The 57,671-nt window shown below is 27.1% G+C and carries 58 protein-coding genes, 2 rRNA genes and 1 riboswitch (1 of these 61 running past the window's edge); of the genes, 6 read left to right on the top strand and 54 right to left on the bottom strand.

From position 1 onward, the window contains the following. The 9 genes from CHF27_RS04680 to queG form a co-directional block, all read right to left on the bottom strand. On the bottom strand, positions 1-414 hold the 5' end (the start) of the coding sequence (locus tag CHF27_RS04680) for an ABC transporter permease (RefSeq protein ID WP_095405214.1). The gene continues 672 nt to the left of window position 1, outside the view; the window shows 414 of its 1,086 coding nt (coding positions 1-414); the start codon lies at positions 412-414; its stop codon lies off the left edge, out of view. Next, a complete protein-coding gene (locus CHF27_RS04675) occupies positions 407-1,975 on the bottom strand; it encodes an ABC transporter ATP-binding protein (RefSeq protein ID WP_095405213.1) in 1,569 nt (522 codons plus the stop codon). The genes CHF27_RS04680 and CHF27_RS04675 overlap by 8 nt, the downstream gene beginning before the upstream one ends. A 215-nt stretch (positions 1,976-2,190) precedes the next feature. Then, entirely contained in the window at positions 2,191-2,739 is a 549-nt protein-coding gene (locus tag CHF27_RS04670; protein ID WP_095405212.1) for an arginase, read from the bottom strand. Positions 2,740-3,113: 374 nt separating this feature from the next. Beyond that, positions 3,114-4,163: a BMP family lipoprotein gene (locus tag CHF27_RS04665; protein WP_095405211.1), complete on the bottom strand. Its 1,050-nt coding sequence runs from the start codon at positions 4,161-4,163 to the stop codon at positions 3,114-3,116. 408 nt (positions 4,164-4,571) lie between these two features. Beyond that, a complete protein-coding gene (locus CHF27_RS04660; protein WP_095405210.1) occupies positions 4,572-5,417 on the bottom strand; it encodes a DegV family protein in 846 nt (281 codons plus the stop codon). Positions 5,418-5,461: 44 nt separating this feature from the next. Continuing rightward, positions 5,462-5,932 (bottom strand): tRNA (uridine(34)/cytosine(34)/5-carboxymethylaminomethyluridine(34)-2'-O)-methyltransferase TrmL, encoded by a 471-nt coding sequence (trmL, locus tag CHF27_RS04655; RefSeq protein ID WP_095405209.1) that lies wholly within the window; start codon positions 5,930-5,932, stop codon positions 5,462-5,464. Positions 5,933-6,112: 180 nt separating this feature from the next. Beyond that, on the bottom strand, positions 6,113-6,742 hold the full coding sequence (nth, locus tag CHF27_RS04650) for an endonuclease III (RefSeq protein WP_095405208.1): 630 nt from the start codon (positions 6,740-6,742) through the stop codon (positions 6,113-6,115). Between the two features lie 163 nt (positions 6,743-6,905). Further along, positions 6,906-9,152, bottom strand: a complete 2,247-nt coding sequence (locus CHF27_RS04645) for a Lon protease family protein (RefSeq protein ID WP_095405207.1) — start codon at positions 9,150-9,152, stop codon at positions 6,906-6,908. 146 nt (positions 9,153-9,298) lie between these two features. Beyond that, a complete protein-coding gene (gene queG / locus CHF27_RS04640) occupies positions 9,299-10,207 on the bottom strand; it encodes a tRNA epoxyqueuosine(34) reductase QueG (RefSeq protein ID WP_095405206.1) in 909 nt (302 codons plus the stop codon). A 64-nt stretch (positions 10,208-10,271) separates the two neighbouring features. Between queG and CHF27_RS04635 the strand changes: the two genes are divergently transcribed. Continuing rightward, positions 10,272-10,691: a RusA family crossover junction endodeoxyribonuclease gene (locus CHF27_RS04635; RefSeq protein WP_095405205.1), complete on the top strand. Its 420-nt coding sequence runs from the start codon at positions 10,272-10,274 to the stop codon at positions 10,689-10,691. A gap of 108 nt (positions 10,692-10,799) precedes the next feature. Here the strand turns inward: CHF27_RS04635 and CHF27_RS04630 are convergent, their stop codons facing one another. From CHF27_RS04630 to CHF27_RS04590, 9 genes are all read right to left on the bottom strand, one after another. After that, positions 10,800-11,636, bottom strand: a complete 837-nt coding sequence (locus CHF27_RS04630; protein ID WP_095405204.1) for a deoxyribonuclease IV — start codon at positions 11,634-11,636, stop codon at positions 10,800-10,802. A gap of 80 nt (positions 11,637-11,716) precedes the next feature. Next, positions 11,717-12,283, bottom strand: coding sequence for a winged helix-turn-helix domain-containing protein (locus tag CHF27_RS04625; protein WP_095405203.1), 567 nt, complete (start codon positions 12,281-12,283; stop codon positions 11,717-11,719). An 82-nt stretch (positions 12,284-12,365) separates the two neighbouring features. Continuing rightward, entirely contained in the window at positions 12,366-13,283 is a 918-nt protein-coding gene (glsA, locus tag CHF27_RS04620) for a glutaminase A (RefSeq protein WP_095405202.1), read from the bottom strand. A 94-nt stretch (positions 13,284-13,377) separates the two neighbouring features. Further along, positions 13,378-15,045 (bottom strand): nucleoside kinase, encoded by a 1,668-nt coding sequence (locus tag CHF27_RS04615; protein ID WP_095405201.1) that lies wholly within the window; start codon positions 15,043-15,045, stop codon positions 13,378-13,380. Positions 15,046-15,098: 53 nt separating this feature from the next. Further along, positions 15,099-15,860 carry a sugar phosphate isomerase/epimerase family protein gene (locus CHF27_RS04610; protein ID WP_095405200.1) on the bottom strand — a complete coding sequence of 254 codons (762 nt, stop codon included), beginning with the start codon at positions 15,858-15,860 and terminating at the stop codon, positions 15,099-15,101. 8 nt (positions 15,861-15,868) lie between these two features. Further along, positions 15,869-16,402 (bottom strand): signal peptidase I, encoded by a 534-nt coding sequence (gene lepB / locus CHF27_RS04605; protein WP_095405199.1) that lies wholly within the window; start codon positions 16,400-16,402, stop codon positions 15,869-15,871. A gap of 46 nt (positions 16,403-16,448) precedes the next feature. Further along, positions 16,449-16,982 (bottom strand): signal peptidase I, encoded by a 534-nt coding sequence (gene lepB, locus CHF27_RS04600; protein ID WP_095405198.1) that lies wholly within the window; start codon positions 16,980-16,982, stop codon positions 16,449-16,451. Between the two features lie 33 nt (positions 16,983-17,015). Beyond that, a complete protein-coding gene (locus tag CHF27_RS04595) occupies positions 17,016-17,816 on the bottom strand; it encodes a hypothetical protein (RefSeq protein ID WP_095405197.1) in 801 nt (266 codons plus the stop codon). 79 nt (positions 17,817-17,895) lie between these two features. After that, on the bottom strand, positions 17,896-18,612 hold the full coding sequence (locus CHF27_RS04590; protein WP_095405196.1) for a PrsW family intramembrane metalloprotease: 717 nt from the start codon (positions 18,610-18,612) through the stop codon (positions 17,896-17,898). Positions 18,613-18,737: 125 nt separating this feature from the next. On the opposite strand from CHF27_RS04590, the gene sleC reads away from it, so the two are divergent. Further along, positions 18,738-20,009: a spore cortex-lytic germination protein SleC gene (sleC, locus tag CHF27_RS04585; RefSeq protein WP_095405195.1), complete on the top strand. Its 1,272-nt coding sequence runs from the start codon at positions 18,738-18,740 to the stop codon at positions 20,007-20,009. A 176-nt stretch (positions 20,010-20,185) separates the two neighbouring features. Here sleC and CHF27_RS04580 read toward each other — a convergent pair whose 3' ends face one another. From CHF27_RS04580 to CHF27_RS04520, 13 genes are all read right to left on the bottom strand, one after another. Next, the gene (locus CHF27_RS04580) at positions 20,186-21,559 is read right to left on the bottom strand and encodes a DUF3298 and DUF4163 domain-containing protein (protein ID WP_095405194.1); all 1,374 of its coding nucleotides are present in this window, start codon (positions 21,557-21,559) and stop codon (positions 20,186-20,188) included. Positions 21,560-21,709: 150 nt separating this feature from the next. Further along, positions 21,710-23,044, bottom strand: a complete 1,335-nt coding sequence (locus CHF27_RS04575) for an APC family permease (protein WP_095405193.1) — start codon at positions 23,042-23,044, stop codon at positions 21,710-21,712. 493 nt (positions 23,045-23,537) lie between these two features. Continuing rightward, positions 23,538-23,984 (bottom strand): DUF134 domain-containing protein, encoded by a 447-nt coding sequence (locus CHF27_RS04570; RefSeq protein WP_095405192.1) that lies wholly within the window; start codon positions 23,982-23,984, stop codon positions 23,538-23,540. Continuing rightward, entirely contained in the window at positions 23,968-24,426 is a 459-nt protein-coding gene (locus CHF27_RS04565; RefSeq protein WP_199533610.1) for a Fur family transcriptional regulator, read from the bottom strand. The genes CHF27_RS04570 and CHF27_RS04565 overlap by 17 nt, the downstream gene beginning before the upstream one ends. A 27-nt stretch (positions 24,427-24,453) precedes the next feature. Further along, on the bottom strand, positions 24,454-24,810 hold the full coding sequence (locus CHF27_RS04560) for a NifB/NifX family molybdenum-iron cluster-binding protein (RefSeq protein ID WP_095405191.1): 357 nt from the start codon (positions 24,808-24,810) through the stop codon (positions 24,454-24,456). A gap of 59 nt (positions 24,811-24,869) precedes the next feature. Further along, positions 24,870-25,718, bottom strand: coding sequence for an ATP-binding protein (locus CHF27_RS04555; RefSeq protein ID WP_095405190.1), 849 nt, complete (start codon positions 25,716-25,718; stop codon positions 24,870-24,872). Further along, complete coding sequence (locus CHF27_RS04550; protein ID WP_095405189.1) at positions 25,709-26,539, bottom strand: ATP-binding protein; 831 nt, start codon at positions 26,537-26,539, stop codon at positions 25,709-25,711. The genes CHF27_RS04555 and CHF27_RS04550 overlap by 10 nt, the downstream gene beginning before the upstream one ends. 19 nt (positions 26,540-26,558) lie before the next feature. Further along, positions 26,559-26,924, bottom strand: coding sequence for a NifB/NifX family molybdenum-iron cluster-binding protein (locus tag CHF27_RS04545; RefSeq protein ID WP_095405188.1), 366 nt, complete (start codon positions 26,922-26,924; stop codon positions 26,559-26,561). Then, entirely contained in the window at positions 26,925-27,761 is an 837-nt protein-coding gene (locus tag CHF27_RS04540) for an Mrp/NBP35 family ATP-binding protein (protein ID WP_095405187.1), read from the bottom strand. A 240-nt stretch (positions 27,762-28,001) separates the two neighbouring features. Further along, positions 28,002-28,229 carry a hypothetical protein gene (locus CHF27_RS04535; protein WP_095405186.1) on the bottom strand — a complete coding sequence of 76 codons (228 nt, stop codon included), beginning with the start codon at positions 28,227-28,229 and terminating at the stop codon, positions 28,002-28,004. A gap of 394 nt (positions 28,230-28,623) precedes the next feature. Beyond that, a complete protein-coding gene (gene rlmD / locus CHF27_RS04530) occupies positions 28,624-29,979 on the bottom strand; it encodes a 23S rRNA (uracil(1939)-C(5))-methyltransferase RlmD (protein ID WP_095405185.1) in 1,356 nt (451 codons plus the stop codon). A gap of 27 nt (positions 29,980-30,006) precedes the next feature. Next, complete coding sequence (locus CHF27_RS04525) at positions 30,007-30,732, bottom strand: pseudouridine synthase (RefSeq protein WP_095405184.1); 726 nt, start codon at positions 30,730-30,732, stop codon at positions 30,007-30,009. A gap of 10 nt (positions 30,733-30,742) precedes the next feature. After that, entirely contained in the window at positions 30,743-31,072 is a 330-nt protein-coding gene (locus CHF27_RS04520; RefSeq protein ID WP_095405183.1) for a DUF1904 domain-containing protein, read from the bottom strand. Between the two features lie 138 nt (positions 31,073-31,210). Here CHF27_RS04520 and fba point away from each other — a divergent pair, with 138 nt between their 5' ends. Beyond that, entirely contained in the window at positions 31,211-32,137 is a 927-nt protein-coding gene (fba, locus tag CHF27_RS04515; protein ID WP_095405182.1) for a class II fructose-1,6-bisphosphate aldolase, read from the top strand. A 106-nt stretch (positions 32,138-32,243) separates the two neighbouring features. Here the strand turns inward: fba and CHF27_RS04510 are convergent, their stop codons facing one another. The 7 genes from CHF27_RS04510 to CHF27_RS04480 form a co-directional block, all read right to left on the bottom strand. Beyond that, positions 32,244-32,729 (bottom strand): hypothetical protein, encoded by a 486-nt coding sequence (locus tag CHF27_RS04510; RefSeq protein ID WP_095405181.1) that lies wholly within the window; start codon positions 32,727-32,729, stop codon positions 32,244-32,246. A 32-nt stretch (positions 32,730-32,761) separates the two neighbouring features. Continuing rightward, positions 32,762-33,322 carry a 5' nucleotidase, NT5C type gene (locus tag CHF27_RS04505; RefSeq protein ID WP_095405180.1) on the bottom strand — a complete coding sequence of 187 codons (561 nt, stop codon included), beginning with the start codon at positions 33,320-33,322 and terminating at the stop codon, positions 32,762-32,764. Between the two features lie 150 nt (positions 33,323-33,472). Continuing rightward, positions 33,473-34,267 (bottom strand): hypothetical protein, encoded by a 795-nt coding sequence (locus CHF27_RS04500; RefSeq protein WP_095405179.1) that lies wholly within the window; start codon positions 34,265-34,267, stop codon positions 33,473-33,475. Between the two features lie 120 nt (positions 34,268-34,387). After that, positions 34,388-35,080 (bottom strand): metallophosphoesterase, encoded by a 693-nt coding sequence (locus CHF27_RS04495; RefSeq protein ID WP_095405178.1) that lies wholly within the window; start codon positions 35,078-35,080, stop codon positions 34,388-34,390. A 103-nt stretch (positions 35,081-35,183) separates the two neighbouring features. After that, entirely contained in the window at positions 35,184-35,981 is a 798-nt protein-coding gene (locus CHF27_RS04490; RefSeq protein ID WP_095405177.1) for a GTP pyrophosphokinase, read from the bottom strand. A gap of 50 nt (positions 35,982-36,031) precedes the next feature. Beyond that, complete coding sequence (locus tag CHF27_RS04485) at positions 36,032-36,943, bottom strand: MBL fold metallo-hydrolase (protein WP_095405176.1); 912 nt, start codon at positions 36,941-36,943, stop codon at positions 36,032-36,034. A gap of 10 nt (positions 36,944-36,953) precedes the next feature. Then, positions 36,954-37,685: a YkgJ family cysteine cluster protein gene (locus CHF27_RS04480; RefSeq protein ID WP_095405175.1), complete on the bottom strand. Its 732-nt coding sequence runs from the start codon at positions 37,683-37,685 to the stop codon at positions 36,954-36,956. A gap of 85 nt (positions 37,686-37,770) precedes the next feature. Here CHF27_RS04480 and CHF27_RS04475 point away from each other — a divergent pair, with 85 nt between their 5' ends. Together CHF27_RS04475 and CHF27_RS04470 are read left to right on the top strand one after the other, a co-directional pair. Further along, positions 37,771-38,022: a hypothetical protein gene (locus tag CHF27_RS04475; RefSeq protein WP_095405174.1), complete on the top strand. Its 252-nt coding sequence runs from the start codon at positions 37,771-37,773 to the stop codon at positions 38,020-38,022. A gap of 229 nt (positions 38,023-38,251) precedes the next feature. Continuing rightward, complete coding sequence (locus CHF27_RS04470; RefSeq protein ID WP_243444945.1) at positions 38,252-38,587, top strand: hypothetical protein; 336 nt, start codon at positions 38,252-38,254, stop codon at positions 38,585-38,587. A gap of 143 nt (positions 38,588-38,730) precedes the next feature. Here CHF27_RS04470 and adhE read toward each other — a convergent pair whose 3' ends face one another. Both adhE and CHF27_RS04460 read right to left on the bottom strand, forming a co-directional pair. Continuing rightward, positions 38,731-41,334: a bifunctional acetaldehyde-CoA/alcohol dehydrogenase gene (gene adhE / locus CHF27_RS04465; RefSeq protein ID WP_115975962.1), complete on the bottom strand. Its 2,604-nt coding sequence runs from the start codon at positions 41,332-41,334 to the stop codon at positions 38,731-38,733. Between the two features lie 230 nt (positions 41,335-41,564). Then, complete coding sequence (locus CHF27_RS04460; RefSeq protein ID WP_158534725.1) at positions 41,565-42,161, bottom strand: DUF4230 domain-containing protein; 597 nt, start codon at positions 42,159-42,161, stop codon at positions 41,565-41,567. A 133-nt stretch (positions 42,162-42,294) separates the two neighbouring features. Here CHF27_RS04460 and CHF27_RS04455 point away from each other — a divergent pair, with 133 nt between their 5' ends. Further along, on the top strand, positions 42,295-43,890 hold the full coding sequence (locus CHF27_RS04455) for a putative manganese-dependent inorganic diphosphatase (protein WP_115975957.1): 1,596 nt from the start codon (positions 42,295-42,297) through the stop codon (positions 43,888-43,890). A gap of 215 nt (positions 43,891-44,105) precedes the next feature. On the opposite strand, the gene CHF27_RS04450 is transcribed toward CHF27_RS04455, so the two are convergent. From CHF27_RS04450 to CHF27_RS04385, 14 genes are all read right to left on the bottom strand, one after another. Then, on the bottom strand, positions 44,106-44,630 hold the full coding sequence (locus tag CHF27_RS04450; RefSeq protein ID WP_115975954.1) for a peptidylprolyl isomerase: 525 nt from the start codon (positions 44,628-44,630) through the stop codon (positions 44,106-44,108). A gap of 130 nt (positions 44,631-44,760) precedes the next feature. Then, the gene (locus CHF27_RS04445) at positions 44,761-45,348 is read right to left on the bottom strand and encodes an AAA family ATPase (protein ID WP_115975951.1); all 588 of its coding nucleotides are present in this window, start codon (positions 45,346-45,348) and stop codon (positions 44,761-44,763) included. A gap of 102 nt (positions 45,349-45,450) precedes the next feature. Continuing rightward, positions 45,451-46,215 (bottom strand): patatin-like phospholipase family protein, encoded by a 765-nt coding sequence (locus CHF27_RS04440; RefSeq protein WP_115975948.1) that lies wholly within the window; start codon positions 46,213-46,215, stop codon positions 45,451-45,453. 15 nt (positions 46,216-46,230) lie between these two features. After that, on the bottom strand, positions 46,231-47,526 hold the full coding sequence (locus tag CHF27_RS04435) for a M18 family aminopeptidase (RefSeq protein ID WP_115975945.1): 1,296 nt from the start codon (positions 47,524-47,526) through the stop codon (positions 46,231-46,233). An 85-nt stretch (positions 47,527-47,611) separates the two neighbouring features. Then, a complete protein-coding gene (locus CHF27_RS04430) occupies positions 47,612-49,837 on the bottom strand; it encodes a DUF3553 domain-containing protein (protein WP_115975942.1) in 2,226 nt (741 codons plus the stop codon). 206 nt (positions 49,838-50,043) lie between these two features. Then, positions 50,044-51,048 carry a BMP family lipoprotein gene (locus tag CHF27_RS04425; RefSeq protein ID WP_115975939.1) on the bottom strand — a complete coding sequence of 335 codons (1,005 nt, stop codon included), beginning with the start codon at positions 51,046-51,048 and terminating at the stop codon, positions 50,044-50,046. A gap of 192 nt (positions 51,049-51,240) precedes the next feature. Continuing rightward, on the bottom strand, positions 51,241-52,059 hold the full coding sequence (locus CHF27_RS04420; RefSeq protein ID WP_199533609.1) for an energy-coupling factor ABC transporter ATP-binding protein: 819 nt from the start codon (positions 52,057-52,059) through the stop codon (positions 51,241-51,243). Next, on the bottom strand, positions 52,052-52,750 hold the full coding sequence (gene cbiQ / locus CHF27_RS04415) for a cobalt ECF transporter T component CbiQ (protein ID WP_115975933.1): 699 nt from the start codon (positions 52,748-52,750) through the stop codon (positions 52,052-52,054). The genes CHF27_RS04420 and cbiQ overlap by 8 nt, the downstream gene beginning before the upstream one ends. 2 nt (positions 52,751-52,752) lie before the next feature. After that, positions 52,753-53,049: an energy-coupling factor ABC transporter substrate-binding protein gene (locus CHF27_RS04410; protein WP_115975930.1), complete on the bottom strand. Its 297-nt coding sequence runs from the start codon at positions 53,047-53,049 to the stop codon at positions 52,753-52,755. Then, a complete protein-coding gene (locus tag CHF27_RS04405) occupies positions 53,018-53,779 on the bottom strand; it encodes an energy-coupling factor ABC transporter permease (RefSeq protein WP_115975927.1) in 762 nt (253 codons plus the stop codon). The genes CHF27_RS04410 and CHF27_RS04405 overlap by 32 nt, the downstream gene beginning before the upstream one ends. A gap of 178 nt (positions 53,780-53,957) precedes the next feature. Beyond that, a riboswitch (cobalamin riboswitch) is annotated at positions 53,958-54,138 on the bottom strand. Between the two features lie 222 nt (positions 54,139-54,360). Then, positions 54,361-56,130 carry a cobaltochelatase CobT-related protein gene (locus CHF27_RS04400; RefSeq protein WP_095406341.1) on the bottom strand — a complete coding sequence of 590 codons (1,770 nt, stop codon included), beginning with the start codon at positions 56,128-56,130 and terminating at the stop codon, positions 54,361-54,363. An 8-nt stretch (positions 56,131-56,138) separates the two neighbouring features. Next, entirely contained in the window at positions 56,139-57,080 is a 942-nt protein-coding gene (locus CHF27_RS04395) for an AAA family ATPase (RefSeq protein ID WP_095406342.1), read from the bottom strand. Positions 57,081-57,318: 238 nt separating this feature from the next. Further along, positions 57,319-57,435 (bottom strand): 5S ribosomal RNA (rrf, locus tag CHF27_RS04390). 84 nt (positions 57,436-57,519) lie between these two features. After that, positions 57,520-57,671: ribosomal RNA gene (locus CHF27_RS04385) — 23S ribosomal RNA — on the bottom strand; the annotation flags it as partial.

Raw genomic sequence — 57,671 nt, 5'->3', positions numbered from 1 at the left:
CTTAGATTTTAACGATCCTGCAATTCCACCCCATATACCTCCAGCTAATGCTGCTATTAAAAGAGTAAATGGAACGTGTATAATCATAGGCAAGTCAATTCCTGCTCCTACTAATGTTGCCACTAGTGCTCCTACTATAAACTGACCTTCTGCTCCTATATTAAATAGTCCTGTTCTAAATGCAAATGCAATTGAAAGACCTGTTAATATAAGTGGTGTAGATCTTATTATAGTCCAAGCTATAAATTTAGGTTTTCCAAATATACCTTCTATCATAGCCGAATATGCTGCTATAGGGTCATACCCTGCAATTATTAGAGCTATTGCCCCAACCATAAGTCCTAGTACTATAGATACTAGAGAAAATAATACTGTGCTGTTAGCCAGTGAGAATTTTTTAGCTTTACTACTCATGGTCTGCACCTCCTGCCATCATAAATCCTAGTGTATTTTCATCTGCATCATTAGCATCTACAATTCCTACAATTTTTCCTTCGTAAATTACTGCTATTCTATCAGATACATTCATAACTTCATCTAGTTCTAAAGATACTAATAATACAGCATTACCTTCATCTCTTTGTTTTACTAATGATTTATGAACGAATTCTATAGCTCCAACATCAAGACCTCTTGTTGGTTGAGTTGCTATTAATAATTGCGCTTCATTTGTAGCTGCTCTAGATATTTCTATATTATCAACTTCTCTACCAATTATAACCTTCTGTTGGTTTCCTCCAGATAAAGCTCTTGCTTTAGTCGTATAATCAGTAGGTCTTACGTCAAATCTTTCTATTATTTCTTTTGCATGTTTTTCTATTGCATCATTATTTAGTATTCCATTTTTAGAGAATCTAGGTTCTTTATAGTTTTGTAAAACTGTATTTTCAGCAATAGTAAAGTCTAATACTAATCCTCTCTTTTGTCTATCTTCAGGTATATTTTTTATACCTTTATTAAACATGTCTTTAGGATTATTGTTTAAAACTTCTTTGTTGTTTATTTTTATGCTACCTGATTCAGCTTTTCTAAGACCAGTAAGAGCTTCAACTAATTCTGACTGACCATTTCCATCTATACCTGCTATTCCTAATATTTCCCCAGCTTTAACTTCTATAGAGAATTCATTAACAGCAGCTATTTTTCTATTATCTCTTACAACTAAATCTTTAACTTCTAAAACTGTTTGTTTAGGTTCAGCTTTTTTCTTATCTACTTTGAAGTTTACTTCTCTACCTACCATCATTGCAGCTAATTCATCTTCAGTAGTTTCAGAAACCTTAACTGTATCTATATATTTACCTCTTCTTATTATAGTACAATGGTCAGCTGCTGCCTTAATTTCTTTAAGCTTATGAGTTATTATAATTACTGATTTACCTTCTTTAGTTAGGTTTCTTATAATTTGTATAAGCTCTTGTATCTCTTGTGGAGTAAGAACTGCTGTAGGCTCATCAAGTATTAAAATTTCTGCACCTCTATATAGTGCTTTTAATATTTCCACCCTCTGTTGCATACCAACAGTTATATCTTCAACTTTAGCATTTGGATCAACATATAATCCATATCTCTCAGATAATCCTTTAACATCACTAATAGCTTTTTTTAAATCTATAGCACCAGCACCTTTTGTTGGTTCTGTTCCAAGTATTATATTTTGAGCTACCGTAAATGGTTGTACAAGCATAAAATGTTGATGTACCATCCCTATTCCATTAGCTATAGCTACATTTGGATTATCCATTTTTACTGAATTCCCATTTATATGTATTTCACCGGATGTCGGATGATATAGACCATATAATATGTTCATAAGCGTCGACTTTCCTGCCCCGTTTTCACCTAAAAGAGCATGTACTTCACCTTTGTGCACAGTCAAGTCTATGTTGTCATTAGCAACGAAGCTTCCGAACTTTTTAGTTATCTTTTTCATCTCTACAACTTTTTGACTGTAGTCGATATTACTATTATTCATCGCTCTTGATTACCCTCCTTTATTTAATAGTCAGTATTTTTATTATACTAAAACAAAGCCGTCATAACAAACTATTTTCGACAAAATTTTTATTAAGTCTTTAATTTTTGTTTTAGTGTTGCTAAAACCTTTGCCTTTTTAATTATAATATTTTGCCTTTCTAATTATAATATATAGTTAGGATTTTTATAAGTATTAGAAAATATATTTATATATTATCCATAAAGCATATAATCTATTTGTTGAGCTAAATTTATTTTGTTTGGATTCCATAATCTATCTTCACAATCTAGTAAAGTGTACTTAAAAGACGATTTTTCTACAAAATCCAATAATTTTTTATCTAACCAAGGAGCACTCCAACACCCAGATCTGCATATATGAATTATCGGAGAAACGTTTTTACAAGATATGTCACTTATCCCACAATAACTTATATCAAAGCTATTATTTATTTCTTCAAAGTCATTTGGATTTTCATTGGTATATGGACTATAAATTATTTTTGCATCACTGACTATTTTATCATTTAATAATTTCCCTAGCCAATTAGCACAATTCACCTCAAAATCCAATGACTTTATCCCTCCATATCCTAAATCTGAATGAGCATCAAAAGAATACACACTATCGCATCCATTTTCTTTTGCTATGTAATATGCCATAGCATGAGATTCAGATACTACTATTTTTGTACTTTTAGGAAACTTTATTCTTTTTTTTAACATTTCCCAAAAACCATTTGCTTCGTCTGCAACATTCATAGATCTAGTTAAATCTATTCCCCTAAACTTATTTTCTATATATAACTTATACCAATGCTTATTTATATTATTGGTATTTTCAATATATGATCCATTTCAAGTTTTCATGTAAGGCATAAAATAATCCCAATCAATACTTATAATAGAGTTACTCATCAAACTCCCCCCCTATAAGTATTTTATAGGTTATATTCTTATTTTTACAAGTAAAATTTATTAATTTCATCAAAATAATTATAATTCTTATCTTTTTAAATTTTTTTAAAAATTTTAATTTAGCTTATTTCTCTAATTTTAACCTTTTTGATTTTCAAAATAGGATACAACAAAAAGCCGTTCTCAATAGAACGGCTTTTTTATTAAATAACTAATATTTATTTATATTGAGCATCAAATTCTTCTTTATTTTGAGGAACTTTTATTTCACCTTTTTTTATTTTTTCAGCTTGTTTTTTAACATATTCTAATACATCTGGTGGAACGTTTTTGTCACTAGATGGAGCTATACCAACACCATCTGTTTCTAGTTTATTAACTACAACTTGACCACCTTTATATGATCCATCTATTAATTGGTTAGCTACTTCTAATACAGCTACATCTATATTTTTCATAGCAGAAGTTATTATATTATCTGGAGCTAATTTATTTTGATCTTGGTCAACACCTATTGCTTTTTTATTATTTTCTTTAGCAGCTTCTATAGAACCTGTTCCACAAGCCCCTGCAGCTGTGAATATTATATCAACTCCACTTTTGTGCATTTGGTTAGCTATTGACTTACCTAATGCAGCATCTGTAAAGCTATTTGCATATTGAGTAGATACTTCTGCTTTTGGATTAGAATCTTTTATACCTGCTTTAAATCCATAATCGAATCTACTTATAACTTCACCTTCCATACCACCTATAAATCCAACTTTATTAGTTTCAGTCATCTTACCAGCTATTAATCCAGTTAAATAAGATGATACGTTATCTTCAAATACTAATGAAGTTACGTTTTTAGGTTGTCCTTTTTCATATGTAGCATCTATAAGAACAAATTGTTGATCTGGATAGTTTTTAGCAGCTTTTTCTATAGCTGGAGCTAATTTATATCCTACACCTATTATTAAATTCTTTCCTTGATCCATAAGAGTTTCTATATTAGGCACATAGTCAGCATCTTGTTTTGATTCAAGATATTGAACATCAATTTTATCTTTATATTTTTCTTTAGCTTTTTCTAAACCTTTCCATGCAGATTGATTGAATGATTCGTCATTTACTCCACCAACATCTGTAACCATTCCTATTTTTACAACTTTATCCTTTGGTTCCTCTGCTTTTTTATCTGATTTTGAACCAGAACTACATCCTACTAACATACTAGCAGCCATAACTGTAGTTAGACCTAAAGCTAATAACTTTTTAAGTTTCATAAATATCCTCCTAAAAATTTTTCTTTTTATATGTAATATTAGTTTTATTCTACACTATTTATAGTTAATTATCCATATGTTTTTTATTTTTATGTTTATTTCATTCGGCGAAATACGTTATCCTGTTTATTTTTTAACAGCTTTTTCTATAAATAATGTAAAATATCCTTACATTATCTTATATTCAATATAAGAAGTTTTTATTCCTTTTTCATAAAATTTTTACTTATCTCTAATATTTCCTTAAATAATTAATCATAATCACTTTTTAACTTTATTTGTTTTCTAATTTTATAAATTGCATAGTAATTTAATGCTAATCAATAATAACTATATTGTTTAAAATTTATTTAAGTTAAATACAAAAAAAGACCTTTAATAAAGATCTTTTTTATTTAATATATTTTACTATTTTTTAAAGCACATTATTCCTGTTACTCCTGGTCCTGAATGTGATCCTATACAAGTTCCTACATAAAAGAATCCTATATCCTTCGGATTAAAAGTTTCTTTTGCAACTTGTATTAATTTTTCTTTTTCTTTAAGATCATCACTATACCCTATGTATATTTTTTGATTTGATAAATCTTCTCCACAATTCTCTTTTATAATTTCTATCATCTTTGATATTACATTCTTTTTACCTCTCACTTGACATACTGGAGCTACTAGGCCATCTCTAACATCAAGTATTGGTTTTATATTTAAAATACTTCCTATTGCAGCTTTAGTTGAAGATATTCTTCCACCTTTTTGTAAAAACTCTAAAGTGTCTACTGAGAATATAAGAACTGACTGTGCTCTTAATTTATCTAAAGCTGGAATAATCTCTTCTACAGTTTTTCCCTCTGTAGCTAATTTAGCAGCTTCAACTACAAGAACTCCTATTCCATAAGAGAAACTTTGAGAGTCATACGCATATATATCTCCATCAATATCACTTTTTGCCATGACTGCACTTTGATATGTTCCCGTAGCTATTGAAGATCCCGCTACATAAAGTATACTTTTACCTTCTTTGGTATATTTTTCAAAAACTTCTTTAAACTGAGCATATGTTGCTTGAGATGTTTTTGGATATACGTTACTTTCTCTCAAAATTTTGTAAAATTCATCCTTTGATATATCTACACCATCTTTATATTCTTTTCCGTCTAATATAACTGTCAGCGGAACTACTTCTATGTCATATTTATCAATTAAATCTTGTGGTACATCTGATAAACTGTCACATATTATCTTTAAGCTACTCATAAAAATATGCCCCCTTCTTAAACTATGTTTAGAATAATTTGGGTTTATCTCATATTAGGATAACCTATTTGCCTTAAGGCTTCAAATACCACTATGGCAACTGAATTAGATAAATTTAATGATCTAGCCTTTTCATTATTTATCATAGGTATCCTCATACAAGTATCCAAATTATCTTTTATTAATGTCTCTGGCAATCCTTTTGTTTCTTTTCCGAATACTACAAAAGAATTTTCCTCAAATTTCATGTCTGAATGCGATTGATTTACTTTAGTCGTAGAATAAAAAAACTTTCCATCTGGATATTTTTGCTTTACTTCATCAAAACTATCATAATATTGTATATTCGCTATATCCCAATAGTCAAGTCCACATCTTTTCAAATGCTTATCCTCTAATGAAAATCCTAACGGTCTTACTAAGTGTAATGTTGATCCTGTTGCCGCACATGTTCTTATTATATTACCTGTATTTTGAGGTATTTCTGGCTCTACTAAAACTACATTTAACCCCATATCCATCCTCCTTAGTTTTATTTTTATATTATGTTGCAAGTACATTCTTCTTAAATTATAACTTTACTATATAATGTGTTTCTTAAATATGCACCTTAATAATATATAATAATTTCTCAATATTAATCATTGTCTCATATAATTATAACAGAAAACTAGTTTTCTAAAAACTTTCTTTTACTAAACAGTTTTATTTGTATAATAATTACAATAATTTTTTATAGGGCAATTTGAGCATTCTGGATTTCTAGCTTTACACATTCTTCTTCCATGAAAAATCAAAACATGATGTGAATGTGACCACCTATTTTTAGGTATAACTTCCATAAGTGCAAATTCAGTTTTTTCTGGTGTAGATGTATTTACTATTCCTATTCTATTAGATACTCTAAATACATGAGTATCTACTGCAATAGCAGGAACATTAAATGCATTACTTAATACAACCCCAGCTGTTTTTCTACCTACTCCAGGTAGCTTTATAAGCTGTTCTAAAGTATTAGGAACTTCTCCATCATAAAGTTCACACAACATCTCTGATGTTACTTTAATCTTTTGAGCTTTACTCTTGTATAAACCACAGCTTTTTATGTAACTACTAATTTCATCTATACTTAATTTTGAGAAATCTTCAGCAGTATTATATTTTTTAAATAATTCTGCTGTAACTTTGTTAACTCTAACATCTGTACATTGAGCGGAGAGTATTGTTGCTATTAATAACTCAAATGCAGTTGTATAATTTAATTCACATTTGGCATCTGGATAAGTTTCTTCTAATAAATCTAATATTTTATTAACATTTTTCATAATAGTCTCCCTTACATTTATATATAAATATATTATCTATCAAATCCAACAATATATAACAAACTAACTTTATATTAATTTTAGATTTTTTCTACTAAAAAAAGCAAAAACTTTATTTAGTTCTTGCTTTTTTGTATATTCCCATTTATTAACTTATTCAAACTTATCCTTTTACTATATTTTGAATTTCACTAAACTTATATAATTTTTCTTTTACTAATTTTTTTATTTCTTCAAATTTGAAATCTGTTAATATCTCAACAGCTTCTTCTACTCTCTCTACTGTATATATATGAAATTCTCCATCTTTTATAGCATTCATAACTTCATCTTGTAAAACTAAATTTCTACTGTTATTTTTTGGAATTATAACTCCTTGATTTTTATTTAATCCTTTTTTCTTACATGTAAAATAAAATCCTTCTATTTTTTCAGTTATTCCACCAACTACTTGAACTTCTCCTTTTTGGTTAATGGACCCTGTTACTGCAATATTTTGTTTAATTGGAATTCCACTTAAAGAAGATATTAATGCATATAATTCTGCACCTGATGCGCTATCTCCATCTACTCCACCATAATTTTGCTCAAAACATATATAAGCATTTATTGATAGTGGGAATTCTTGAGCAAAATTCTCTGATAAATATCCACCAAGAATCAAAACCCCTTTATTGTGTATTGGACCACTCATATTAACTTCTCGTTCAATATTAACAATTCCCTTATTTCCTGGACTAGTAGTTACAGTTATTCTAGATGGTTTTCCAAATGAATATTCCCCTGTACTAAGAACTGATAATCCATTTATTACACCAATTTTTTGACCTTCTATTTCAATTAATGTAAATCCATTTTCCACAGATTCATCCATTTTGCTTTCTATTTTATTTAATCTTTTTCTTCTTTCTTTTATTGCTTTTTTGACATCTTCTTCTTCTACATACTCACTTTCTCTAATATCTGCATATGCATTTCCCTCATATACAATCTCCATTATCCTATTAAATTGTGTAGATAATTTATATTTATCGCCTGTAATTCTAGTACTAAATTTAATTACCTCATTTACAGCATCATAAGTAAAATGTTTTAGTTCGTTTTTATTGCATTGAAGAGCTATAAATCTCGCTATTCCATCTTCATTAATGTTATTTTTTTCCATCTCGTCATCAAAATCTACAAATACTTTAAAATATTTATTAAAATCATTGTCATAACTATAAAGTACATTATATATATAATTACTACCTATCAATATTACTTTCATATCTATAGGCATACTCTCTGGTTTAATTGCAGTCTGAGTATCAACGGTAATTTGTTTAGACTGTATAGTTCTTTTTAACATATCCCATGATAAAGGATATCTTAGAAGTTGATCTGCATATAAAACTAAGTATCCTCCATTAGCTCTATGAACTGCCCCTGGTAAAATTTTAGTGAAATCTGTTTTCAAGTTTCCATTATAATAATCATATTCTACCTTTCCAAATAAATTTAACGGACTTGGATTCATTTCTACAATTACAGGTGCAAAAGCTTCTTCTTTTTCACTTCCATTATCTACAAATAAATTTACTTTGTATTTAATAAAATGCTCCTTATCATATTTATCTTTTAACTCCTCTTCATCTAAATAAAATAAATATATATACTCTAATATATCATCTCTCATTTTTTGTAAATAATCATTAACTTTATCATATTCTTTATACTTTTCACATAAAGCTTGTATATGTGGATCTATAACAAATCTGCCTACTTCTTCCTCTAACTCTAAAACTGCTTCTCTAGCTTCATCCTCTAAATCTCTTATTTTATATACTACCTGTATTGCCATATTTTCTAATTCTCTTTTTACCTTATAAAACTCTTCCTCTGAATTTTCATCTTCTTCCTCTTCCTCATCTTCTTTTATTGGTATAAATACCATTCCAACTTTACTATTTTTTAATTTAAATCCTTTTTCCTCTCCATATTTTTTTATTTTTTTAAGCAATGCTTCTTTTTCTATATCAAAATCTTCAAGTAATTGGTTCTTCCCTAATTCATAATCTTCACTTTCAAAAGCATCTTTTAACTCATCTAAAAGAGATTCTATAAGTTTTTCTATATCTTTTTTAAAAGTTTTTCCTATGCCTTTTTCTAACCCAATTACAATTGGCTCTCTAGGATGTTCAAAGTTGTAAACATAACACCAATCCTTATGGTTACTCTTACCTTTCACATATTTATTTAATGCTTTTAATGTATATGTTGTTTTTCCTGTTCCGGGACATCCTGCTACATATATGTTATACGCAGGATTATTTATTTTAAGTCCTATTTCCATAGCTGAGATAGCTCGTTCTTGCCCTAATATACTTTCTAAAGGTTCTACTTCTGATGTATTATTGTACTTTAGCATAGACTCCTCCTCTCTTTGCTTTTATAACATACTATGTCTTTTATTTTTAAATGTTAAATTTAATAACTAATATATTTCTTTTTTCCATATTAAAGTATATGACAAATGGTTGACTTATTTTACTGCATAAAAAAAAGAAGTCCTCCCTATATATGGTCAGACTCCTCTAAAATTATCTCTATATTTCTTTTTATTATATTTTTGCCTCTCCAACTAAAAGCTCTATCATTATATCTTCTTTTAAATTCTTTATTTGAAATACTTTCTATTTCTTTATAATCTAAATTAGTAATTAAATTTTCTTTAAACTCTTTAATATCGGTTATTGGAATTTTACGATTATGAGGACATACCTCTTGGCATATATCACATCCAAATACTTTTTTATTTTCTTTTAATATTCTTGTCTCCTCTTCTGACAAATCTCCTTTTTTTTGTGTTATATAAGATAAACATCTCTTAGGATTTAGTTCGTAATTCCCTAAAATCGCATTTCCCGGACAATATTTTACACACTTATTGCATTTTATACACGTTTTAGGCGATGGTTCATTTACATTAAACTCAAAATTATTTATTATATATCCTATAAAAATATAAGAACCATATTCATCTGTAATTATATTATTATTTATGCCAAAATACCCAATTCCAGCTAAATATGCAAGATGTCTATCTACTAAAGGACCATTATCTGCAAATATTTTGTATTTAAATCCATCTAGTTCATTTGATATATAATCACAAATTTGTTGAAGAATTTCTTTTACAACTATATGATAATCCTTACCATAACAATATTTAGATATATTAGAATCATTTATTTCTCCTGTGTAATATGGAAATGCACATACTATTATGGACTTAGCATCTTCCATTATAAGTTTTGGTTCTATTCTATTTTCAATTACTTCCTCTTCCATTCCAGTAAAGTGCCCATTTACTAACTTATTTTTTATTATTTTTTTTAAGTTATCATATGGACCTATTCCAGCAATGCCTACGCATTTTAATCCAATAGATTTACAAAATTCTATCAATTTTTCATTATTCATAAAATATCCTTTCATTAATTATATATTAGCTTTATAATAACAAGGGTATAAGGACGGTGATACTTTGATTAAACTAACAATACCAGGTAGACCTATAAGTAAATCTAACTTTAAGCTTCATAATATTCATGGTCAAGCATGGATGCCATCAAAAGGTAAGCACTCCAAGTATTTGGCTTACGAAAATATGATTGCAGGTTTCATAAATCAACAATACTTTGGTGAAACAATCGAAGAAGATTTAATAACCGTATTAAGGTTATATTTTCCTAATAAAAAAATGGGGGATTTACACAACTATCCAAAAAGTATTTGCGATGGTATAGAAAAAAGCGGAATTATTAAAAACGACAAACAACTTAAGCCGGTTTTGTTATTCGACTTTATAGATAAAGAAAATCCTCGTGTAGAAATAGAGCTTTATCCTTCTTCTAAATATAACGTATCTTATGATATATCTATTAAACCTGATATAAACGATTGATTTAATACTAAATATAAAATATTACATATCATCCATAAAAGCCAATATATAGCTTACTATGGATGATTTATTATAATGTCTATATTTTTATTTAATTATATATAAAATTTATTTATTAGTCAGTATTTTTCTAATCATTTTTATTTCTCTTTTATGTCCTTCTTCATCAAAAGGAGTTTCTAAGAAAAATGGTAATTTTTCTATTACAGGATGAGTCATAAAATTAATTATTGCATTTAATCCTATTTCACCTTCTCCTAAAGGAGCATGTCTATCTTTTTTATTAGCAAATGGCATCATACTGTCATTCAAATGCACTGTTTTTAATTTATCTAAACCTATTATATTATCAAATTCCTCTAATACACCTTCTAGATTATTTACTATATCATAGCCTGCTGAAAATATATGACAAGTATCTAAACATACCCCTAACCTATCACTATGCTCTACACTATCTATTATTCTTTTTAATTGATTAAAGTCAAAACCTATTTCAGTCCCTTTCCCTGACATAGTTTCTAAAAGTATAGTTATATTTTCATTTCCTTTAATTCCTTCATTAAGTCCTGTTGCTATTCTTTCTATTCCAAAATCAATACCTCCACCCACATGGCTTCCTGGATGAAAACACATATACTCTATTCCCAAGAAATCCATTCTATTAATATCTTCTTTTATTATTCTCTTGGCAAATTCATATACATCATCCTTTGATCCTCCTAAGTTCATAGTATAAGGTGCATGAGCTAAAAGCGGACCTATATTATTTTCTTTTCTTATTTGCTGAAATTTATTTATATCTTTTTCATCAAAAGCTTTCGCATTACCACCTCTTGGATTTCTCGTAAAAAATTGAAATGTATTTGCATCTATATCAATAGCTGTTTGAGCAGCTTTTGCAAATCCTTTTGCTATTGAAATATGTGGTCCTATTATAAACATATTTTTTCCTCCTAATGTCTTTTTTATTATATAAATTAATTATACCCAAAAAAATAAGTATCAACTAAAGTTGACACTTATTATAAATTATATTCTTCTTTTTCAATTATTGGTATTGCTATCATAGATATATCATATTTTATATCTGTATTACTACGATCTATTTTATGTAAAATTTCGTCTATTTTTAAGTCAATCATTTCACTTAATTCTTTTAATTCATCATGTGTAAGAGAAACATCGTGATATTCAATAATATTCTCTTTATTTATAGTTTCTTCCTCTGCAGCTTTGTAAAATAACTCACTCATATTTTCAAATTTAGATATGCACATTTCTTGATTTTCATCCTTACTGTCTAAGCAAAAATTTAGTATTTTTTTACCAATTACTATATTTTTTGCTGTTGGATAATAATATTTTTCTACTATACCTGATTTGATTTTTTCTTCTACTAAGTCTAAAATTCCTACCTTATATAGAGTCTTTATATGATAGTTAATTTTTGCATGAGGTTCATCTAGTATCTGAGATAATTGTTTTGCTGACAATGGTAATTTGTCAAATGTCTTTAAAATGTCTATTCTACGAGGATGCGCAATTGCTTTTATACATTCTAAATCTCGCAATACAAGTACTTCTTTCATCTCCCCAACCCCTAAAAATAAATTATTTTATTATATTTTAATTATATATTAACTATCTTTAGTTGTCAAAAAATTCCATAATTTAAAAAATATTTATTTGAACCTTTTTTCCTAAATCTTCTAACATTTTTGTTCCTGCTATACTATTCCCTTTTTTATCCAACGCCGGACCATAAACTCCTATACCCATTTTATTTGGCACAGAAGCCATTATACCTCCACCCACTCCAGATTTCGCAGGTATTCCAACTTTTATAGCAAATTCGCCTGATGCATCATACATTCCACAAGTAACCATAAATGTTTTTACCATCCTGCAAACATTCTCACTAATTATTCTTTCTCCATTTTCTACATCTATACCATATGTTGCAAGATGTAATCCTATCCTTGCTAAATCTAATGCATCTACTTCAATCGAACACTGTTTAAAGTATAAATCTAGCACTTCTTCAATATTTCCATTAATAAATCCGTCATTCTTTAATAAGTATGCCATAGCTCTATTTCTGTCTCCAGATATTTTTTCTGATTTATACACATCATAATTAATACCGATATTATTATTTTTAGTTATTCTCCTAAAGAATTCTAACATTCTTTCCTCTTTTTCCTGCGGACTATCTCCTTTAATTAACGATGTAGTAACTATCGCTCCAGCATTTATCATAGGATTACATGGCTTTTTCGTATCATTAGTTTCTAACTTCATTATAGAGTTAAACGGATCTCCACTAGGCTCCATCCCCACTTTAGAAAAAACATATTCCCATTCATTATCCATAAGGGCCATCGCAAGCACTATAGATTTTGATATGCTTTGTATAGTAAATTTTTTCTCATAATCACCAACTGCATATATTTTATTTTCTTTATCTATTATGCATATACCTAAATCATCTCTTCTCGCTTTTTTTAACTCTGGTATATACGTAGCTACTTGTCCATAATTTGCATATTTTTTATTTGTTTGTAATATATCATTTAAAATATCTTGCATAATTACCTCCTTTTTTAGTTTAAATTCGAATTTTTAGTTAATACTATAATACAAAAAGTTCCAATATTATGTCAACATTGGAACTTTACTTAAACTAATCTACTATTTTACTACCACCTATAAACTCTCTTAATATAGATGTTGACGGTATATCAGAAACATCTTTTAATTCAACAAAGTATTGTAAAAATTTCAAAAGCCTATTAGCCTCTATATATGCAGTATTATCTTTTGATATTTCTTCTAATAATGGTTTTGCATAAGTCTTTAGTGCAGCTAATTCATATACACATGCTGAATTAAAAATCAAATCTGCTTCTTCTTGATATGGGAATATATTTTTCTTTTCTCCTCTTCTTACTGATTCCCATTGCATTATTGTTTTTTGAGCATTATAACCTCTAAAATTATAATCTCTAACCATTCTTCTTATTAATCTTAAATCTGTTGTTGGTATTCTATTATGGTCATCTAAATTTATTTGAGTTAATGCACTTATATATATTTTAAATTTATCTTCATTTGGTATTGATGATGTAAGAGTTGGATTTAGTCCATGTATTCCTTCCAGTATTATTGGCTGATTAGAATCTATTTTTAATTTTTTTCCAGTTTCTTCTCTTTTCCCTAACTTAAAGTTAAATTTTGGAACACTTATTTCTTCTCCATTCAATAATCTTTTTAAGTCTGAATTAAATCTATCTAAGTCAATTGCATATATTGATTCAAAATCATAATTACCAAATTCATCTAACGGAGTTTTGTCTCTATCAACAAAATAATCATCTAAAGATATTGATACTGGATTTAAGTTATTTACTCTAAGATGTATAGATAGTCTATGAGCAAAACTTGTTTTTCCTGATGAAGATGGTGCCGCTATTAAAATAACTCTCTTATTTTGTTCTTTTACTATGTCTGCTATTTTAGATAGATTCTTCTCATGAAGTGCTTCAACTGTTCTAATAACATCTCCATAATTTCCTTCTTCTATAATTTTATTGAGAGATATGACTTTATCAACACCCATAAGCTTTGACCATTCTTCAGCTTCTTTATATATATTAGATAACTTAGGCTGTGGTATAAATTCCATTGGTTTATATTTGTCTACTTCACTAGGACCTAAAACTACCACTCCTTTATTATATAGTTTTAAATCAAAAGTTTTTATATAACCTGTTGATGGCAACATATATCCATAAAAATGATCTACGTAATTATTGCATTTATAAATTTTAACATCACCATACTCTTTATACTTTAATAACTCTGCTTTTTCATACATATTATATTTATTAAATATAGATATAGCTTCTTGTTTTGTAGTTAATATTTTTTCTATTTTATAATCACTAGCTATTATTTCACTCATCTTATCTTTTATATTATCTATATCAATTGCTTTTAATTCCCTTCCTAAATGAACTTCACAATAAAGTCCATTTGATAAAGAATGCTCTATTGTTACTCTTTTATTTTCAAATAATTCCTTACATGCCATTATAAATACTAAAGATATTACTCTGAAATATACTCTAGAACCATCTTCATTAGTTGTGTCTATAAATTTTATTTCACAATCTTCTTTTACTACATGACTTAGTTCTCTTAGTTTGTTATCAATAACTGCAAGAGTTACAAATCCTTTATATTCATTCAAATTATCATTTACTATATCTTCTAATTTTATTCCTTTTAAGTCTTCCTTTATGTTGTATTCCCTATTTCTTCCCTCTACTTTTAAAGTTAACTTTCCCATATTTCTATCCTTCCCCTACGTATATAATAAAAAAGTCTTTATTTTAAAGACTTTTAATAAGTAGACTTTATAGAATTTAATTTTTTTATTGTATCTTTAATATGCTCATAATTAATTTCTAGAACTAAATAGTCTGGATTCAATTTTAAAACTTCTATTATATGCTTTTCTGATAATATTCCTTTTCCTATTCCTATATGTATATCATTTATTCCATCATTATCACTTAAATGTATTACTTTTATTTTATCTTTCATGTTTTTTATATACTCATCCTTATTAATTAAATAATGACCTGTATCATAACATAAATAAGTTTTATCATTTTTTATCTTATTAAATATATATTCAAAATCATATACTTTGTTTCCAATATTGCAAAAATCTCCATCTTTAGAATATGTATTTTCTATTGTTATTACAGTATTTTTATTTAATTTAATATTATCTAAAAACTCAGAACTAATGTTTAAATATTTATCTCTGTTTTTGCTTAATCTATTTTTCATTACATATCCTAAATGTAAATTAAAATATTCTATATTAAATCCTTCAAGGTTTTTTTCTAACTCTTGTATATATTTTATCCATGAATCTTTTATGTACTCTATATTTTCACATGTATTAAGTTCCATAGGCAAATGAATGCCTATAGATAAGCCTAATTTATTTATGTAGTCTCTATATTCATATAATTCACTACACTCTTTTATATTATCAATTCCTATTTCTATATGTTTTATAACATCTATTTTTTCACACATAACTAAGCATTCTTTTATATTGAACAAAAGAGTTGACACACCTATTCTCATATTTACACCTACTTAACTGTTCCTATGCTATTGAATGGGAATAATCTTATCATTACCTTTCCTACTAAATCATGTTCATCTACTAATCCAACTTGAGACATTCTACTGTCCATGCTATTTTCTCTATTGTCTCCCATTGCAAATATCTTTCCTTTTGGAATATCTGTGTCTATATCTCCAGTAGTATAATTATCATGTATATATGGTTCATCTATTAATTTACCATTTATATATATTTTTGAATCTTTTATTTTAAGATGATCACCTTCTACTGCTATTACCCTTTTCACTAAATCTTTTTTATCTCCATTTTCTTGCTCTAAGTCAGTACCAAACACAACTATATCTCCTTTAGTTGGGTCACCTAATTTATATGCCATCCTATTTATTATTAAGTAATCTTTATCTTCTAATGTTGGATACATTGATTCCCCATTTACTATAGTTGGCCTTATAAATTGAATTATTACTACTGCAACTACTAACGCAACTCCAATAGTTTTAATCCATTCATAAATTTCTTTTTTTAACTTACTGCTCATTTGCCCTGTCTCCCTCTACATTTTAATTAATTTTATATCAACTTAATTATTTTACAGTTCCTATTTTATTAAATGGGAATAATCTTATTGCTACTTTTCCCATAATATCTTTTTTATCTATTAATCCAACTTCTTCGTATCTGCTGTCTAAACTATTTTCTCTATTATCTCCCATTGCAAATATCTTACCTTCTGGAATAGTCATATCTATATTTCCATCAGTATATTTACCATGTATATAAGGTTCTTGTATTTGTTTTCCATTTAAATAAACTTTTGAGTCTTCTATTTTTATATGGTCTTTAGCAACTCCTATTACTCTCTTTACTAAATCTTTTTTTCTTCCATCTTCTTGGGTTAAATCTGTACTAAAAACTATTATGTCCCCTAATTTAGGTTCTCCAACTTTATATGATATTCTATTTATAATCAAATAATTATCTTCTTCTAATGTCGGATACATTGACTCTCCTCGTACTAATGTTGGTCTTATAAATTGAGTTATTATAAAAGCAAATACAAGAGCTGTTGCTATAACTTTTATCCACTCTACTGCTTCTTTTTTTAATTGTTCACCCACCTATATCATCTCCTCTAGTATAAATCGTTTCTTCTAGTAAATAGTATAACTTCCTATTAATTGTATCGCTATATCATTAATACTATCATATTTATTCATAGTAATACCTAAATCTAGCAATTCACAAGCTTTCACTAAATCTTTAGTTACTTCCATAGGATTTCCATACATATCTTCTATCTCTTCTTTACTAACACCTCTAAATCCATGACCAACTGGACTTTCATTTCTAAGTCTAATTAAATTTTCCAGTCTCTCACTGTCTAAAATTTCCATTACCTTTTCCATTCTTTTAGTGTTTTTTACATATTTTTTTACATATTGAGTGACTCCATGTATTAGATTACCATTATATATATTATACTTCTTTTTCAAAGTATATAGAATATTTTTCTTTGATAACATATGCCCATGCATTGATATCTTGTATGTCTTTGATTCCTTTGTACTTACAAATATATATTTAAATAAAGCTTCTTTTAATCTATATAATCTACCCAAGAAATCTATATATTCTTCATTTATAATCTGAATTTTCATATTCTCTATTAGTTCTGATAATATATCTTCTGGTTCTCCTAAATTTAAATTTTTTAAATTTATAATTAGATGTTGTATTTCTCTTCTTGCTAGCATAGAATCACTCATTTTTTCTATAATATTTAAAGCTGTTCTAAAATCAAAATTAACAGCATACTGACAAGATTGAATTATTAAATATAAATCTCCATTTTCTATCCCTGCATCTTCTAAAATATCTAAAACAGCATCATAATTATACTTTTTCAACAATTTAGATATAGCATATTCATGATTTTTATTTAAACATCCCATTTAATAACCTCCTAAAAATAGCTTACTATTTTAGTATTGAAATTCTTTAGATATTTTATTAGTAATTTTTTGTTAGCACCTATTTTTTATTTTTATGCTTAAATTTTTTTAAAAATCTTTTTTTAGAAATTTTCATATAATCATCTAATTTATCCAAATTAACTTTCCATAAAATAATTATATATATTGCAAATATGACAATAGTCCATCTATATTCTCTCATTAATATAAAATCAAATATCCCATGAAATAAAATTGGTACTAATATAGCCAAAATCATATACTCTCTTTTTTTTATCTTATTTTTACCAAATTTATATTTAGATATATAATAACCCATTGTTATAGCAAACATTATGTGCCCAGGTATAGATATAAGACCTCTAACTATTCCAACTTCAAGAACTTGTTCATAGTTTTCAAATAAAATATATATAATATTCTCAACAGTAGCAAATCCCAAAGAGAAAAATATTGAATATATTATCCCATCTAGCTTTTCATTAAAATTTTTTTCTTTTAATATATTCGGTATAAATACTATTGCTTTTAATCCTTCTTCTGTTAGTGCTGCTACTACAAATGATGTATATAATATGTAGTAATCTGAATTTAATGTATTAAATTTCATTAAAATTGACTCTACTTTTATTGATATTATGCTTATAAATATTCCTAATACAAAAAATTTAGCTAAAACCATTAAAGGTTCTTTTTCATATTTATCTTTTAAATATATCCACATTATACATGCTATAATTGGAGACAATGCTAATATTATTAACTGTAATTTCATAAAGTAATTTTCCCTTTCTAGTTAGATAATATATATTATCTCCATTTCTCTTAACAAAATAAGATTTATCTTCATACAATAAAATATAATAAAACGTTAATCTATTTTACTGAAAGGGTGATTATATGCAAGATGGTTTTTTAACTGTTAGCGTAATAGATTCAATAACTAATCGACCTATAAAAGGAGCCACTATAAATATTTATAATAATCCAAATAGAGAAGAAAACCCATCTACTTTATATGAAAATTTAAAAACTAACGAATCTGGCCAAGTGGTTGGTTTGACTTTATCTGCACCAGATATTATTTATTCTCAACAACCTACTAATGTAAGACCTTATAGCCAATACACTATCGAAGCAAAAATAGATGGGTATGAGACTATTGTTATTGATGGAACTCAGGTTTTTCCAACTATTGAGTCCAGACAAAGTGTACCATTAATTGCTAAATCAAGATGTAGAAATTCTTATTCAAGACAAAATGAAATAATATACAATATAAACGATAATACATTATTTGGAACTTATCCTCCCAAAATACCTGAAAGCGATTTAAAACCACTTCCACCTCCTACTGGATTTGTTGTTTTAGATAACCCTGTAGTTCCTGAATTTATAGTAGTTCATGACGGATTGCCAGAAGATACTTCTAATCAAAATTATTGGATTCCTTTTAAAGAATATATAAAAAATGTAGCTTCATCTGAAATTTATTCAACTTGGCCTGATCAAACTATTTATGCCAATATAATTGCTATAATCTCATTTACACTAAATAGGGTATTTACTGAATGGTATAGAAATAAAGGATTTAGTTTTACAATAACTTCATCAACTGCTTATGACCATAAATTTATATATAATAGAAACTTATTTGATAAGATTAATATAATTGTAGATGATATATTTAATACATTTATAAAAAGACCGCCTACTTCTAGGCAGCCTCTTCTTGCACAATATTGTGATGGTAAGAAATCTCAATGTCCTAATCAAATGACTCAATGGGGTAGTAAAGATTTAGGTTCACAAGGATATGATTATGAAAAAATACTAAAATATTTCTATGGAGATGAAATCATATTTGAAAAAGCCCCTATTGTAAGTGGCGTTCCTTTATCTTACCCAGGTGAAACTCTTCAAATTGGTTCTAGTGGAAAATTTGTTAAAACTATTCAAAATCAATTAAACACAATCTCCAAATCTTATCCTGCAATACCTAAGGTTAAAGAAGATAGTAATTATGGTGAAAGTACAGCTGAATCAGTTAAAACATTTCAAGATATTTTCGGCTTACCTAAGACAGGTGTTGTAGATTTTAAAACTTGGTACGAAATTTCAAGAATATATGTTGCAACAACTAAAATCGCTTCATTAAATCCTACTATTTAGTTTTTTTAATAAAAAGGATTGTTTTAAAATAGAATTTTGTGGTTAACCTACCGCTCAAGCTAATGTATAATTTCTCCTCCATGCAGGTAAAAACACTCCTGCAAATGTCGTTGGAACTTATACCTCAGTTATTCGCTTGGTTATTTCACAAAATTCTTATATTTTTTAGACTTCTCCTATTTAAATACTTCTATATATTCATCTTTCAAAATATGATTTATTATATTTATATTTATTGGAAACTCTGGAATTCCTGCTGCATATGGTGCTATATCATATAAATCAAAATAAATCACAAGATTTTCATCTTGTATATAAAATTTTTGATTATCTTTTATTCCACTAAATTGATATATCCCTTCGTATTCTTTATCATTTTTTACCTTTTCTTCTATTTGATGTCTTATCTCGGTATTTATAACATCTTTAAATTTCGAATTTTCTTTAAATAAATTTTCTAATGAAATAAACTTACCGTTCCTCATGTCTATATTATATGATACATTTTCATAATATCCATGTGCTCCCCCACTATATTTATAATAATTTACAATTATGCTCAACATATTATCACTATTTTTCTTTACTTCAAAGTCAGCATTAGCAATAAATTTATTTTCTTCCTCTGGAAAATCACCTAAAAACTGCTTTGCTTCTTCCTGTGATTTATTATAAAAACCCATTATATCACTTCTTATTTTATCATTAATTAACTTTTCGATATTTTTCTCAGATAACATAACTATTGGTATATTTATTATACTATTTATATATTTATCATTTTTAGTTATGGTTTGTGTATCTACATTAGCAACTATACTATCAGTTTCTACTAATTTTATTTTATTTTTAAATATGTCATCTGGTACTTTAAACTCATAATTAGATTTACTTAAGCTTTCTTTATATGGATTAAAATATACCTTTATTCCTCTATCTACAATATAATAATTTGTATATTTACCTATATTTATTCTTTTTTTGTCTATATCAATATTTTTACTATCAATATAACTTTCAATATAATCTTTTATTACTTGTCTATAATCAGTATTATTTTTCAAAAAATTATCTAAATAAATTCTTTGTCCAGTTTTTAAATCAAAAACATAACTATCTTTTTCTAATTCAAAATCATTTTTTCCCCAATTTTTATTTCTATATATTATTATATTTAAAATATTTTTATCTTTATATGCAACATGATAATTTATTGTGACATCATACTTAAAATCATCTTTTTTTATTCTACTTATTTGTCTTTGTTCATTTACAAATTTATTTATATTTTTTCTTAGATATGTATTTATATATCTTTCAACTTCTTTGTTTTCATAATGTAGCTCTGGCATTTTTACACTTATAGATACTTTATCATCCTTTATTTTTAATTTTTCTTCTGTTACCTTTACTCTACTCATCGCGTTATATATATTAGTTTGTATCATGTCCTCTAATCTAAAAATGTATTTTTGTTTAGCTACAGATATAATTAAAATTACTATAGTAAAAAAAATTATTGGTTTTAAATAATTTTTCGTATGCTTCATTTTTTGTCCTCCTAAATATATTCACTTTATTATATTTAGAAGTTTCTTATATTTTTATCCTACTAATTTAATATTTTTATTGAATCAAAAAAGCTGTATCAAAATTAAGTTTAATTTTGATGCAGCTTTTTTGATTATTCATTAAATAGTTTATTTACTAGATTCATCTGATATTTTAACTTTATGATAGTTATAAATATAGAAAGGTATACCTACAAGCATCATTATGAATCCCCACATTACTGTCTCTGCTCCTGAACCATATATAGTCCATATTGAATATACAAATGCTAAAAGAGGAAGTATTGATTTTTTAATAAATATACCGAAACTGAACTGCTTTTCTCCTTTAAACATTAACATCATTTCTGCTGCTGTAGATAATAAATATACAGGTAAAAATGATAACGTAGCTAATATAGTTATAAATGTAAATGCTGAAACCATACTTTTTTGGAAATTCATTATTATTAATATATTTACTAATATAGAACCTGCTACTAATGCATTTACTGGTGTACCATATTTAGGATGTAACTCTCCAAAGAATTTAGGGAATACTCCATCTTCTCCTGCTGCATATGCAACTCTTGCTGTAGATAATATCCAACCTATAGTTGTTCCTAATATACAAATTGCAACTGCTAATGCTAATATTTTTCCAACTGAACTTCCTAAAGCTATAGCTAATATATCTGTTAATGGTGCTGAACTTAATGCAAGTTGTTCATTTGACATAACACCCATACTTCCAACACTTATTAATATATAAATTATAGATGCTATTACCATTCCATAAATTGTACTCTTTTTAACATTCTTTTCTGGATTTTTAATTTCACCTGCTGTAACTGTTGCACTTTCCATTCCTACGAAAGCCCATAAAGTTGATGTTGCAGCTAAAGGTATTGTATCAAATCCTTTTCCATCTGGTATTAATGGCATTAAATTCATTTTATCGAAATTTAAAAATGCCACTACTATAAATATTCCAAAAAATGCAATTTTGAATACAGTTGCAACTGTTTGCATTTTTCCTGCTTGCTTAACTCCTACTATATTTATTATAGTAACTATCCATAAAATAGCACTACTGAAAATTATCGAATATATAGGTGTTTGTAGTGCTGGTATAACAGCAGAACAGTAACTAGCTAATGCAACTATTATTGCAGCATTTCCAATCCATGATCCATTCCAATATAACCATGCACTTAAAAAACCTGTGAATTCTCCAAATGCTTTTTTAGTGTAATAATATGCCCCACCTGTAGCTGGATATTTTGAACCTAAATTTGCAAAAGATATTGCTATTAATATAGACCCCACTGTTGTTAATATCCACGCTATTATTGTTGGCAATGGTCCCGAAACTTGTGCTAGTGTTGCTGGTAGCATAAATACTCCAGAACCTATCATGTTACCACAAACAAGCATTGTCGCCATAAATAAACTAATTTCTTTTTTCAAGCTTTTATTTTCCATTTTTTCCTCCTCGGTTTGAACTTAAATCAAAATGCTTACTTATTATGCAATTAATTAAAGTTATCTTTCCTTGTTTAAATGTAAATAACGTTTTCTATAAGTCGATTTTCTACCCCCAAACTCTTCATACATATTTTAAAAATTGGTATACTAATATGCATCGACTTCCTTGTATTATTGTTTATCTAATGAAAATTATACCACATAACGTCGATAATCCAAATAATAAAGATGATCTTTTAAAATCAAATTATACAATTTTATTTAGATATGAATACTTTATAAAGATATTTATTTACAATTTGTTTTATATTTTAATAATAAATCGATATAGCACGAATAATAATTCCATCAAATCATATATTATTTTATTTCTTAAAAAATAATATTGTTGAAATTATTATAAATTTTATTTGCAACAAGTAAATGTTATTATTAAAAACAAAAAAATCAAGAACTATATATTTAGTATATATAGTTCTTGATTTTTTTATTACTTAATATCCGATCGATTACACCATCGTCCACAAAATTCAGCTTTTTTATTACACATTACCTTATGAGATCCACAATTCGGACAAGAAGTTTTATCTTGTTCATAATTTATAAAATACATTTCTCCACAGTCTAAACATCTAAATTTACAATGGTTAGTAGTATAATGTCCTCCATTTATATTTATAGCTTTTCCTTGTGTCAATGCTATTGAAACTTTTTTTCTTGCACTATCAATTATGTTTTGAAAGGTCTGTCTTGATACTTTCATCCTCTGTGCACATTGTTCTTGATTTAACGCTTCAATATCTTTAAGTCTCATAGCTTCTAATTCTTCAACTTTTAAAACTACTTCTTCAAGTTCACATTTAGGTTTTCCTATTGGTACAAAATAATCATTTTCTGGAAAAAAATCTACTCTCCTAAATTTAGTCGGTCTTGACATTTTTATCCTCCCTACATTTATTGCACAATCCAATCAACATTATATCTGCATCAAATACTATTATATCCTTTTCTTTTTCTGTCTTATAGTTTAATTTTAAATAATCTAAAATTAAAGATTTATCATCTATATCTATTATACTATTACATTCAATACATTTAAAATGTATATGTAGGGGTTTTTTACTAAATATTTTCATTTCATAATAATTCGTACCATTTATATTAATTTCTTTTATTATGTTTAATTCTTTTAAAATTTTTAAAGTTCTATAAACAGTAGCAAGACCAACAGAATTAATTTTAACAATTACGTATATTTCTTCAGCACTTAAATGAATATCTGATTTAATTAAGGTTTCTAATATAGATTTTTTCTGTTTTGTAAATTTATAACCATTGTCTTCTATTATTTTTTTTAAATCCATCAAATCTTTATCCATTTAATTCTCCTATTAATATCTCGTGTACTAATTACCACAATTTCCTTCATGCTGATGTTCTGTACAAACACTCCCTGTTGATTTTAATTCATTTCTTAAGTATTGTTTTATTAAATCATCACAAAGACCACTAGCTCCAACAACAACTTCAATATCTTGCTCTTTAAATAATTGTTGTGCAGTTTCTCCCATTCCTCCTGCAATAATTACATCTATTTCTAAATCCTTTAAAAATCTTGGTAAAAAACCTGGTCTATGACCTGGATTTTCAACTACTTTTTTATTTAAAACTTCACTTTCTTTTACTTCATAAATAGTAAACCCTTCACAATGACCGAAATGATTACTTACTTGATTTTTTTCACTTGCAACTGATATTTTCATTTAAACTTCCTCCTAAAATATTATTTATAAATTTTATTTTTGACTCTGCTCATTTTAATCTAAAAAATTAATTTTTTTATATTAATCCATATATCTTGAATTGCTTTGTTTGATTCACTTTCCTTATAATGAGTTATAGGTTTCAATTCATTTATAGATTTTCTTACAATGTCGTCATAAGGAATTCTGCCAACAAACTTTAATTCTTTCTCATTTACGAAGCTTTCTATTTCTAAGCTCATTTCTTCATTTATATCATATTTATTTATACAAACCATTGTAAATATACCAAAATATTCACATAAAGAAACTACTCTTATTAAATCTTCAAGTCCTGATTTAGTCGGCTCTGTTACAATCAAAACTGCGTCACTACCAGTTATTGAAGATATTACTGGACATCCTATTCCAGGTGAACCATCTATTATAGTTAATTTTTCACCTTCATTAAATTTTTTACCATTTTTACGCAAGTGTGTTATTAATTTTCCTGATCCATCACTTCCGATTTCCATTTCTGCTCTTGAAATAATTCCCTTTTCTAATTCTGTAATAAATGTATCTGCTATTTTTTCATCTTCTAAAGTTATCGCATTTTTAGGACAAACTAAAGTACAAGCTCCACACCCTTCGCATAAAAAAGGATTTATATTTAAATTTTCTATAGCATTAAATCTACAGATATCCTCACATTTGCCACATTCTATACAAAGTTCTTTCTCCATTAAAGCCTTTTTACTACCTATAAAATCTGATTTTTGCATATCTTTTCCATTATAAAAAAGATAAAAGTTAGGTGCATCTACATCACAATCAATTCTAACTACATCTTGAGCAAGTTCTGATAGTGCTGTTGCAATGGTAGTTTTTCCTGTTCCACCTTTACCACTTAAAACTACTAACTCCATTGTAGCACCTCCTTTGTCCTTGCACATAATTCATCAAATATATACTTATGATTTAAATTTTCATATAAAATATTTCCTTTTGAATAATCTATAGCTATATATTTACTATAAGGTATTGCTCCTATTATATTTATATTTTTTTCTTTACAATATTTTTTTATAAGATTGCCTTCACCATCATCTTTATTAATTATTACACCAAAAGGTATATTAAACACTTTTACTAATTCTAAAGCCATCTTCATGTCATGAAGTCCAAACTCTGTAGGCTCTGTTACAAGTATCGCAGCATTTGTATATTTTAAAACATTTACTACATTACAAGATGTTCCTGGTGGACAATCAATCAAATTAATGCCCTTTTCTAATTGATTAAGTAATTCTTTTATTATAGGTACTGCCATAGGTTCACTTACATTTAAAACACCCCTACTGCAATTTATATCACCTCTCATTCCTTTTTCAATTTTACCTATTTCTCTTTTTCTATAAGTTATTGCCCCAGATTTACAGACAATTTCACAAGCTCCACAACCATGACATAGTTTCTCAAAAAGCATTATATTATCTTTAATTTTAGCAAGAGCATTAAATTGACAAACCTGTGCACATTCTCCACAAGAAGTACATTTATTATCATCTATAAATGGATATTCTACTAAAACGCATTTTGTTTCTTTTATATCTGGTTTTAAAAATAAAAATCCATTTGGTTCTTCTACATCACAATCAATATAATTTGCTTTTAGTGCTAATGCCAAATTTGTAGAAATTGTTGTTTTACCTGTCCCTCCTTTTCCACTTAATACTGCAATATTCAAATCTTACTCCTCCTTTATATTAGTGACTCATTCCATTATGTGCTGGTCCTGCCAGTGTTATTTCTTCTATTTCATTATTTTTAAATTGTTCTAGCACAGATTGTATAGAAATATCTTCACATCTATATGTCTTAATTTTTGCTTTTTCTATAATTTTGAAAGCATTAGGTCCAAGATTTCCTGTAATTATTATATCTACATCTTCATCAATTAATTGCTGTGCTGCTGCTATACCTGCTCCCCCACTACATGTTAATCCTTTGTTCTCAATAACTATAACCTCTTCACTCTCACTATTATGAATTTGGAAATATTCACATCTTCCAAATCTCGCATCTAATAGACTTTCTATATTTTTTCCTGTTGCTGATATTGCAATTTTCATTTATTTTTCCTCCTCTAATGTTTTTAAAATATTCGTTACTATTGGGCTAAATAATGTATCTAAACTTTCTTTTGAATTTTCATAACCATAATGTGATAAATTACTAATTGAACTTACCATTGGTAATTCTCCAAGAAGATTTAAACCACTTTCTCTTAAAAAGGTATCTACATTTTTTCCTTCAAATAGTTTTATTTTTTTATCACAATCTGGACAAAGTATGTAGCTCATATTTTCAATAATTCCTAAAACTTTAATATCCATTTTATTTGCCATATTTATAGCTTTAGAAACAATCATTGAAACTAAATCTTGAGGTACTGATACCATAACCAGACCATTTATAGGTATTGATTGCATAACTGTTAAAGCCACATCTCCAGTTCCTGGAGGCATATCTATTATTAAATAATCTAATTCTTCCCAAAGTACATCTGTCCAAAATTGTTTAACTGCTCCTGAAACTACTGGTCCCCTCCAAATAACTGGTTCATTTTCATCTTCAATCATAAAATTTAAAGACATTACCTTTATTCCGTCTTCTGTTTCTACAGGAAAAATAAATTGCTCAGTAGATTGCGCTCTTTTATTCTTCAGTCCAAGCAGCCTTGGAATACTCGGACCAGTTATATCTGCATCTAAAATCCCTACCTTAAATCCAGACTGTCTTAACTTTTTTGCTAACATAACTGATACAGTTGATTTTCCTACTCCACCTTTACCACTCATAACTCCTATAACATTTTTAATGCTATTCATTGGATTATTTTCCACCATACATTTATCTTTATCTTTAGAGCATCCATCATTTGATGGACATGAATTACAGTTTGACATAATTTCACTCCTTATCGTTATTGGCATTTGCTAATTATATAATAGTACTATTTTTAGTTATTGTCAAATGCCAATAACTATTTTTTATATTTTTTAATTTTCTATATAAAAAAAGAACCTTGATTTCTCAAAGTTCTAATTATATTTACTTTGTAGCTTAACTACAGTCTTAACTTATATTTATAAGATACTAATTCATTTTCATCATTCTTTTAAATCTTGGAATCCACCAAAGTAACCTCATGTTTTTCCTGCTACCATGGGATCCATTGCTTCAAAAACAATATTTGAATTCGTAAAGTTATTTGCTAATTTCTTAAATAAGCTTTTTAGTTGTTCCGTGTCAAAATACATAAATATACCTTCTGCAATAATCAACACATTCTCTTTTTCATCTATTAAATCAATCCATTCATACTCAAACACTGATTTTTCTATAAATTTAAGTTTATATGTTTCTTTTATCAATCTTCTTTACTATCTTTTCTTTTGGTTTCCTGTGCTCTTGCCCATACTGGTATAAGCATCATTTCTGGAACTCCTTCTAATTTCAACTTATATTTTTGCATGTTTATTCACTCTTTCTTGATTCTTGAATCCCTTATTTTTTATACTCTTATTGAAATTTTGTGACGAAATCTATCAATCATTATTAATATTCATTATCATCCAATGAATACTATTCCACCGATACCCTTTAAATAGATTCTTCTGTATAAGTAATTAATAATAACATTATATTCTAGCTTATTAATAATGTAAATCATAGGAAATACAAAAATCCCCCCAAACCTAAGTCTGAGGGAATATAAATCATATTTCAATATTCACTTATAAAATCTTCTAGTTCTTTGATATTAGTCTATTTCTTTACTATCTTCACAACAGTCTCTACATGAGGTGTATTTGGGAACATATCCATACACTTAACTTTTTCTACCTCATATCCATAGTTTTTAAATTCCACTAAATCAAGAACTAAAGTCTTAGGATTACATGATATATAAATTATTTCATTAGAATTGAATCCTGCTATATCTCTTATCGCATCCTTATGAACTCCTGGTCTTGGAGGGTCTACTATTATTAAATCTGGTTTTTCTTTTAAATTTTTAACAGTTTTTGTAACATCTCCTGCTATAAATTCACAGTTATTTAAATTATTTAATTTTGCATTATTATTAGCTGCAACAACAGCTTCTTCTATTAATTCTATTCCGTAAACTTTTTTAGCAGCTCCAGCCATAACTTGTCCTATTGTTCCTGTTCCACTATATAAGTCAAATACTACTTTATCACTATGATCTCCTACAAATTCTCTAGCCATAGTATAAAGCATTTCTGCTCCCTTAGTATTTGTTTGGAAAAATGAGAATGGAGATATAGTAAATTTAAGTCCTAATAACTCTTCATTTATATAATCTCTTCCATGTAAAATTCTTAATTCATCACATTGAACTGCATCTGCAAGTCCATCATTAATAGTGTGTAATATACTCACTAAATCTGCTTCTAAATCAAGTTCTAGTAACATTTCTTTGTACTCAGTCATATCAAAGTCAATTTGAGAAGATGTAACTATATTTACCATAAGCTCATTTGTATTAACACCTTTTCTAACTACAAGATTTCTTAAATAACCTTTATGATTTATTCCTCTATAATAAGGAAGTTCTTTTTCATTAAAATAATTAGCTGTTGAAGTTAATACTTTTACGAAATCTTGATCAACTAAAAAACATCCATCTACTGTTAATATATCTATGTGTCTTCCTTTTTTATGAAGTCCTACAGTAAGAGGTCCATCTTTTACTTCATCTCCAAAAGTATATTCCATTTTATTTCTATATAATTTATCTTGTGGACTACCTTGTATTCCTTGGAACTGGAATCCAAATAAATCTTGTTTTAAAAATAAATCCATTACCTGCTTCTCTTTTATTTCTAGTTGCTTCTCATATGGTATAGATAATATAGTACATCCGCCACACTCATTAAAATGTTTACATGGTGTTTGTGTTTCTAATGTAGATTTTTCTAGAATTTCTAACATTTTAACATCCGCTTTACCACTTCTAACTTTTTTTACTGCTGCTTTTACTTTTTGTCCACTTATTCCGCCCTTCATGTGGATTTCTCTGTTTCCTAATTGACTTACAGTTGTTCCACCGAACTCCATTTTGTCTACTTCAAATTCTATGATATCTTTTTTCTTCACTAATATTTCCTCCGTAACAAGTTAGTTTTATTCTCTTTCTTCTATAAGCTTAACTTCTTCATCAGTTAATTCTCTGTATTCTCCTAAAGCTAAAGTCTCATCTAACTTTAGTTTTCCCATAGACAATCTTTTTAAGTATACTACTTTTTTATCTACACTTTCAAACATTCTTTTAACTTGATGAAATTTACCTTCATGTATAGTCAGTTCTATTTCTGATGTTTCATCACTTTTTAATATATTTAGCTGTGCAGGCATAGTTTTATATCCATCATCTAAAACAACACCTTCCTCAAAAGCTTTTGTATCTTTATCCGTTACTATTCCATCAATTTTTGCATAATACGTCTTTGGAACATGTTTTTTAGGTGATAAAACTCTATGAGAAAGCTTTCCATCATTAGTTAATACTAAAAGACCTTCTGTATCCTTATCTAATCTACCTACTGGAAATGGTTCAAATGCTAAATATGATGAATCAATTAAATCTAAAACTATAGGGTCATGTTTATCGAAAGTCGCTGATATATATCCATCTGGTTTATTCATCATTATGTATATGAACTCTCTATAATTTACTTTTTCTCCATCAAATATAATTTCATCATTTTCATGATCTACTTGTAATCCTGGATTAGAGGCTACCGCTCCATTTACTGTAACTACTCCGTTTTTACAATATCTTTTTATTTCCGCCCTACTTCCATAACCTATGTTTGAAAGAATTTTATCTATTCTTTGTTTTTTTGCCATTTTTACCTCCTTAGAAATGCTCACCATTTTCATAGTATTTTTCTTTACCAAATACAGTAAATGCTAAATCCATACTTTCAATATTTAAATTATTTCTTATACTATCCGTTATTATTTTAGCTACTTTATCTTGAACTTCTTGTCCTCTATCAAACCAAGCTACTTCTACAAATGGATAAACCTCTGCTATTTTTCCATTTCTTATAGCTACTGATTTTATACATTCTATTTCAAAATAATCTCTTGGACACTTAACCGCATCAACTAAACTATCTATCATTTTTTCACTTATCTTACATATATCATTTTCATTAATTCCTCTTATTTTAACTTGTGGCATAAATATTTTTCCTCTCTATTTCATAATATATATATTATTATACGTTTAATTTAATGTTATTACAATTTAGTATATACTTTTTTTACTTTACCGTTATAATATAATTGATAGACAAATTTAAAATAGGAGGAGTTTTATATGGGATTAATTAGTACAAAAGAAATGTTTAAAAAAGCCTATGAAGGCGGATACGCTATAGGAGCCTTTAATATAAGTAATTTAGAACAATTACAAGGTGTTTTAAAAGGTGCTAAAGCTAAAAATTCTTATGTGATGATTCAAGCATCTATGTCTGCTGTTAAATACGCTGGACCACATACTTTAGTTGAAATGGTTAAAGCCGCTTCTGAAGAAATTGGTATAGATGTAGCTCTTCATTTAGATCATGGACCAAATTTAGAAGCTGTTAAAACTTGTATAGATGCTGGTTTCTCTTCTGTTATGATAGATGGTTCTCACTATGACTTCGAAGAAAACGTTAATATAACTAAAGAAGTTGTTGATTATGCTCACTCTAAGGGTGTAGTTGTTGAAGCTGAACTAGGAGTTTTAGCTGGAGTTGAAGATGAAGTTTCTTCTGATGTTCACAAATATACAAAACCAGCTGAAGCAGTTGAATTTGTAAACAGAACTGGTGTAGATTCATTAGCTATCGCAATAGGAACTTCTCATGGTGCTTTTAAATTTAAAGGAGAAGCTAATTTAAGATTTGATATACTAGAAGAAATACAAAATAAATTACCAGATTTCCCAATAGTATTACATGGTGCATCTGCTGTTGATCAAGATACAATTGCTACTTGTAATGAATTTGGTGGAAATATAGCTGGTGCTAAAGGTATCCCAGTTGATATGCTAAGAAAAGCCTCTTCTATGGCTGTTTGTAAAATAAATATGGATACTGATTTAAGATTGGCTATGACTGCAGCTATAAGAAAATTCTTTGCTGAAAATCCTAAAGAATTCGATCCAAGAAAATACATCGGTGCTGGTAGAGATGCTATACAAGCTGTTGTTGAAAGTAAGATTGATGTTGTTTTAGGTTCTGCTAATTCTATAAATTAATTAAAAAAAGCCTATCAAAAAGAAAATTTTGAATGTAATCTTCTATACTAGATTATATTCAAAATTTTTTATTTTAATATGGCTCTATATTTTTTCTAGGTATCTATTAACTATAAAACTTAGATGCACCTATTAATTGTCGTTTTGATACTATCTTTGCTAAATTTGTAAGCGAAGATATTTTTATATCTTTAAAACATACAACAAATACAAATTTAAAATCAGTAAATGTCTCATCTATATTATATACATCAAAGAAGCATCTAAGATTATCAAATAAATACATATCTTGTAGTTCAGCCTCAATTTCATCCGTAGCATCTTTTAAGTATGCTCTTATATCTTCAAACAAAACATTAAAGTAGGACTCATCTATATCTTCACCTAGTTCTTCAAGTATTTCTTCTATATCTTGTATATCAAATATATCTTCTGCTAATTGGCAATCATACACCATTATATTTTCTTGATTTATGGTATTAGATATATCTTGAACATTTTCAAAATCTGAGCGCAATCCTAAAATATCTTTAACTTCTTTGCTATTTACATGAATTTCGCCTTTTCTATTTTTCAAACTTAATTCTATCATAAGATCGCCTCCCCCCATTTAGTAGAGTTTACTTAGTTATATTTTTCTATAACTTCTTTAATATCTTTCCATCCATTTACTCTAGTTATATTTTCATGTTCTATCTCTTTATTATAATTTGTATCAATTAATAAAACATGCATACCTGCTTTAGCTAATTGAATAGCATTAGAAGGATTATCTTCTATAAATATATTGCAGTTTAATTCTTTTGCTTTTTCTATTTTATAATCGCTACCTAATAAATATACCTCTATTTCAGAAAATCCATTATTACTTAACCATTTTGTAGTTATATCAGTAAGTGTTTCACTTCTAGCTGTGACAAAGTATATATTATTATTTTTATATAATTCGCCTATAATATCCTTTGCTCCTTCAACAACTTGAGCTTCTCCATAAGAATGGACATATTCATTGTGAAACTTTTGCAATAATTCTTCAATTTCAACTTGATATAACTCTTCTAATTTGTAAGTTATACATTCATCTTCAGTTATACTTTTATTATACATTTCATTTAAGTATGGTATAAAATGATAGGGACTAGTTATAGTTCCATCTATATCAATACATATATTTAATTTACTCATCTCTACCCTCCATAATGATTAACTAAACTTAATAATCCTCACATTATATCATAAGTTTTATTATAAATCAAAGCGTACTATATAAGTATATGTATATAATATAAAAAAGCTTGCCTAAATAAGCAAGCTTTTTTATATTATATACATATTTTAATTTTCGTCTATTTTTTCTTTTAAATCATTTAATCTTTCTTTAAAACTCTCAATTTGTTTATCCGATAAATGTAAGTATTCTGTTAATTTTCCTATATACTTAGGATTTTTAGTTTCAATAAGTTTATTTGCACTTTCCATAGCTTTTTCTCTTAATTCATATGCTTTTTTTACATCATTTTTAGCATTTACTAATACTTTTGTATAATCTTCATTAGAAAGAGTTGGTATATCCAGCTTATTATAAGTTTTTACTACTTCTTTGCACGTATATTGAGCATATTCAATATCCTCTTTTATATTTCTAATGTTATGTAGGTTCTTATAGATATCTTTTGTATATACCATACACTCTCTCATTGGTATTAACGCTACCCTCTCTATATCATATATGTCTTTTTTAAAATTGTATATTTTTTTAGAATCTGTTTCTTCACAAATCTTACTCTCTTTTTCTTCATTTACTTCTTCCACTTGGTCAGTGTCATTGTTTACCTGGGTATTATTCTCTTTTTGTATATTTTTTTCTGATTCATCTTCTTGAATGTATTGCTTATCAAAATTAGATACATATTTATCTTTATATCTTTCATCCGATGCATAACTTTGGTAATATAAAGCTTCTTTTATTTTATTTAACCCACTCATATACATATTACTTATTACTATTGTCGTTGCTAATACCACGTAAATACTACCGTATATACAAGATCTTCTGAAGTTCTTATAATTCCTAAATAATATGATCAAAGGAATAAAATATAGAAATAAGAATACTAATGTCCATCTCATTTATTAACACTCCTTTTTTAATATAAAGGAAATAATAATTTTTCAATTTTATTAAATCAATATTTCCCCCATTTATCTATTTTTAACATATCATTTATAGTATTTACCAATTTTCAATTTTTAATCTAATAATTTTATTAAATTAAAATCTATATAATCTGATGAAGCTAATGTATATTCAATTCCATTTCGCTTTTCCTTTAGTCCCATTTTAAAAGACTCCTTACCATGTAAATGACCATATATAACTTTTTCTACATTATATTCTTCATATAATTTTGTAAATATAGATTCCTCTAATTTATCATTAGTTGGTGGATAATGTGTTATTACTATGATTTTACTATGTCCCTTTTTACGTGCTGCTTCTAATGACAACTTTATTCTATTTTCTTCTCTTTTGTATATTTTTTCATCATTAGAATCAAATTTCACATCATTGGGACATATCCATCCTCTTCCCCCACAAATTGCATAATCTTTATATTCATAAAAATTAGTTTGTATAAATTTCATATTATCATATAATTTATTAAGTCCTGTTACTGTAGTCCACCAATAATCATGATTTCCCTTTATAAAAATTTTTTCACCAGGTAAATTATGTATTATATCTAAGTCTTGTTTCGCTTGTTCTAAATTTATTCCCCAAGATGTATCTCCTAGTACTAAAACCGTATCATCTTCTTTAACTTTTGCTTTCCAATTATTAATTATCTTATTTTCATGGTCTGCCCAATTTTCTCCAAATACAACCATAGGTTTATTAACAGATGTTGAAAAATGTAAATCTCCTATTGCATATAAACTCATAAGTTCTATCCTTTCATAGGCTAATATATAAGCCTTTAAATTTTTTACTTTATATCAAAAAATAAGGGACTGTCTCAAAATTAATTGAGTCAACCCCACATAATCACTTTTTTTTAGGATTCTTATACTGCTCTAATAAATCATCTATTTCCTTTTTTAAATTTAATATTTCTGTTATATCTCGCTCATTATCTATCCTATCTAATCTTCGTTGATATAATAAAGCTTTATGTGTATCTCCCACATTGTACAAGTCTTGAATTGTATTTAAAACCTCTCTAACTGTAAGTGATTTTACTTGATACATAACTTGTCCTTTCATTATATCCTCTCTGATTTCACTCATCTCTTGGTCCAACAAAAACGCAGCATCAGCTGCTCTTCTCAGCCTAATAGCTAAATTTTCAGGTATGTAATGTTCGTATTTATATTTTAAAGAGTGCTCTATTGTAGCCCAAAAATTCATAGCAAGAGTTCTAATTTGTATCTCACATAGGATTTCTTTTGAGCCTGCTATCGAATTTATAGGATACCTTATTATAACATGATAACTTCTATATCCACTGTCTTTAAAATTTTTAATATAATCTTTTTCATATACTATACTCATATCATTTCTAGACTTTATCAAATCAACTATAGTATATATATCTTCAACAAACTGACACATTATTCTTATGCCTGCTATGTCTTCCATTTCTGATTCTATATCTACCAAATCAAGCCTATTTGCTTTAGATATTATAGAAGCTATTTTTTTTGTTCTACCAGTAACGAATTCTATAGGAGAGTATTCACCCTTTGTCAGAAATTCTTTTCTTATATTTTTAAATTTTACTTTCAATTCTTCAACAGCATGATCATAAGGAGCTAGTACTTCATCCCACTTTTCGTATTCCATATTGCTCACCCTTTATTCTTTTTTTAAAGTCATATTTATTTTATCATAATTTATTTTTTTTTGGTATAATAAAGCAATTCACCTTCATCTAATGTATATGATATCTCTTGTAACTCTTCTAAATAACTTATTACTGAGATTAAAGAGCTTTTATAAAATTGATATTCTTTATAATTGCTACTTAAATTATTACTTCTTATAATTCTCTGAAGAATTTTTTCTAATGACATTGGTTTATTCAATAACTTTCTTATTTGATAAATATATTTATTAATACACATCTCATGTTTTTCTATAAGAATATTGCTATCTTCTTTTGATATAACTTTTTTACTGTGTCCTAATACTAAATATTCAAAGTCTATATCTTTAATTTTTTGTAGGGATTTTAAATACTCTTTTATGTCATATATGAATAAAAAATCATATTTTCTAAGTATATCCTCTCCAACTAAAAGATCTCCAACAAAAAATACTTTATCATTAGTCATAACACCTATACTTCCTGGTGTATGTCCTTTAATCTCTATAATTATAAAATCTTCACTATTTAACTTTATTATTCCTTCACTGAGGGTTTTATTTATACGTATTTTTCCTAAACATTTATTTTTTAATTTATCATCTAAAAATCCATTTGACTTACCTCCTATAATATACTTTGAAAATAAGTCTGGATTTTCTATATATAATTTGGCATACTCTGATGACAATATATTTAACTCTTCTTTATCTTGTTTAAAATATATACATCCACCATAATGGTCATCATGTTCATGGGTATTTATTATAAACTTCAAATCTATGTTATTTTGCTCTAAAATTTTATTAATCTTTTTAGGTCTTAATCCTCCTAATCCTGGATCTATCATTATTGCTGTATTATCTTCAAACAGATATATTCCAGTATTAGTTCCTCCTTTTATATAAAAAGTTTTTCCTTTTATATGTTCTAAGTTCATTTAATCACCACTATCGTATTAACATCTTCTTTAGTCTATTAATTGCTATAAATCTTATGTGTTCATCTTTAGATACTCTTATCTTTATATTATAAGCTACATTTTCATCTAATAGTAAATCTATAAAATATTCTACTATCCCTCTATCCTTAAACTCTATATCTACGACACCATTTGAATAAATCTTAGAATCTAATACCATAAGATCATCTGCAAATCCCAACCTTGTAGACTTACTTAAATATCCTTTTTCTGGTATAAATTCATCACAATAATTTATTCTAAACTTAACTATTTCATCACTTATTTCAAAACCATATTTTGATTTAATTAATTTTTTATAATCTACATTTTTTTGTGTTACAGTATTTAAATTTTTATTATAGTCTTCTTTTTTCCAATGACCAAATAACCTACAATTTAAAGGTCTTACCTCATATATTAAACATCTATTATTTTCATCTTTAAATGGACATGGACTCTTTTTTATATATTCTAAAAAATAATAATCTATTACTTTATTTAGACATTTTCTTCTTAAATCATCTTTTTCATTTAAATAATTAAATATATTTATAAATTCTATCAAATTAATACCTACTGATTCCATACAACAGTTACCACAACCTGTACAGTTTCCTTTTGGTAAAATTTCATATACATCATTTAGCCTCTGAAATAATTTATTTTTATTAGCATAATCTATACAATTCAAAATATCTAATTTTTTTATACTAGTCATTATTATTACTCCTTGTTATAATTATTAAGTTAATACAAACAATTATTATAACACATTTTTTAAGATTAATCGTAGGAGGTATTTTATGAATAGATACACAAAGATAATAAACATGATGGAAAGTTACTATACTAAAGATTATGAAAAAACTAAAAAAGGAATAACAAAAGTTAGAGAAGTTAGAGAAGATACAGTAGCAAAATTTTTCTTACAAGGTGATTGTGAGGTTTTAGTTATATTTGAAGATACTGGGAGAGAAATTCTTATAGATGATTTTTCATCTCAAGAAGATATAAAAAAATATTTAGGTTCTAAGTTTTTTAATAAAAAGAGATAAATTTTTTAATAAATATTTTCATTAATTTTGTATATTTATTTTACCAAGGGATATAATATTTAATGAAAATTAAATATTTAACTCAATCTCCCCCAATTCGAGCTTTCATTCCCCCAATGAAAGCTCTTTTTCTTTACCAATATATATATTATAAATAATTATTTATAGTTTATATCATATTTGTATGTTATTATTTTATAATACACATACTAGAATACGAGGTGTTATTATGATTACAATTGGAAACTTAGCATTGGACACAGATTTTGAATACAGAATAATTAGAGAAGAAGACAATGACTTAGATATATTTATAGATTTAAATTATAGAAGTCTAGATGTATGTACTAAAGAATCAGAATTTTTTAACTCAAGAATTCAGTTCCCTTTTGTTAGATCTCTAATTCTAAGAATTAATAAAGATAAAAATACTATGACTATTCATTTAATGAGAGATATAGATTTATTTTCTGCTTTCGCTAATTTTGAAGTTGATTATAAAGACTCTATCTTTAATATAAAAAATGATAATGAAAAAGTTTATATATCTAAAACTTTAAAATAATTTTTAAAATAATATATAATTTTTTATAAAATAATAAGGGGGCCTTAATAGGCCCCTGAATTTTTTTATTTACATTTATTTATATTTAAATTATATTCTGTTTTACTACTTTAGTCAATTAATTTTCTGAATATTTCAATTATTTATTTATTACTTATTTCTCCATAAGCTGTCAAATAAATTTCTTTTAATTCTTCTACTAGCGGAAGTCTTGGATTTGCTGGTGTACACTGATCATCAAAAGCATCTAATGCTAATTTATCAACCTTAGATATAAACGAAAATTCATTTATTCCACATTCTTTTATTGTTCTTGGTATATTTAATTCCACTAACAAATTATTTATCGCCTCTATTAAACTTTCTACTCCTTGCTCAACTGTATCGGCTTTTAACCCTAAAAATCTAGATATTTCAGCATATTTTTTATCAGCTACAAATTCTTTATATTTAGGAAAAGCAGCAAACTTCGTTGGCTTAGATGCATTATATTTAACTACATGTGGTAATAATATTGCATTTGCTCTACCATGAGGTATATGGAACTCTCCACCTAGTTTATGTGCTAAGGAGTGATTTACTCCTAAAAACGCATTTGTAAATGCCATTCCTGCCATACATGACGCATTATGCATTTTTTCTCTTGCTTGTCTGTTATTTCCATTTTTATATGCTCTAGGTAAATAATCAAACACTAATTGTATAGCCTTTATAGCTAATGCATCTGTATAATCTGTAGCCATTACAGATACATAAGCTTCTATAGCATGTGTTAAAACATCAACCCCTGTATCAGCGGTAACATTAGCTGGAACTGTCATTACTAAGCTTGGATCAATAATTGCTATATCTGGTGTAAGCTCATAATCCGCTAATGGATATTTCATATTATTAGTTTTGTCAGAAACAACTGCAAATGAAGTAACTTCCGACCCTGTTCCTGATGTTGTTGGTATTGCCACTAATTGAGCTTGTTTTCCTAATTTAGGGAACTTAAATACTCTTTTTCTTATATCCATAAATTTAAGTCTAAGGTCATTAAAATCTACATCTGGATTTTCATAAAATAACCACATAGCTTTAGCTGCATCTATTGCAGAACCTCCTCCTAAAGCTATTATTGTATCTGGTTTAAATATTTTCATTTTCTCAGCACCATCTAACACTGTTTCTACTGATGGATCTGGCTCTACATCAGAAAATACCTCTACCATTACTGGATTTCTTCTTTTTCTTAAGTGATAATTTAACTTTTCTACATTTCCTAATTGAACCATAACTTTGTCTGTAACAATCATAATTCTATTTGCATTATGAAGTTTTTCTAAATAACTTATAGAACCAAATTCATGATATATTTTTTCAGGAACTTTAAACCATTGCATATTATTTTTTCTCTTTGTTAATTTCTTTATATTTATTAAATTTACCGCAGACACATTGTCAGTTGTTGAGTTGTTTCCCATAGAACCACATCCTAATGTTAGTGATGGCATATTTACGTTGTATATGTCACCTATTGCACCGTGAGTTGATGGCGCATTTACAATTATCCTACCTGTTCTTATTGTTTTTCCAAATTCTAATATTACATCATCATCATTTGAATGTATAACAGCTGAGTGACCTAATCCTCCAAACTCAGTCATTTCTACACATCTTTGTATACCTTCTTTAAATCCTTTCACTTTATAACAAGCTAATATTGGACTCAATTTTTCTTTTGATAATAAATCTTCTTTTCCTACTGTCTTAAGTTCTGCTATTAATATTTTTGTATTTTTAGGAACATCTTTTATTCCAGCCATTTGAGCTATAGTATATGCACTTTGGCCAACTATACCTGGATTTATTGAACAACTTTCTTTATTAATAACTAGGTCTTCTAATTGTTCTTTTTCTTTCTTATTTAAAAAATAACAATTATAATATTTCATCAAACTTACTACATCTTTATATATTACCTCATCTATTATAACTGCCTGTTCAGATGCACATATCATTCCATTATCAAATGTCTTAGATAGTATAAGATCGTTAACTGCTTGAGATACATCAGCTGTCTTTTCTATATAGCAAGGTACATTTCCTGCACCCACACCTAATGCTGGTTTTCCTGACGAATATGCTGCTTTTACCATACCTGGTCCACCTGTTGCAAGTATTAAAGCTACACCATCATGCTTCATTAATAAATTAGATGCTTCTATTGATGGTTCTTCTATCCATTGTATACAGTTTTCTGGAGCACCTGCAGCTATAGCTGCATCTCTTAAAATTCTAGCAGCCTCTACTGAACATTTTTGAGCTGAAGGGTGAAAACTAAATATAATTGGGTTTCTTGATTTTATAGATATTATAGACTTAAACATAGTTGTTGAAGTAGGATTTGTTACAGGAGTCACGCCTGCTATAACACCTATTGGTTCTGCTACTAGCATATATCCATCTTCATCATTTTCCTCTATTACTCCCACTGTTTTTTTATACTTTATACTATTGTAAACATATTCTGTTGCAAATATATTTTTTGTAACTTTGTCTTCAAACACACCTTTTTTAGTTTCCTCTACTGCAAATTTAGCAAGTTCTATATGCTTATCTAAACCACTCTTTGTCATTTTTTTAACAATACTATCTATGCCTTTTTGATCTAATTTAAGCATCTCTTGTTTTGCTATATTAGCTTTATAAACTAATTCATCTACCATCTTTTCTATGCTAATTATATTTTTATCTTTACTCATATCTTATTTCTCCTATTTTTATAATTTATATATTTTATAATTTATATGAATTTTGTGTTAGTTTTTTAACAATATTATTATATCTTGATAATATATTATCTCCTTAAGTATGTCAATATATATTGTTATTTTTTTATCAATATTTTTTCTTCGTCAAAAAACAAAAAGCCTATCTGTAAATATTATTTACTAGATTGGCTTTTTAAATACTTTTAAAATTATTTTATGTATTATTTAAAACTAACAACCACTTCTTTATATCCCATATTTTTTAGTAAATTTTCTAAACTAGATTTAGTATTACTTTTTACTTCATCCATAAATCCTTCATTTACTATTTTCTTTTCATAATCCTGTTTATATTTATTTAAATCTTTTAATACTTCTTGTACTTGAACCTTATTAAATATTGAATTTTTAACATCATATACATACATATTTTTATCATCTATATAATGGTCTAATATTCTACACTGTTTAACGTCTATATATATTTTAGTTCCCGTGTTTTTTATTACCTTTATATCCTCTGGTTTAATTCCTCCATTTATAGTTCCATTATATTTAATAATAAATGATTTTTCTGTGAAAGGTATTTTAAAGTCATTTATGCTTTTATCCTTTTTAACTGTTACTATATTACTATAGTTATATTTTACTGTATTTAAATCTAAAACTTGACTTATAGTATCTATTACCCTCGTGTTGTCTTCATATAAATTTTTTTCTGATTTTAACTTAATACTTATATATGTTGCAGTTATGACTAATAAAATAATTGGCAATAATACAGTTACTTTATTAAATTTTTTTCGTTTTTGTAACAAATCGTTTCCTCCTTTTGATATAATATTTCTCATATAATATTTTATTGGTTTCAAACCAATATATGCTTTTAATGTAATTTCTAATTAACATTTGTTAATTTTTAGTTATTTTTTTATGAAAGGAGTATTTAAAATGACATTATTAGTTTTCGGGCATAAGAATCCAGATACAGATTCAATATGCTCTTCAATTTCGTTAGCATACCTAAAAAATCAATTAGGTGAAAATGCTACTGCTTACGCTCTAGGAGATATAAGAAAAGAGGCAAAATTTGCTTTAGATTATTTTAAAGTAGATGGACCTAAGGTTTTAGATAACGTAAAAATACAAGTTAAGGATTTAAGTTACGATAAAGTGGTTCCTTTAAATCCTAATTCTTCAATATTAGAGGCTTACAATTTAATGACTGAAAAAAATGTTAAAACATTACCTGTAGTTTCTAATGAAGAAAATTTCGTAGGAATAATCACTATGAAGGAAATAGCTCAAAGCTTACTTCATCAACATTTTAGTACTGTACATACATCTCTATCAAATATATGCAAAAATCTTAATGGTTCAGTACTTGTTAATTGTGATGAAAATATATCAGGTAGAGTTGTAACTTTATCATTTGGTATGGACACTATTGTAGATCTTCTATCAGAAGGTGACATAGCTATAGTTGGTGATAGATATGATACTATAGAATATGCTATAGATACAAAAGTTAAACTTTTAATATTAACTGGCAACACAAAATTATCAGATAATTTATTAGCTCTTGCTAAACAAAATAAAGTATCTGTAATATCTGTAGATTGTGATACTTATAAAGCTTCTAATATAATAAATCAATGTAATTACTTAGAAAGTATAATATCTAATGAAAACTTAATAATTTTCAATAAAAATGATTATGCAGATGACATCAAAGAAATTATGTTAGATACAAACTTTAGATCTTATCCTGTTGTTGATGATAATAATAAATTCTTAGGATTAGTTTCTAGAAGTCACCTTCTAAATCCAACTAAGAAAAATGTTGTTTTAGTTGATCATAATGAATATGCTCAAAGTGCAGATGGTATAGAACAAGCTAATATAGTAGAAGTAGTTGATCATCATAAAATCGGTGGTATAGTTACTGACGTTCCTATGTCTTTTAGAGTTATGCCTGTAGGATGTAGTTGTACTGTAATTTACAAAATGTTCAAAGAAAATAATGTAGAAATACCTTATGAAATAGCTGGACTACTATTATCAGCTATATTATCAGATACATTAATTTTCAAATCTCCAACAACTACTGAAATGGATAAGTTAGCTTGCGAAGAGTTAAGTAAAATTGCTAAAGTTAATATGGAACAATATGGAATGGAAATGTTTAAAGCTGGTACATCTTTAGATGAATTTAGCATAGAAGAAATAGTAAACATGGACTTTAAAGAATTTAACATGAGCGGTAAGAGAGTAGGTATAGGTCAAGTATTTACATTAGACATTGACTCTATATTTGCTAAAAAAGATGAATTCCTATCTTATATAAATAGTACTGATTATGATATGTTAGTTCTTGCAATAACAGATATAATAAAGGAAGGTTCTTATCTAATATACAAAGCTGAAGATAAGGTTATATCTGAATCATTTAAAGTGGATGCTTCTCAAGGTGTATTTGCTGAAGGTGTAGTTTCTAGAAAGAAACAACTAGTTCCTAACCTTACTAATGCAATTAAAAATTTATAATATATTAATAAAAAAAGGAAGGTGGATACCTTCCTTATTTTATTAATTAAAAAAATTAATTTAATTCTACCAAATTACCTGGTGTGTTATAAATGATATGGTTTAAATTATTTACATTTAATTAATATATATCTATTGTGTTTTAGGATTTATTGCATCTACTATTGTAAATTAAATTTACTATAATGTAAATAGGATATAATATCCATTTTTGATTACATTTTTTCAACGTCTGAATAATCTACCCCAAAAGTCTCTACTGTAACTTCTTTCATTTTTTGCTCAGTTTTAGGTTTATCCATTCTATCTGTAGCTACTTTAGCTATTTCATCAACAACATCTATTCCTTCTATTACTCTACCAAATCCTGCATATTGTCCATCTAAATGTGGTGAATTTTTATGCATTATAAAGAATTGAGATCCAGCTGAATTTGGAGCCATTGTTCTTGCCATAGATATAACTCCTCTTTCATGTTTTAAATTATTTGTAAAACCATTACCTCTGAATTCACCTTTTATAGCATAACCTGGACCACCCATTCCTGTTCCATCTGGGCATCCTCCTTGTAGCATAAATCCTTCTATTACTCTGTGGAATGTTACTGAATTATAAAATCCACTTTGTACTAATGTTACAAAGTTCTTAACAGTATTTGGAGCTATATTTGGATATAACTCCATCACTATTTTCTTACCGTTTTCCATTTCTATCGTTACTATTGCGTTTTTAGTTTCCATTTTAATCTTCCTTTCCATTCTTATCTATTTATGTATTCTTCATATATATTATATACTAAGTTATATAAAAATCTCACAAAATAAAAAAATAAGCTAAAAATAAGCTACTATATTAAATAGTAACTTATCTTTATTGTTCATCTAATTGTTCTGTTTCTTTATAATCAATATCTAATAATTGTAGTATTTCCTTAGCTCTTTCTTTAGTTGATCCTTTAACCTCTACATATTTTATATTTTCTGATTGTAAGAAGTTTAATATAGCATTATCTATTTGAAGTGCTACATCTTCTGCTTGCCATCTTACTCCATCTTGTACATATCCAAATTCTCTTGGAACATATATTATCATATCGTAGTTTTGTACATCCTCTATAGCTAAACAATATAAATCTTTAAGGATTTGTATTTCTTTTTTAGTTCTAGTTTTATTACCTAACATAAATCTACCGTATATGTATGGTACAAAAGTAGCATAATCTGTAAGGGCGTAATCAAATACAGATAATTCATCTTCTAATTTTTTTTGTCCTAGATAAATACCATATTGCTCAGATATAGTTTCTATCATTCCTTTATCCTTTAGATATTCAGTAGAATATTCTAATGCATATCCTGGATTCAGTCCTGCAATTTTCATTTCAACATATAAATGTTGTATTAATGTAGTTTTACCACATCTTGGTCCACCTAAAACTGCTATTCTTTTAGTTGCCATATTTATAATCAACTCCATATATTATTTTCTCATATTAACGAACCTTTATATTATACTAACATTTAGCAGTTTATTCAATGTTTTTGATATTATTGTATTTATTTACATAGATTTATTTATGTTTATTTCTATATTTTTACCTATTTCATATCCTTCTTCAAACAGTTCATTACAGAATTCATTTTCAAATCTAAGTGTGTCTTTTCTACTAAAAATAGTTTTAGGTCTTACTATAATTATATTATTTTCGTCATACTGTCCTTTTATATCTCTAGGTAAATTGTAATCATATCTAGTGGATATTATAATGATTTTATCCACATTATCCTCAATTAATGGTTGAATTAATGTATTTCTTAATAAGCCCCCATCTAGCTTATATCCGTTATATAAACCTTCTTTTAAATCTTTCTTAAATTGTTCACTTACACTACCTGTATAATTAGGGTTAAAAGGTAACAAAGAGCTATATTTTATCCTATTTAGTGCTTCATCTTTATCTAGATTACATAAATTTTCTACTTTTTCTTTCATTATGCTATTTTCTACTTCAACATAATTAACATAAAAATTAATTTTCTTATTAGAATTATCTTTAATAACACTTAAATTTTCAATAACTTGAGAATTATCCACAGTGTTATCAACTATTTTGGTATCGTTTTCACCATTTGATTCTAAGTTTATCCACATTTTTTCTAAGTTTTCAACATTTTCTGTGAATATAAAATAACCATTAATAGCACCTATTGATGTTCCTGATATTGAATGGAATTTATTTATTCCTCTTTCATTTAACGCTTTTATAACTCCTGCTTGATATGAGCCCTTTGCTCCACCGCCTGAAAGGCATAATCCTATCTTCATAACAAAATCTCCTCTCTATATTTCATAAAATTTATTAAATGTCTTATATATATTATAATGGTCTTCTACACTTGCCAACTCTCTTATAGAATGCATCGCTAATATTGGGCTTCCTACGTCCACAGAAGGTATATCTAAGTGAGTAGAAGATATTGGTCCTATAGTACTTCCACCTCTTTGATCTGATCTATTTACAAACTCTTGATACTCTACATTAGATTCTTTGCATATATTTTTATAAACAGATATAGAATATCCATCACTAGTATAAGATTGATTTGCATTTATTTTTATTACAGGTCCTTTTCCCATAACTGGTCTATTAGTAGGGTCATGTTTTTTAGTTATATTTGGATGAACTGCATGAGCTAAGTCTGCAGATATCATAAATGAAGAATATATAGAAGTAAAAAATTCTTCCCTATCTTTTCCTAAAGATAGGCAAATTCTCTCTAATATATTTAATAGCATATTAGAATCTGCACCTTGCTTAGTAGAACTACCTACTTCTTCATTATCAAATATAGAAACAACATTAATACCTTTGCTTCCTTTTGAATTTATAATTGCATTTAAACTAGCATGAGCCATAGATAAATTATCCAATCTTGAACTAGATATAAATTCTTCATTTATACCTATAAAGCTTCCTTTTTCAAATTCATATAAAAATAAATCAAAATCTAAGATATCTTGAACATCAATATTTAAATGTTTTGATATTTCCTTTAATAAAAATTCATCTTGTTCTAAAGTTTCATTTAATAAACCAATCAATGGTAACATATCATCTTGCTTATTTAATTTATATCCTTCATTTACATCTCTATTTAAATGTATTGCAACATTCGGTATTATACATACAGGTTTATTTAAATTTACTATTTTCTCTTTCGGTTTTAATATATCACTACCTTTTACAACTACTCTTCCTGCAATCCCTAGAGGTCTATCTAACCAGGTATTTAATATTGGTCCACCATAACATTCTGTATTTAACTTTAAATATGTATTTTCACTTACTATTTCTGGATTTGGTTTTATTCTAAATGTAGGTGAATCTGAATGTGAACTTACTATTCTAAAGCCTTCACTCTCTACATTATCTGAATTTATTACAAAGGCAACTAATGCTGATGAATTCTTTGTTATATAATATTTTTCACCTATATTTAAACTCCACTTTTTATCCAATTCTAATTTTTTAAATCCTTGTTTTTCTAAAAGATTTTTAGATGTTTCAACTGCATGAAATGATGTTGGGCTATTATATATGTACTCTATAAGATTCTTTGCAAATTCTTTTTTCATTATATTTCTAACCTCCTTTTATATTTAAAAGGAGCTGTTTTCAAATCAAAAATTCAATTTAAAAACAGCCTCCAATATATTAACTTTACAATAAATCTAGTGTTGTATACTCTTTATTTATTTTTTTAATTCCTTGTTGATCAAATGCTATCGTAACATCTGTTCCTACCATAGCAACTACAGTTCCAATTCCAAACTTAGGATGATGTACCTTGCTACCTAATTTTATATCGTCTATATCAGTTTCTTTTTGGCTATCTTTTATAGTAGCCTTTACATTTGTAGCTACCGTAGACTTATTCACATTATTCATATATTTTTTTGTATACTTATCAAGTATATTATAATTTGCTTTTGAATAAGTTAATTCTTTTTCCATTTTATTAAGCTTCTCTATACACTCTAATGGCAATTCTTCCATAAATCTAGATGCTATAGAAGGATTTGTCTTTCCATATAAAGTTCTTTTTTTAGTAAGTGTCATAAATAATTCTTCTTTAGCTCTAGTTATTCCAACATAACAAAGTCTTCTTTCTTCTTCAATCTCAGAATCATTCATAGATCTTACAGCTCTAGATATAGGGAATAATCCTTCTTCCATACCTGTTAAAAATACAACTGGGAATTCCAATCCTTTAGATGTATGAATAGTCATAAGAGATACTTTATCATTTTCTTCATCATTACTTTGCTCTGATGTAAGAGCTACACTAGTTAAAAATGTTTGTAAATCTTTTTCCTCATTATTTTGTTCAAATTCTAGTGCTATAGATATAAACTCTTTTAAATTGTCTATTCTATCTTGTGAGTCTTCACTCTTATCTTTTTCAAGTTCGTCTAAATATCCTGTCGTATCTAGTACTTTTTCTATTAATTTACTAACAGGATATACTGTAGATATTGTTCTAAGTGTTCCAATTATATCCACAAATCCACTTATACTTGCTCTTGCTTTTGTTGATATATCAGAGTTCGTATCAATATCTATAAGAACTGAATATATACTTTCTTGTTTTAAACTAGCTCTATCTTCTATTTTTTCTATAGTTCTAAGACCTATACCTCTTCTAGGTACATTTATTATCCTTTTTAGCGATATATCATCTTGTGGATTTTGTATTACTCTTAAATATGCAACTAAGTCTTTTATTTCTTTTCTTTCATAGAACTTAGTTCCTCCATATATGTTATATGGTATCTGGCTTCTATTTAAAGCATCCTCTATAGAACGGGCCTGTGCATTAGCTCTGTATAAAACCGCAAAATCTTTGTATGGCCTTCTATCTCTTCTTGCTACTCTTGCTATTGTATCTGCTATAAAATCAGCTTCATCTACTTCATTGTCAGAAAGTTGTATTTTTATAAGCTCTCCTTCTTTTTTCTCACTCCAAAGTTTCTTTCTTTTTCTCTCTATATTATTTGATATAACTGTATTAGCTGCATCTAGTATAATCTGAGTAGATCTATAATTTTGCTCTAGTTTAACAGTATGAACATCATCATAGTCTTTTTCAAATTCAAGTATGTTTCTTATATCAGCACCTCTCCATCCATATATACTTTGGTCATCATCTCCAACTACGCATATATTTTGATGTTCTTTTGCTAATACCTTTATTAACTCATATTGAGCTTTACTTGTATCTTGATATTCATCTACCATTATATATTTAAATCTACTTCTATAAAAATCTAATACTTCTTTTTCTTCTTTAAATAACTCAACAGTCTTATATATTAAATCATCAAAGTCTAATGCACTATTTCTTTTTAAACGATCTTGATATAATGCATATATATCTGCTATTTTACTCATTCTATTGTCTGATAAGTGTATTGCTTTAAACTGTTTTGGATTATACAATTTATCTTTAGCTCCTGAAATTGCACTTATAACTGACTTTGGTTCAAATACCTTATCACTTAAATTTAATTCCTTAAGGCAATCCTTTACTAGCGTTATTTGGTCACCACTATCATATATAACAAAACTTCTATTATATCCGATTCTATTTATATCTTTTCTCAGTATACGTACACAACAAGAGTGGAATGTGCTTATCCACATTTCTTTAGTATTCGCACCTGGAATTGTTTCTTCTACTCTTTCTCTCATTTCATTAGCCGCTTTATTTGTAAATGTTATTGCTAATATGTTTGTAGCTTGCACTCCTTTATCTTCCATAAGGTGTGCTATTCTAGTCGTTAAAACTCTAGTTTTTCCTGATCCAGCCCCAGCAAGTATAAGAACGGGGCCATCCGTCTTTTCTACTGCTTCTCTCTGGGCAGGATTTAATGTATCTAAATTCATATTTTTCCTCCTGTTAACAGTGATATAAGTATATTTTAATCTAAATTAAGTATTTGTTCAAATTTTAAGACAGTCAATACTTAAATTTTTCCCAACATTTCATAAATTTAATATATATATCCATAAATTTCATAGTAAAAATAAAAAGGTTCTTACTTTCCATAAAAGTAAAAACCTTTCTATCTATATATTATATTAGTTTTAAATTATTTACCAATCTTTATTTTTCCATCAATTATTTGTTTAGCTTGTTCTTCTGTGTATTTAACTATATCTTCTGGAACATTTTTATTTGTAGAAGGTGCAATTCCAACTCCGCCTTCTTTTAATCCGTAAACTATAGCTTTTCCACCTTCAAATTCACCTTTTTTAGCTTTTTCTATAATATCAAATACTCCTATGTCAACTCTTTTCATAGCTGATGTAATTACATTTTTTGGTGCTAAACTATTTTGATCCATATCAACACCAATTGCAAATTTATCTTTTTCTTTAGCTGATTCTATCGCTCCAGTTCCAACATTACCTGCTGCTGAGAATATAACATCTACATCTTTTGAATACATTTGATTTGCTATTGATTTTCCTAAACTAGCATCATCATATGAATTAGCATATTGAGATAATAAATTTATATCTGAACCTACAGATTTTACACCTTTTACAAACCCATCTTCAAATCTAGTTATGTTAGGATCTTTCATTCCTCCTATAAAACCAACTTTTCCTGTTTCACTCATTTTTGCTGCAATTACACCTACTAAATAAGAAACTTCTCTCTCATCAAAAGTTACACAAGCCATATTTTTTGGTATTTCCTTATCTTCTTCTTTATAATTGTGGTCTATTACTACGAAGTTTACATTTGGGTAATTTTTTGCTGATTCAAGCATAGCTGCTGCTGTAGTATAACCTACTCCTATTACTAAGTCTGACTTTTCATCTATAAATGTTTCTATATTAGGTATGTAATCAGCATCTTGATTTGATTCTAAATACTTTCCATCTATACCTAACTCTTTTTTAGCTTTATTTAATCCTTCTAAAGAAGATTGATTAAATGATTGGTCATTTGCTCCACCTTCTCCTAATACAACGCCTACTTTAAAGTCTTTTTTCTCTTCCTTTTTAGTAGGACTACATCCCACTAGTCCTAATGATAAAACTAAACTCATTGTTGTTACAATTAATAACCTCATTTGTTTATTCATAGTACAATCCCCCCATTAGTTTTTTCCCTATACACAATCATTGTATCACCTGTATTTACACTTGTAAATATAATCAAAAAAAAATAAACCTTAAGACTTTTAAGTCCTAAGGTACCTTATTTAGGTAGGTTAAGGGTTATTTTTTATTTCAATTATTTATTTGATCTATTATTAAAATAGGTCGAGGGCTAATTAATTATTTGTAATAAGAACATTTTTTTCACAGTACTCATACAAATTTTCTTCACATCTAAATAAAGGTAATTTCATATTTTTATGAATTTTTACTAACCAAGGTAACTCTAATCCTGCTTTTATTATATTTTCTTCTTTTACAAATACATTTTCAGTCAAACCTTCATCCATAATTTTACCTTTATTCAATACATAAATATAATCACATATTTCATACATTAAGTTCATATCATGGCTTGATATGACTATTTTAATTCCTTTATTTTTTAAGTTATTTATTATATCTACAATTGCTCTAGTACTAATTGGGTCTAATCCTGCTGTAGGTTCATCTAGTAATACTATCTTATTTTCCATAGCTATTACTGATGCTATTGCTATCCTTTTTTTCTGACCATAACTTAAAAAATGTACAGGTTTTTTTATGAAATCTATTCCATTAACAGCTAATAAAGCTTCATGTACTTTCCTATTTATAGTATCTTCATCTACACCAATATTTCTCAAAGCAAATGCTATATCATCATATACCATTGAATAAAATATTTGCTTTTCTGGATCTTGGAAAACTATTCCTACATCTTTTCTAAGGTTGTATAAACTCTTTTTATCATACTTTAATTTATTATCATTAAATAAAATTTCTCCAGATGTTGGTTTTAAAATACCCATTAAATTCATAAATAAAGTAGATTTTCCTGAACCATTGGAACCAATGATTCCTATTACATCCCCTTTTGAAAAATCCATATTTATATTAGTTAAAGCTGAAGTGTTTTTTTCATATTTATAAGTTAAATTATTTATTTTAAACATTATTATCTCCTACTATGTGAAATGTCCCGTCGTATAATTTTATATCTAAAGATATACACATCTCTTCGTATCTAATCATCATTCTTTTATATAATAAACTACCTAAAAGTCCCAGAGATTTATATGATGTTCTTAAATTTATGTACCCAAATCTTAGTTCTTGTGATTTACGTATATCAGATACTTCTTCCATAAATATAAATATAAATCTATAAATCAGCATAGATAATTCTATTATTGTATCTGGTATATGTGCCTTTTTAAATAGAAATATTAATTGGTTAAACGGAGTTGTCAACATAATAAAATACACACATGTTAAACATGACATTGCTCTAAAAAATATTTTTATAGAAGTATTTACAGATTGAATAGATACCCCTATATAAGTATTTCCAATTTTAAAACTATAAATTAATATCTCAGAATTTGAAGTTATACTTATTAATGTCATTGTTATACTTATAAGCAAAAATACTAATGGTATTTTTAATAAATACAAATAATTTTTAAGATCAATTTTAGCTATAAAGACTATAATTGCACTCATTAAAAATATAATAGCAGTAGATATTATTAAACTTTGACTTAGCATAGAAGCAATAAGAAATATTGCCCCTACACTAAATTTTATATTGGGATTCATGTTAATTAAATTATTTGTATATGCATACTTATCAATTACTATCATAATTATTTATTCTTTCTGCTACCTAAATAGTAACCTACAACCCCTGCTCCTAATGCTGCTTGAACAGCAAATAGTAAACTTTCTATTTCTCCACTTGGTGGCTCATATATACTACTAAACCATGGCTCATATCCTGGATTAACTTCAGAAATCACACCTTCTGCTTGATCATCTGCTCCTCCGTATTCAGCTCCTGAATTGAATACTAAAGGTATTATAATTAATACTATAGCTAAAAGTAATAATATTAAATTAGTTTTTTTTGTCTTATTTGTTGATTTGTAACTCGTATTCTCCATTGTGAGCCTCCTCTTTTTCATTTTCTGTTATTAAGTTATAAAGTATAGTTGTAAGTATTCCTTCAGCTATAGCTATTGGAACTTGTGTTAAGAAGAATATTCCTAAGAATTTAGTAACTGAAAGCATTATTCCCCCTGTTGGATCTGGAAATGCTAATCCTAATTGGAAAGATGTTACTGTATATGTAGCTAAATCTCCTATTGCTGCACTAAGAAATACAACCCATCCTCTATTGATTTTTTTATTCTTCAATAACTTAAATATTAAAAATGATACTATAGGTCCAACAATTGCCATTGAAAAAGCATTTGCTCCTAATGTTGTTAATCCACCATGAGCTAGAAGTATAGCTTGAAATAAAAGTACTATTACTCCTAGAACTACCATAACACTTGGTCCAAATAATATTGCACCAAGTCCTACACCTGTTGGATGTGAACAACTTCCTGTAACTGATGGTATTTTAAGAGCTGACAACACAAATACAAAAGCCCCACATAGTGCTAATAATATTTTTTTCTTAGGCTGTTCTTTTACTATTTTGTTTATAGACTTTAATCCTACAAGGAAAAATGGTATAAATATTACACTCCATGTAATAGACCATTTGACAGGTAAAAAACCTTCCATTATATGCATTGCATTTGATGTAACCGGATTTAAGATGATTAACATAAATGCTGCAACTAATCCTAATTTTAGATGATTGAATTGCTTTGATTGTTTCATTACTCTTCCCCTTTTCTACTACATAATTTAAATATGTATTTTTATAAGTTCTTTTTTTAATAAATATCATTGAAATTTTTATATTTTAGGCATATAAAAAGCCCAACTCGAAGTTAGGCCGTTTTTTATCCATACTATTATACGTATTTATAAGAAACTTTCTCCTACCCCGAAGAAATTACTTGAATATCTATAGGCAGGTCTCCTGACTTAGCTTCATCCTACTTCCTTTTCCTTCCCATGAAAATTAGTCACAGTGGTAATAAAAGGTTTCGTCTGCATTACAGTAGCGGGGGCTGTAGAGGAATTTAACCTCTTTCCCTATTAATCTTATAAGAACCTAAAATATTATGAAATATATTCAATTTATTTACTATATATACATAATTCTATATTTATTTGTATATACCTTCTTTTTTTTTAAATTTTATTTGATTTTTACAAAATTTTATTTTTATAATAATCTTATATAAATTATCAAGATTTTACAAGTTATCCTTTATAACTTATATGTCTTTAATTTATGTTAATCTTATTAACTCTCTTAAGATATATATTCTATAGCTGTTTATATATACCTTTTAGTTAATAATTATTTTCTTTAAATACATTGATACTATATCAGAAAATCTATCAATATTTTTTGTATATATAAAGTCATTTCCATATATCAATCGCTCTGCTTCTAACTCATTTTCCTTACCCGTAAATACTCCTAGTACTAAAATTCCTCTTTGACGAGCTCTTCTCACTTCATTAGCTGTATCTTTTATAGCTATATTACCTCTATAAGACATTTCTCCTCTTATACTTCTTTGTGTATCTTTTCCTATTTTTATATCATTAGGTTTTCCATCACTAAGAACTATTAAAATTTTATTTTCTTCATCTCTGCTAATTAAATTTTCACATACAGATTTAATTGCTAATCCATCTCTATTATTTCCTGCACAAAAGTATTCAAATATATTCTCACTTTTTTTTACTTCATCATTGTAGTCTTTAAATCTTCTTAAAATAGTATAATCTAAAAAGCTAGAAAAGCCAATTACTCTATTCGGTATTCCTACTAATGTTAATGCTGTTGCAATTATATATGCCTGTGTTGCAACCATAGCTTGATTTCTACTTTGAGATCCACTAGCATCTAATAATATATCTATGACATATCTACCTTTTTCATTATCTATATCCTTATAAAATATTTTATTATTGTTGCTTCTACTAGCTCTCCATGCCCTATTAGCGCAAATATTTCCACAATCTGAATATACTCTGCTCTTAGAACTTTCCTGAATTAAAATTCTTAATAAACTTTCTTTTAATTTATTTATATTTCTTTTATGTATTTTTATGTTGTCTCTATATTTACTTATATTATTTTCTTTCTGCCTAGTTACATATTTAACCTGAAATATATTTTTACATTCACTTCTTAGTACCCCATCTGTAAAATGTACTCTACATCCTTCATGAACATTCCTACAATTTTTAGTTTCTATTTTTTTTATTTCTGATTTAGATAAAAATGCTTTTCCATAATAATACTCTATTTTTTCATAAATTTTATTTGATGTTTCTTCATCAACATATATTACTCTATTTGATGAGTTTTTTAAATTTGCCTTATTTATCTCACCTATACTTTCTACTAACATAGATGATGATATCTCATTTATCTCATTTTCTACAAGTTTTTCTTCTTCCTCACTGTATAATTCTTCATACATAAAATTAGAAAATGTATCAAAATCAATTTCTTTACTATTTTTATAATTTATATCTATATTATTTTCACTTTTATTAATAATTTTTTCAAAATAATTTAAATATATTTCATCTATTCCTTTTAACACTTCTAACATATTATAGTTTATATTTATATCCTTTATATCATTAACAATCCTTCTATTAAGCCCACTTAACGCTGGATGTTTTCCCATACTTTCAAGTATAAATGCATATTTAACTTTTTCTAGTATTTCATTTTCATATATTTTATTAAAATTAGAAACTATATCCTTATATGCCTTTTGCCTTATATCCTCAACTCCAGGTCTATCTTGTATAACTTTTGATTCTACTATATTATTTAAAGTTATTTGTACTAAATTTAGTATTGTTTCTTTATCATAACCATGATTAATCCTATTTACTAAATACTTTTTTACCATATCCCAATCTACATATTTACGCCTAGCTCCTGATATTATTGCAAAATAAAGTGACACATCCTTTGATGAATAGTCTTTTTCTAATATATCTATATCTTCATTGTATTTTCCAGATATTGTCCAAGATAAGTTGTTTACTCTATTATCAAATTCATATTCATTATATATCCATTTCATTTTATCACCTATTTAATATGACATAACTTTTTATTTGGAAATATATCTTTACTCTCCCATTTATCTGGTATTCTTGTTTTAATAATATCTCCAACTATCTCTTTTTCATATATATCAAATGTTTTACCAGTCATACCCATATTAATTGCTAGATTTGGACCTAATCCTCTTCTTATTATTTTTAAAGATCCAATAAGGCCTCTCAAATCAACAGATTTACTCGAAATTTCTCCATTCTTACACTTTAATTGAAGATCTAAAAAAATTCCTGCAAATTGATTTAATTTTTCTTCATCCGCATCATCAAATTCATCTTTTAAAATCATCATTATCTTTTCCTCTTCTATCTCTGGAATATCTATAACCATAAATCTAGATACTAATGCTTCATTTAATTCTTTAGTTCCTGCATATTCATAATTCATAGTCCCAATAAATCTCGTTGCTGGGTGTAAATTTACTCGTTCATATCCTGGAACGTCTATAACTCTTCTATAGTCTAGTGCTGAATGAAGTACAACTATTGCATCATTTTTTGCCATATTTATTTCATCAAACACTCCAAATCCTCCATTTATAGCACATTCATAGACTGACCCTCGTCTTAATTTTACTTCATTGTCTATAAATGTATCTGTACCTATTAATGTAGAACTATCTGTATTTATATGAAAAGATGTATTCCATTGAGGCCTTAAAAATATTTCTGATAAGTTATCTGCTAATAAATTTTTTCCTGTAGCTTTTGGACCTGATAATAAGATATTTTCTTCTTCCAGTATTGATGATATGCACATTGATATTATGTCTTTTCCATAAAAATATCTATTAGATTTTGTTATCCTATACTCTAAATTTTTTTCTAATTTATAAAATCTTCTAAAATAAAATATATCTTCTATGAGTTTTTCACTTATTCCTTGTTCTCTAAGATTCTCAATAATATCCATTACCATTATCCCCCTTCTAGTTAATGCAATATATTTATATTCTATCATAAATATATTTAAAATTGATTTACTTAATTTATCTATTTATAGCTAATTAAAAATATAATAAAAATTTTTAAATATAAATATCATATAATACATTATTTTTAAATTTTTTATAACTTATTTATGCATTAAAAAAAGATAGCACAAACTTGCTATCTTTTTATTTTTTTAATTATTTTAAATAAAAAAGATTACGTGGCTACGTCCTACTCTCCCAGGAGGTTGCCCTCCAAGTACCATCAGCGCTAAAGAGCTTAACTTCTGTGTTCGGAATGGGAACAGGTGTATCCTCTTTGCTATTATAACCACATAATCTTTATGCTTAACATTTCTATTAAGTTTTAGAGTTAATACTCTAAAAACTGCATACATTTAGGAATTATCATTTTAATTCTTGGTCAAGTCCTCGATCTATTAGTATCGTTAAGCTAAATACATTACTGCACTTACACCTTCGACCTATCAACCAGGTAGTCTTCCTGGGATCTTACCCTTACGGTGGGAAATCTTATCTTGAAGTAGGCTTCGCGCTTAGATGCTTTCAGC

This window comes from Romboutsia maritimum, from assembly GCF_002251085.2.
In the GTDB taxonomy this organism is placed as follows: Bacteria; Bacillota; Clostridia; order Peptostreptococcales; family Peptostreptococcaceae; genus Romboutsia_B; species Romboutsia_B maritimum.
Note: the sequence above shows the minus strand (reverse complement) of the source record. Positions and strands in the feature narration are given on the sequence as shown.

What these genes read in the sequence shown, in the direction of transcription:
- CHF27_RS04675 (WP_095405213.1), bottom strand. Translation starts at nt 1,975, where the DNA reads ATGAATAATAGTAATATCGACTACAGTCAAAAAGTTGTAGAGATGAAA.
- CHF27_RS04670 (WP_095405212.1), bottom strand. Translation starts at nt 2,739, where the DNA reads ATGAATGTTGCAGACGAAGCAAATGGTTTTTGGGAAATGTTAAAAAAA.
- CHF27_RS04665 (WP_095405211.1), bottom strand. Translation starts at nt 4,163, where the DNA reads ATGAAACTTAAAAAGTTATTAGCTTTAGGTCTAACTACAGTTATGGCT.
- CHF27_RS04660 (WP_095405210.1), bottom strand. Translation starts at nt 5,417, where the DNA reads ATGAGTAGCTTAAAGATAATATGTGACAGTTTATCAGATGTACCACAA.
- trmL (WP_095405209.1), bottom strand. Translation starts at nt 5,932, where the DNA reads ATGGGGTTAAATGTAGTTTTAGTAGAGCCAGAAATACCTCAAAATACA.
- nth (WP_095405208.1), bottom strand. Translation starts at nt 6,742, where the DNA reads ATGAAAAATGTTAATAAAATATTAGATTTATTAGAAGAAACTTATCCA.
- CHF27_RS04645 (WP_095405207.1), bottom strand. Translation starts at nt 9,152, where the DNA reads ATGCTAAAGTACAATAATACATCAGAAGTAGAACCTTTAGAAAGTATA.
- queG (WP_095405206.1), bottom strand. Translation starts at nt 10,207, where the DNA reads ATGAATAATGAAAAATTGATAGAATTTTGTAAATCTATTGGATTAAAA.
- CHF27_RS04630 (WP_095405204.1), bottom strand. Translation starts at nt 11,636, where the DNA reads ATGTTTATAATAGGACCACATATTTCAATAGCAAAAGGATTTGCAAAA.
- CHF27_RS04625 (WP_095405203.1), bottom strand. Translation starts at nt 12,283, where the DNA reads ATGAAAGAAGTACTTGTATTGCGAGATTTAGAATGTATAAAAGCAATT.
- glsA (WP_095405202.1), bottom strand. Translation starts at nt 13,283, where the DNA reads ATGCAAGATATTTTAAATGATATATTACAAACAAATAAAAAATATGCA.
- CHF27_RS04615 (WP_095405201.1), bottom strand. Translation starts at nt 15,045, where the DNA reads ATGGGAAAGTTAACTTTAAAAGTAGAGGGAAGAAATAGGGAATACAAC.
- CHF27_RS04610 (WP_095405200.1), bottom strand. Translation starts at nt 15,860, where the DNA reads ATGAGAATAGGTGTGTCAACTCTTTTGTTCAATATAAAAGAATGCTTA.
- lepB (WP_095405199.1), bottom strand. Translation starts at nt 16,402, where the DNA reads ATGAGCAGTAAGTTAAAAAAAGAAATTTATGAATGGATTAAAACTATT.
- CHF27_RS04595 (WP_095405197.1), bottom strand. Translation starts at nt 17,816, where the DNA reads ATGGGATGTTTAAATAAAAATCATGAATATGCTATATCTAAATTGTTG.
- CHF27_RS04590 (WP_095405196.1), bottom strand. Translation starts at nt 18,612, where the DNA reads ATGAAATTACAGTTAATAATATTAGCATTGTCTCCAATTATAGCATGT.
- sleC (WP_095405195.1), top strand. Translation starts at nt 18,738, where the DNA reads ATGCAAGATGGTTTTTTAACTGTTAGCGTAATAGATTCAATAACTAAT.
- CHF27_RS04580 (WP_095405194.1), bottom strand. Translation starts at nt 21,559, where the DNA reads ATGAAGCATACGAAAAATTATTTAAAACCAATAATTTTTTTTACTATA.
- CHF27_RS04575 (WP_095405193.1), bottom strand. Translation starts at nt 23,044, where the DNA reads ATGGAAAATAAAAGCTTGAAAAAAGAAATTAGTTTATTTATGGCGACA.
- CHF27_RS04570 (WP_095405192.1), bottom strand. Translation starts at nt 23,984, where the DNA reads ATGTCAAGACCGACTAAATTTAGGAGAGTAGATTTTTTTCCAGAAAAT.
- CHF27_RS04565 (WP_199533610.1), bottom strand. Translation starts at nt 24,426, where the DNA reads ATGGATAAAGATTTGATGGATTTAAAAAAAATAATAGAAGACAATGGT.
- CHF27_RS04560 (WP_095405191.1), bottom strand. Translation starts at nt 24,810, where the DNA reads ATGAAAATATCAGTTGCAAGTGAAAAAAATCAAGTAAGTAATCATTTC.
- CHF27_RS04555 (WP_095405190.1), bottom strand. Translation starts at nt 25,718, where the DNA reads ATGGAGTTAGTAGTTTTAAGTGGTAAAGGTGGAACAGGAAAAACTACC.
- CHF27_RS04545 (WP_095405188.1), bottom strand. Translation starts at nt 26,924, where the DNA reads ATGAAAATTGCAATATCAGCAACAGGAAAAAATATAGAAAGTCTATTA.
- CHF27_RS04540 (WP_095405187.1), bottom strand. Translation starts at nt 27,761, where the DNA reads ATGTCAAACTGTAATTCATGTCCATCAAATGATGGATGCTCTAAAGAT.
- CHF27_RS04525 (WP_095405184.1), bottom strand. Translation starts at nt 30,732, where the DNA reads ATGGCAAAAAAACAAAGAATAGATAAAATTCTTTCAAACATAGGTTAT.
- CHF27_RS04520 (WP_095405183.1), bottom strand. Translation starts at nt 31,072, where the DNA reads ATGCCACAAGTTAAAATAAGAGGAATTAATGAAAATGATATATGTAAG.
- fba (WP_095405182.1), top strand. Translation starts at nt 31,211, where the DNA reads ATGGGATTAATTAGTACAAAAGAAATGTTTAAAAAAGCCTATGAAGGC.
- CHF27_RS04510 (WP_095405181.1), bottom strand. Translation starts at nt 32,729, where the DNA reads ATGATAGAATTAAGTTTGAAAAATAGAAAAGGCGAAATTCATGTAAAT.
- CHF27_RS04505 (WP_095405180.1), bottom strand. Translation starts at nt 33,322, where the DNA reads ATGAGTAAATTAAATATATGTATTGATATAGATGGAACTATAACTAGT.
- CHF27_RS04500 (WP_095405179.1), bottom strand. Translation starts at nt 34,267, where the DNA reads ATGAGATGGACATTAGTATTCTTATTTCTATATTTTATTCCTTTGATC.
- CHF27_RS04495 (WP_095405178.1), bottom strand. Translation starts at nt 35,080, where the DNA reads ATGAGTTTATATGCAATAGGAGATTTACATTTTTCAACATCTGTTAAT.
- CHF27_RS04490 (WP_095405177.1), bottom strand. Translation starts at nt 35,981, where the DNA reads ATGGAATACGAAAAGTGGGATGAAGTACTAGCTCCTTATGATCATGCT.
- CHF27_RS04485 (WP_095405176.1), bottom strand. Translation starts at nt 36,943, where the DNA reads ATGAACTTAGAACATATAAAAGGAAAAACTTTTTATATAAAAGGAGGA.
- CHF27_RS04480 (WP_095405175.1), bottom strand. Translation starts at nt 37,685, where the DNA reads ATGACTAGTATAAAAAAATTAGATATTTTGAATTGTATAGATTATGCT.
- CHF27_RS04475 (WP_095405174.1), top strand. Translation starts at nt 37,771, where the DNA reads ATGAATAGATACACAAAGATAATAAACATGATGGAAAGTTACTATACT.
- CHF27_RS04470 (WP_243444945.1), top strand. Translation starts at nt 38,252, where the DNA reads ATGATTACAATTGGAAACTTAGCATTGGACACAGATTTTGAATACAGA.
- adhE (WP_115975962.1), bottom strand. Translation starts at nt 41,334, where the DNA reads ATGAGTAAAGATAAAAATATAATTAGCATAGAAAAGATGGTAGATGAA.
- CHF27_RS04455 (WP_115975957.1), top strand. Translation starts at nt 42,295, where the DNA reads ATGACATTATTAGTTTTCGGGCATAAGAATCCAGATACAGATTCAATA.
- CHF27_RS04450 (WP_115975954.1), bottom strand. Translation starts at nt 44,630, where the DNA reads ATGGAAACTAAAAACGCAATAGTAACGATAGAAATGGAAAACGGTAAG.
- CHF27_RS04445 (WP_115975951.1), bottom strand. Translation starts at nt 45,348, where the DNA reads ATGGCAACTAAAAGAATAGCAGTTTTAGGTGGACCAAGATGTGGTAAA.
- CHF27_RS04440 (WP_115975948.1), bottom strand. Translation starts at nt 46,215, where the DNA reads ATGAAGATAGGATTATGCCTTTCAGGCGGTGGAGCAAAGGGCTCATAT.
- CHF27_RS04435 (WP_115975945.1), bottom strand. Translation starts at nt 47,526, where the DNA reads ATGAAAAAAGAATTTGCAAAGAATCTTATAGAGTACATATATAATAGC.
- CHF27_RS04430 (WP_115975942.1), bottom strand. Translation starts at nt 49,837, where the DNA reads ATGAATTTAGATACATTAAATCCTGCCCAGAGAGAAGCAGTAGAAAAG.
- CHF27_RS04425 (WP_115975939.1), bottom strand. Translation starts at nt 51,048, where the DNA reads ATGAATAAACAAATGAGGTTATTAATTGTAACAACAATGAGTTTAGTT.
- CHF27_RS04420 (WP_199533609.1), bottom strand. Translation starts at nt 52,059, where the DNA reads ATGTTTAAAATAAATAATTTAACTTATAAATATGAAAAAAACACTTCA.
- cbiQ (WP_115975933.1), bottom strand. Translation starts at nt 52,750, where the DNA reads ATGATAGTAATTGATAAGTATGCATATACAAATAATTTAATTAACATG.
- CHF27_RS04410 (WP_115975930.1), bottom strand. Translation starts at nt 53,049, where the DNA reads ATGGAGAATACGAGTTACAAATCAACAAATAAGACAAAAAAAACTAAT.
- CHF27_RS04405 (WP_115975927.1), bottom strand. Translation starts at nt 53,779, where the DNA reads ATGAAACAATCAAAGCAATTCAATCATCTAAAATTAGGATTAGTTGCA.
- CHF27_RS04400 (WP_095406341.1), bottom strand. Translation starts at nt 56,130, where the DNA reads ATGAAATGGATATATAATGAATATGAATTTGATAATAGAGTAAACAAC.
- CHF27_RS04395 (WP_095406342.1), bottom strand. Translation starts at nt 57,080, where the DNA reads ATGGATATTATTGAGAATCTTAGAGAACAAGGAATAAGTGAAAAACTC.